The sequence below is a fragment of the Bacteroides caecigallinarum genome (assembly GCF_016901995.1).
Taxonomy (GTDB): Bacteria; Bacteroidota; Bacteroidia; order Bacteroidales; family Bacteroidaceae; genus Phocaeicola; species Phocaeicola cellulolyticus.
This window is the reverse complement of record NZ_JACJLE010000022.1, coordinates 1-57,671: the sequence shown is the minus strand read 5'-3', so window position 1 is coordinate 57,671 and position 57,671 is coordinate 1. Positions and strand designations below refer to the sequence as shown.

The 57,671-nt window shown below is 41.3% G+C and carries 34 protein-coding genes (1 of these 34 running past the window's edge); 28 read left to right on the top strand and 6 right to left on the bottom strand.

The window, feature by feature from the left end; all coding sequences use genetic code 11:
• On the bottom strand, nucleotides 1-608 hold the start of the coding sequence (locus H6A61_RS07510) for a hypothetical protein (protein WP_204392534.1). 844 nt of this gene lie to the left of the window's left edge; 608 of the gene's 1,452 nt are visible here — the first part of the coding sequence; it begins with the start codon at nucleotides 606-608; its stop codon lies off the left edge, out of view.
• 279 nt (nucleotides 609-887) lie between these two features.
• Here H6A61_RS07510 and H6A61_RS07505 point away from each other — a divergent pair, with 279 nt between their 5' ends.
• From H6A61_RS07505 to H6A61_RS07425, 17 genes are all read left to right on the top strand, one after another.
• Nucleotides 888-2,387, top strand: coding sequence for an acetyl-CoA hydrolase/transferase family protein (locus H6A61_RS07505; RefSeq protein ID WP_154044246.1), 1,500 nt, complete (start codon nucleotides 888-890; stop codon nucleotides 2,385-2,387).
• A 105-nt stretch (nucleotides 2,388-2,492) separates the two neighbouring features.
• A complete protein-coding gene (locus H6A61_RS07500) occupies nucleotides 2,493-3,311 on the top strand; it encodes an alpha/beta hydrolase (protein WP_204392532.1) in 819 nt (272 codons plus the stop codon).
• Nucleotides 3,312-3,511: 200 nt separating this feature from the next.
• Nucleotides 3,512-5,185 (top strand): DUF6377 domain-containing protein, encoded by a 1,674-nt coding sequence (locus tag H6A61_RS07495; RefSeq protein WP_204392530.1) that lies wholly within the window; start codon nucleotides 3,512-3,514, stop codon nucleotides 5,183-5,185.
• A gap of 201 nt (nucleotides 5,186-5,386) precedes the next feature.
• Nucleotides 5,387-8,473 carry a SusC/RagA family TonB-linked outer membrane protein gene (locus H6A61_RS07490; RefSeq protein ID WP_204392528.1) on the top strand — a complete coding sequence of 1,029 codons (3,087 nt, stop codon included), beginning with the start codon at nucleotides 5,387-5,389 and terminating at the stop codon, nucleotides 8,471-8,473.
• A gap of 25 nt (nucleotides 8,474-8,498) precedes the next feature.
• Nucleotides 8,499-10,364 (top strand): RagB/SusD family nutrient uptake outer membrane protein, encoded by a 1,866-nt coding sequence (locus H6A61_RS07485; protein WP_204392526.1) that lies wholly within the window; start codon nucleotides 8,499-8,501, stop codon nucleotides 10,362-10,364.
• A 72-nt stretch (nucleotides 10,365-10,436) separates the two neighbouring features.
• Complete coding sequence (locus H6A61_RS07480) at nucleotides 10,437-11,891, top strand: SusE domain-containing protein (protein ID WP_204392524.1); 1,455 nt, start codon at nucleotides 10,437-10,439, stop codon at nucleotides 11,889-11,891.
• A gap of 12 nt (nucleotides 11,892-11,903) precedes the next feature.
• Complete coding sequence (locus tag H6A61_RS07475; protein WP_204392522.1) at nucleotides 11,904-13,364, top strand: glucan 1,6-alpha-isomaltosidase; 1,461 nt, start codon at nucleotides 11,904-11,906, stop codon at nucleotides 13,362-13,364.
• 79 nt (nucleotides 13,365-13,443) lie between these two features.
• Nucleotides 13,444-14,910: an alpha-galactosidase gene (locus tag H6A61_RS07470; RefSeq protein ID WP_239469141.1), complete on the top strand. Its 1,467-nt coding sequence runs from the start codon at nucleotides 13,444-13,446 to the stop codon at nucleotides 14,908-14,910.
• Nucleotides 14,911-14,939: 29 nt separating this feature from the next.
• Complete coding sequence (locus H6A61_RS07465; RefSeq protein WP_204392520.1) at nucleotides 14,940-17,105, top strand: glycoside hydrolase family 97 protein; 2,166 nt, start codon at nucleotides 14,940-14,942, stop codon at nucleotides 17,103-17,105.
• 3 nt (nucleotides 17,106-17,108) lie between these two features.
• Nucleotides 17,109-17,984, top strand: coding sequence for a FimB/Mfa2 family fimbrial subunit (locus tag H6A61_RS07460; RefSeq protein ID WP_204392518.1), 876 nt, complete (start codon nucleotides 17,109-17,111; stop codon nucleotides 17,982-17,984).
• A gap of 24 nt (nucleotides 17,985-18,008) precedes the next feature.
• Entirely contained in the window at nucleotides 18,009-19,646 is a 1,638-nt protein-coding gene (locus H6A61_RS07455; protein ID WP_204392516.1) for a fimbrillin family protein, read from the top strand.
• 283 nt (nucleotides 19,647-19,929) lie between these two features.
• On the top strand, nucleotides 19,930-22,104 hold the full coding sequence (locus tag H6A61_RS07450) for a glycoside hydrolase family 97 protein (RefSeq protein WP_204392514.1): 2,175 nt from the start codon (nucleotides 19,930-19,932) through the stop codon (nucleotides 22,102-22,104).
• Between the two features lie 117 nt (nucleotides 22,105-22,221).
• Entirely contained in the window at nucleotides 22,222-24,528 is a 2,307-nt protein-coding gene (locus H6A61_RS07445) for a glycoside hydrolase family 31 protein (RefSeq protein ID WP_235339493.1), read from the top strand.
• A gap of 244 nt (nucleotides 24,529-24,772) precedes the next feature.
• Nucleotides 24,773-25,249, top strand: a complete 477-nt coding sequence (locus tag H6A61_RS07440; RefSeq protein ID WP_235339492.1) for a DUF3836 domain-containing protein — start codon at nucleotides 24,773-24,775, stop codon at nucleotides 25,247-25,249.
• An 11-nt stretch (nucleotides 25,250-25,260) separates the two neighbouring features.
• Complete coding sequence (gene leuS / locus H6A61_RS07435) at nucleotides 25,261-28,095, top strand: leucine--tRNA ligase (RefSeq protein ID WP_204392510.1); 2,835 nt, start codon at nucleotides 25,261-25,263, stop codon at nucleotides 28,093-28,095.
• Nucleotides 28,096-28,104: 9 nt separating this feature from the next.
• Entirely contained in the window at nucleotides 28,105-29,001 is an 897-nt protein-coding gene (locus H6A61_RS07430; RefSeq protein WP_154044248.1) for a YitT family protein, read from the top strand.
• On the top strand, nucleotides 29,002-29,580 hold the full coding sequence (locus H6A61_RS07425; protein ID WP_204392537.1) for a non-canonical purine NTP diphosphatase: 579 nt from the start codon (nucleotides 29,002-29,004) through the stop codon (nucleotides 29,578-29,580).
• Between the two features lie 50 nt (nucleotides 29,581-29,630).
• Here the strand turns inward: H6A61_RS07425 and rnr are convergent, their stop codons facing one another.
• From rnr to H6A61_RS07410, 3 genes are all read right to left on the bottom strand, one after another.
• A complete protein-coding gene (rnr, locus tag H6A61_RS07420; protein ID WP_204392508.1) occupies nucleotides 29,631-31,778 on the bottom strand; it encodes a ribonuclease R in 2,148 nt (715 codons plus the stop codon).
• Nucleotides 31,779-32,030: 252 nt separating this feature from the next.
• Nucleotides 32,031-34,262 (bottom strand): GH92 family glycosyl hydrolase, encoded by a 2,232-nt coding sequence (locus tag H6A61_RS07415; RefSeq protein ID WP_204392506.1) that lies wholly within the window; start codon nucleotides 34,260-34,262, stop codon nucleotides 32,031-32,033.
• A 120-nt stretch (nucleotides 34,263-34,382) separates the two neighbouring features.
• On the bottom strand, nucleotides 34,383-35,897 hold the full coding sequence (locus H6A61_RS07410; RefSeq protein ID WP_204392504.1) for a MutS-related protein: 1,515 nt from the start codon (nucleotides 35,895-35,897) through the stop codon (nucleotides 34,383-34,385).
• A gap of 215 nt (nucleotides 35,898-36,112) precedes the next feature.
• Between H6A61_RS07410 and H6A61_RS07405 the strand changes: the two genes are divergently transcribed.
• The 3 genes from H6A61_RS07405 to dusB are packed head-to-tail and all read left to right on the top strand — an operon-like array spanning nucleotide 36,113 to nucleotide 39,085.
• Nucleotides 36,113-37,123, top strand: coding sequence for an NAD-dependent epimerase/dehydratase family protein (locus H6A61_RS07405; RefSeq protein WP_204392502.1), 1,011 nt, complete (start codon nucleotides 36,113-36,115; stop codon nucleotides 37,121-37,123).
• The gene (locus H6A61_RS07400; protein WP_204392536.1) at nucleotides 37,120-38,085 is read left to right on the top strand and encodes a phosphatase PAP2 family protein; all 966 of its coding nucleotides are present in this window, start codon (nucleotides 37,120-37,122) and stop codon (nucleotides 38,083-38,085) included. Before H6A61_RS07405 ends, H6A61_RS07400 begins: the two co-directional genes overlap by 4 nt.
• Before the next feature lie 16 nt (nucleotides 38,086-38,101).
• Nucleotides 38,102-39,085, top strand: a complete 984-nt coding sequence (dusB, locus tag H6A61_RS07395; protein WP_204392500.1) for a tRNA dihydrouridine synthase DusB — start codon at nucleotides 38,102-38,104, stop codon at nucleotides 39,083-39,085.
• Between the two features lie 125 nt (nucleotides 39,086-39,210).
• Here dusB and H6A61_RS07390 read toward each other — a convergent pair whose 3' ends face one another.
• A complete protein-coding gene (locus H6A61_RS07390; RefSeq protein WP_204392498.1) occupies nucleotides 39,211-40,638 on the bottom strand; it encodes a DUF1593 domain-containing protein in 1,428 nt (475 codons plus the stop codon).
• Between the two features lie 146 nt (nucleotides 40,639-40,784).
• Here H6A61_RS07390 and H6A61_RS07385 point away from each other — a divergent pair, with 146 nt between their 5' ends.
• The 8 genes from H6A61_RS07385 (at nucleotide 40,785) to H6A61_RS07350 (ending at nucleotide 56,175) form a co-directional block, all read left to right on the top strand.
• On the top strand, nucleotides 40,785-42,047 hold the full coding sequence (locus tag H6A61_RS07385) for a peptidase U32 family protein (RefSeq protein WP_204392496.1): 1,263 nt from the start codon (nucleotides 40,785-40,787) through the stop codon (nucleotides 42,045-42,047).
• Nucleotides 42,048-42,390: 343 nt separating this feature from the next.
• Nucleotides 42,391-44,382: a calcineurin-like phosphoesterase C-terminal domain-containing protein gene (locus H6A61_RS07380; protein ID WP_154044257.1), complete on the top strand. Its 1,992-nt coding sequence runs from the start codon at nucleotides 42,391-42,393 to the stop codon at nucleotides 44,380-44,382.
• Between the two features lie 56 nt (nucleotides 44,383-44,438).
• Nucleotides 44,439-45,527, top strand: coding sequence for an Sb-PDE family phosphodiesterase (locus H6A61_RS07375; protein ID WP_204392494.1), 1,089 nt, complete (start codon nucleotides 44,439-44,441; stop codon nucleotides 45,525-45,527).
• 33 nt (nucleotides 45,528-45,560) lie between these two features.
• On the top strand, nucleotides 45,561-48,830 hold the full coding sequence (locus tag H6A61_RS07370; protein ID WP_204392492.1) for a SusC/RagA family TonB-linked outer membrane protein: 3,270 nt from the start codon (nucleotides 45,561-45,563) through the stop codon (nucleotides 48,828-48,830).
• Between the two features lie 30 nt (nucleotides 48,831-48,860).
• Nucleotides 48,861-50,669, top strand: a complete 1,809-nt coding sequence (locus H6A61_RS07365) for a RagB/SusD family nutrient uptake outer membrane protein (protein ID WP_204392490.1) — start codon at nucleotides 48,861-48,863, stop codon at nucleotides 50,667-50,669.
• Between the two features lie 31 nt (nucleotides 50,670-50,700).
• Entirely contained in the window at nucleotides 50,701-52,209 is a 1,509-nt protein-coding gene (locus tag H6A61_RS07360) for a BACON domain-containing protein (RefSeq protein ID WP_204392488.1), read from the top strand.
• Between the two features lie 126 nt (nucleotides 52,210-52,335).
• Complete coding sequence (locus H6A61_RS07355) at nucleotides 52,336-53,727, top strand: calcineurin-like phosphoesterase C-terminal domain-containing protein (RefSeq protein ID WP_239469142.1); 1,392 nt, start codon at nucleotides 52,336-52,338, stop codon at nucleotides 53,725-53,727.
• 387 nt (nucleotides 53,728-54,114) lie between these two features.
• A complete protein-coding gene (locus tag H6A61_RS07350; protein WP_204392484.1) occupies nucleotides 54,115-56,175 on the top strand; it encodes a TonB-dependent receptor plug domain-containing protein in 2,061 nt (686 codons plus the stop codon).
• Between the two features lie 102 nt (nucleotides 56,176-56,277).
• Here H6A61_RS07350 and H6A61_RS07345 read toward each other — a convergent pair whose 3' ends face one another.
• Complete coding sequence (locus tag H6A61_RS07345; protein ID WP_204392482.1) at nucleotides 56,278-57,555, bottom strand: DUF4995 domain-containing protein; 1,278 nt, start codon at nucleotides 57,553-57,555, stop codon at nucleotides 56,278-56,280.
• Nucleotides 57,556-57,671: the final 116 nt, after the last annotated feature.

Genomic DNA, 57,671 nt, shown 5'->3' with positions numbered 1-57,671 from the left:
GTTATTGCCAGATCGTCAAAAATCTTGGTGTCCGATTTTCGGCTGGTGTAGAACACCATCAGTTCATATAGTTCCGACTGGCGATTTATCTGATTAAGTACATTCAGATATCCTTTTAGTCTTAAATGCTCTTTTATAAGGGTATCTTCTGATATGTCAAGGAAGTTTTCCTGACGCATGGAATCCAGTTTTGTTCTCTGTGCTAAAGAGGAGACACTGTAATCTTCTGTTGACTCGGATTCTTCAATCACTTCGTCCAGCATCTGGAAATGCTCGTCCATCAGATGCTTTTCTTTGAGAATATTTGCCTGTATTATTTTATAATATAAGTTATGTTTGCGTTTTTTCATTATGGCAAGACTTGCCAGTGTGGAAAGGATGTGCTGGTATAAATAATTAGCTTCCGGAACAAATGAATTTATTGGGTAATATTTTGCATAATTCTTTTTAATATATTCTATATCAGTTATGTTTTTCTTGTCTATGATATCGAATATTTTCATATATGCTTTTTCTGTCGGATTTTCTCCTGCCTGTAGATATAAAGCTTTCTTTTCCGATTTCGACAATGCGTTTATGAGTAATATTAATGAACCGATTTTTTTCATAACTAATATATGTTTTTCAATGTAATATGCGATATTGGCATTTATTTCTGATATCTGCAAATAAATCAGTAGAAACTTGGATAGATACGTGGCTCTTAATAATTGTCAAAATATTTGAAATATTAGATTATGACGCTCATTTTGTAGAAAAAAATATGTTTTTCATCATAAATTTGAAACAAGAAGTATTGGATTTGATGTTTTTTTTCTAAATTTGGAGAGCCTCAGAAAACTTACTAAGTTTCGAATATATACAAATAACTTTAAAAACACAATATCATGAGCTATAAATTTATGACAGCGGCCGAAGCTGCAAGTTTGATTAAAGACGGAGATATTATTGGATTAAGTGGATTTACACCAGCCGGAACACCTAAGGCTGTTACTGCCGAGTTGGCTAAAATGGCTGAAGAAAAACATGCACGTGGAGAACATTTTAAAGTGAGCGTTCTTACAGGTGCTTCAACCGGTGATTCATGTGACGGCGTTCTGATACGTGCAAATGCTCTTGATTTCAGAGCACCATATACAACAAATTCTGATTTCCGCAAGGCTTGCAACAACGGACAGGTAAAATACTCTGATATACATCTGTCACAAATGGCTCAGCGAATCCGTTCCGGTTTCTTGGGTAAGGTGAATGTTGCCATAATGGAAGCTTGTGAACTGACTGCCGACGGACGTATTTATCTTACTGCCGGTGTTGGTATTTCCCCTACAGTGGCACGTCTGGCAGAAAAAGTTATAGTCGAACTTAATGCTGCTCATAACAAGACAAGTCTTATGGGTATGCATGATATTTATGAACTAGAACGTCCGCCACATCGTCGTCCTATCATGATAGAACATGCTAGTGACCGTATCGGAACACCATATATTCAGGTTGATCCGGCCAAGATTGCTGCTGTGGTGGAAGTGAATATTCCTGACGAAGCCCGTGGGTTCCACGATCCGGATCCTATAACCGACAAGATTGGTCAGAATGTGGCAGACTTCCTGGTGAACGATTTGCGTAAGGGTACAATACCTTCTACTTTCTTGCCTTTACAGTCTGGTGTAGGTAATATAGCAAATGCAGTGTTGAGTGCATTGGGTAAGAATCCTGATGTACCTGCTTTTGAAATGTACACTGAAGTTATCCAGAACTCAGTGATAGATTTGGTAAAAACCGGTAGAATAAAGTTCGGTAGTACATGTTCTTTGAGTGTGACAAACGACTGTCTGCAGGATATTTACGATAACATTGAATTCTTCCGTGACAAACTTGTGTTGCGTCCTTCTGAAATTTCAAACTGCCCTGAAGTAGTACGCCGTCTTGGAGTTATCTCAATGAATACAGCAATCGAAGCGGATATTTACGGTAACGTAAACTCTACACATATCTGCGGAACCAAGATGATGAACGGTATCGGAGGTTCTGGCGACTTTACGCGCAGTGCTTATATCTCTATTTTCTCTTGTCCTTCAACAGCTAAGGGTGGTTGTATCAGTTCTATTGTTCCTATGGTGTCACATCAGGATCATAGCGAACACTCTGTAAATGTAATCATCACAGAACAGGGTATTGCCGATTTGCGTGGTAAGAGTCCTATGGAACGTGCCAAGACTGTTATTGAGAACTGTGCTCATCCAGACTATAAGCAGTTGTTGTGGGATTATCTCAAGATAGCCAGCAAGGGACAGACCAGTCACAGCTTGTCAGCAGCATTGGGTATGCATGAAGTATTCCTCGACAAGGGAGATATGCGTCTGACTGATTGGGCTGACTTTAAAAAGTAATTTTCAAATATTTTTTCAATAATAGAGGATATATCAATTATAGTATGTTGACTGTTATGTTTTTATAGTTACCTGTATTGATATATCCTATTTGAATTTATATATATGAGGTTTAGGAAAATTTATTGTTTTGTTCTTTTTCTCCTGTTGTTCGATATAGCAGCCTGGTCACAGGATTATAAAATAATTCCCGATATATCCTATCGTTCTACAGGTGATGAATATGCATTGAGTAGATGTAAATTGGATTTATATGTACCTGCAAATATAAAAGATTACCCGACAGTCGTATGGTTCCATGGTGGAGGCCTTACCAGTGGCGAGCGTTTTATTCCTGATGAACTTAAAGATTGTGGCTTAGGTATTGTGGCAGTTAATTACAGACTATTGCCTAAAGCCGATTTAAAGGATTGTATTGATGACGCGGCCGCCTCTGTTGCATGGACATTCAGAAACATAGAGAAATATGGCGGAAATACTAAGAAAATATTCGTCGCGGGACATTCAGCCGGAGGTTATCTGACAAATATGATTGGGCTTGATAAAAAATGGCTAGCTAAATATGATATTGACGCAGATTCTATTCTGGCTTTGGCCCCTTTCAGCGGTCATGCAATTAGCCATTTTGCGTATCGTGAGTCAAAAGGCATGCGAACCAATCAGCCTAGTATAGATGAGTATGCTCCTCTATATTATGTACGTGGAGATGCACCTGCGATGATAATCATATCAGGCGACAGAGATATGGAACTACTGGGACGATATGAAGAAACTGCATATCTGTGGAGAATGATGAAGGAAAACGGTCATAAAAAGACATATCTTTATGAGCTGGATGGCTTCGACCATGGGTCAATGGTTTCTCCGGCATTTCATATCTTGAAAAACCATATACAGGATATAATCGGACATTCTTTGAAATAATGCTTGATATTGGTATTTTTTCTTACGGACTATTTCATATTTTATAATACGCCGAAATCTTATTGATATGATACCCTTAAGACAATGGAATATTGGCTTCCACAGCTTTCATTCTATTGTCTTCAAAATCAAATCCATTACCATATTCTTCCGCATTTCACTTTTTGTAGTAACTTTGTATCCATCAAAAATTTATAAAAATGAAAAGAAACATCTTCTTCGTATCGATATTGTTACATTTCTGTGCTGGACAGGCTCAAAACACCGCTTTTCCCTCTTTGGAAGATTTGGATAGAGTAGTGGCTGAACAGCAGAAATATGTTGATATTCGCGAGGGACGTATTTCTGACGTAAAATCAAAATTACGCAAAACCGCATCGGAAGAAGAACGCTATCAGTTGAAGAACTTTCTTTTCAATGAATATTCTTCTTATGTGGTTGATTCCGCACTTCATTATGCACAGGAAAAACTGGTATCTGCCTATAAGATGAATCGCCAGGATTACATTGACGATTCAAGATTGAATATGGCTTATGTGCTGATACAGGGTGGTATGTATAAAGAAGCATCGGATATTTTACAAAATATTAACCGGGCTACGCTGGCAGAATATCTGGAGAAGTATTATTTCCTCATTTACAATACACTGTATGAAGCTATGGTAAAGTATACCATTATCGAGTCTCAAAGCAAGGAATATCGGGCAAAAGCCATGCTTTATAAAGATTCGATTATGCAGAAAAATGATTCTACCGATGTTTATATACGTGCTGACAGATTGTTGGAACAGGGAGATTATAGCAAAGGGTTGCAGATATTACTCGATTTTTACCGCCAACTGGATCCTGATAACCGTGATGTAGCCTATGTGGCCTACTCCATATCCGATTTTTACAGAAGACAAGGAAACAGGGAAGAAGAAAAGAAATACTTGATTGTCTCTGCAATGGCTGATATGAAATGGGCGGTAAAAGAATATATTTCGCTGCGCCGATTGGCCACTATCCTCTATGAAGAAGGCGATATCAATCGGGCATATATTTATATGCGCCGTTCGTTGGATGATGCTACATTCTGTAATGCCCGCCTGCGTACTATTGAAGTGACACAAACATTGCCTATTATCGCTAATGCCTATCAAGTCAAAACGAAGAAAGAAAAGAAACAGATGATGATTGCATTGGCATGTATCAGCATATTGTCTGTGTTTCTTATCGGTTTGGTAATTTATGTACGGCGGCAAATAAAAAAACTATCGGCGGCAAGAAGCGAGCTGAACAAGGCCAATGAACGGTTAAGACAGTTGAATGTGGAGCTTAATTCTGTAAACGAACAACTTCAATCTGCCAATAAAGAGCTCCATGAAACCAATCACGCATTGTCGGATATGAACCAGTCGCTTTCGGAAGCTAACAATATTAAGGAGCTTTACATTACCAAGTTTATGACGGAATGTTCTTCTTACATCAACAAGATGGATAATTACCGCAGAATGCTCAATAAAAAAGCGGCGTCCGGTAAACTTGAGGATTTATTTAAAACATTGAAATCTTCCGTCATTATCGAAGAGGAAGTCGAAGCGTTTTATAATACCTTTGATGAAACTTTCCTGCACCTGTTCCCATCTTTTGTAAAAGCATTCAATTCATTGTTACCTGCAAACAACTCCATTGTGCCTAAGCAAGAGGGTCGTCTGACTACGGAACTGCGTATCTTTGCTCTGATTCGCTTGGGAATCACCGATAGTGAACGCATTGCATCTTTTTTACGCTATTCTAAAGCTACCATCTATTCTTATCGCTCGCGGTTAAGGCTGAAATCGCTGGATCCGGAGCATTTTGAAGAAAATATTATGCAGATTACATCCTTTTAAGTATTGTACGGCATTTGTATTTTTATGTCTTGATCTTACTATCAAATATTTGATTTTCAGGTATTTGATAGTAAACTATCTTTGTATTTTAATCTTATATATTTGTTTGTATTAGATTGATTTATGATTTTTGCATCAGCCTTTGAAATTATAACAAGGACTGAATAATATCATTTAATAACCGAATAAATGTAATTACTTATGAATTTAAAGAAAACACTGCTTGTAGGTTCTTTATTCTGTGGGGTATGCATATTTCCGTCATATGCAAATATTCCATATTCCGAAAGTGAGACTATCGAGCAGCAAAAAGGTATCCGTGTCAGTGGTACTGTCATCGACAAAGAAAAAAACACTTTAGTGGGTGTAAATATTATGGTAAAAGGTTCTTCAGAGGGGACTATTACCGATATTGACGGCCATTTTTATATTGAAGTACCTGATAAAAGCAGTATTCTTGTCATCACCTATGTAGGATTTAAAACTCAGGAAATTCCGGTTGGTAATAATATCAATTTTAATATTACTTTATTGGAAGATGTAGAAGCATTGGATGAAGTGGTAGTTGTGGGATACGGTAATCAGAAGAAACTCTCGGTTATCGGTTCCGTACAAACTTTAGATCCTTCGAAATTACAGGTAGGTTCATCCCGTTCCATGAGTAATAATCTGGCGGGACAACTGGCAGGTGTCATTGCCGTACAGCCTTCGGGAGAGCCCGGGTATGATAACTCAAATTTTTGGATTCGTGGTATATCTTCATTCAGCGGAAATACGTCTCCGTTGGTTTTGGTAGATGGCGTAGAGCGTAGTTTGAATGATATCGATCCGGCGGAAATAGAATCGTTCTCAGTATTGAAAGATGCATCGGCCAGTGCCATGTATGGTGTGCGAGGTGCCAACGGTGTTATTTTGATTAATACCAAACGCGGTTCGGTATCTGCTCCTTCCGTAAATTTACGTGTGGAGCAATCTATTCAGGCTCCTACAAAGCTTCCTCAGTTCATAGGAGCTGCCGAATATATGAGTTTGCTGAATACGCTTCAGTCCGACCCGAACAAAAGGCTGTTTACGAAAGACCAGATTTTGAAGACTTATTATGGATATGATAAAGATTTATATCCTGATGTAGACTGGATAGATGCGATAACCAAGGATTACGCTAATTCTACGCGTGCAAATCTGACGGTATCCGGCGGTACGGAAATACTTCGCTATTCATTGACAGCTTCTCTTTACCATGAAAACGGAATTATGGGGTCTGATAAAACACTGCCTTACGATACGCAAAGCAAACTGAACCGTTATAATATTCGTGCCAATGTGGATTTGGATTTGACGAAAACAACGCTTTTACGTTTCAATGTGGGAGGTTATTTACAGAATCTTCGTAAATCGAGAAGTAGTACGGATGAACTGTTTCAAGCTGCTTTCGAGACTCCGCCGTTTGTACATCCTGCCATTTATTCGGACGGTACCATTCCTCGTGTCAGCAATACCCGTAAAAACCCGTGGGCTATGAATACGCAGAACGGTTATTACCGCGGTGGAAAAAGTAAGCTGGAATCTCTTTTTTCTTTGGAACAGAATTTAAAGATGATTACTCCGGGGCTGAAAATGAAAGTGACGTTTGCATTCGATACATATAATGAGAATTTTGTTACTCGCGGTAAGGAACCTGATTATTACAGTGTGGCCAAGTCGCGTAATGATGAAGGAGAATTGGTGCACAGTATTTTGAGTTATGGTAGTGAGTTTTTAGACCATTCAAGTAACGCCAATTACGGAAACCAAAGTACTTATCTGGAAGCTGCCGTTACATATAACCGTACTTTTGACAAACATGCGCTTGATGCGCTTTTCTTATACAACCAGCGTAGCTATGACTGGGGTGATATACAACCTAATCGTACACAAGGTATCGCCGGTCGTCTTTCTTATACTTTCGACCGCCGTTATATCAGTGAATTTAATTTCGGTTACAACGGTTCGGAGAACTTTGCAAAAGGCAAGCGCTTCGGTTTCTTCCCTTCCGTAGCCATCGGTTGGTTGATTTCAGAAGAAAGCTTCATGAGGAATTTGCAGGAAGACATTACAAAATTGAAGTTGAGAGCTTCTGTCGGTTCGGTAGGTAATGATAATATCGGCGGTCGTCGTTTTGCATATATCACTACCATTAACAGTAATTCCAGCGGTTATCATTTCGGATATACCGATAGCAACTATTACACAGGTATTCAGGAAGGTGAAGTAGGGGTTTCCGATCTGACTTGGGAAAAAGCCTTTAAAATGAATATCGGTCTTGAATTGGGGTTGTGGAACGAGTTGGATGTACAACTGGATTTCTTTAAAGAAAAACGTACCAGTATTTTTATGCAACGTTCTACCATCCCTACCCAAGCAGGTTTCGTGTCTAATCCGTATGCCAACTATGGTAAAGTGAATAATCAGGGATATGATCTTTCGGTAATTTACAACAAACGGTTCAATGATGATTGGGCAATGAGCCTGAGAGGTACTGTCACTTATGCTAAAAATGAGATATTGGAGAAAGACGAGCCGGAATCGGTCAAAGGAACTTACCGTTCCATTACGGGACGCTCCATTAATACCCTATGGGGATTGCAGGCAGAACGCCTTTTTACGGAAGATGATTTTATAAACGGGGAACTGAAACCCGGTATACCGAAACCTGAATTAGGAACGGAGGTACGTCCGGGAGATATCAAATATGTCGATATGAATGATGATGGGGTCATTACGGAAGCGGATGAAGGATATATAGGCGGAACAAAAGATCCGCGTATGGTATACGGTTTCGGTGGTAACCTGAATTACAAGCAATGGGATTTCAGCTTCTTCTTCCAGGGCTCTGCAGATGCGTATCGCGTTATCGGTGGTTCCAATTATTTTATTCCGGGGAGCGGACAAGGCGTATTGGGTAATGTATACGATAATTATACCGATTGCTGGACAGAAAAGAATCCTTCGCAGGATGTGTTCTGGCCTCGTCTATCAGAGAGTACGAATACCAATAATAGCCGTGCTTCTACCTGGTGGAAGAAAGATATGAGTTTCTTGCGACTGAAATCAATAGAATTGGGTTACAGTATTCCTCAGGCTGTTACGCGTAAAATTCATGCCAAGAGCATCCGCTTCTTTGTGAGCGGTAACAATCTGTTCTATCTTTCCAAATTCAAACTTTGGGATCCTGAACTGGATACCGTCGACGGTTTGAAATATCCGTCCATGCGCTCTTTGATGGTGGGATTTGACTTGAATTTTTAATGATAACCAACTATACAATCATATTATGAAACTATTTAAATATATTATAACCGGAGTTTTGGGTATGCAGCTCTTGACTTCATGCGTCGATTATCTGGATAAAGAATCAGATACGGAACTGACACTCCCTATGGTATTCGAAGATAAAACCCGTATAGAGGGTTGGCTTGCCAATGTATATTCTCATGTTCCTGATCCTTATTGGGGATACGCGCGGAAATTAGGATGGGATATTCTCAGTGATGATATGACGGCCTCTGAACGGTGGCGGCAATGGGATTGGAAAGTAATTCCGATGCTATTGGGCGAATGGACACCTTCTACGGATTGGGACGGTAACTATTGGGCACGGTTGCCCCAGCTGATACGCGAGGCTAATATTTTTATAGAAAACGTACATCCGCTGCCCGATCAGGGAATCAGTGCTACTGAAGTGACGTATATGAAAGCGGAGATGCGGTTTATGATCGCTTATTATTATTATCTGCTGTCAAATACGTATGGTCCGATTCCTTTCAAACCGAACTATATAGCGCCGACAGACTTTAATTTGGCGGATTTAATGGAAGGACAACGCCCCTATTATGAAGTGGTGGATTGGGTGGATAAAGAGTTGCAGGAAGTAGCCAAAATTCTTCCCCCCAAATATACCGAAGCACGTAAATACGGTCGTGCTACTTCTATCATGTGTCTTGCAGTACGTGCCCGTATGTTACTTTTTGCCGCCAGTCCGTTGGTAAATGGAAATCCTGATTATGCAAATCATAAGAATAAGGACGGCGAGAATCTTTTCAGTACTACTGCCGACAAGACTAAATGGGCGTATGCAGCGCAGGCTTGCAAAGAACTGATTGATGCCGCTGAAGCTGCCGGACATAAATTGTATACGGTGGAGAATAAAGATGGTACAATAGACCCGTTTATGTCTTATCAAAATCTTTTCCTGACAAGATATGACGAAGGAAATACTGAAATTCTGTTTGCACGTCCCGGTGGTTCGGAATATGGGGAATACGAAAAACATGCTACTCCGGCTGCCAGTGGCGGTAGCGGCGGCTTGGGCGTTACGCAGTCGTTGGTGGATGCATTCTTTATGGAAAACGGTCTGCCTATCAATGATGATGATTCCGAATATGTGGAAACAGGTTTTTCTGTTTCTGATGAAACGCGTGATAATACAGTGTGGGATACGGAAGTGAACGGAGGAGCGATAACCAAAAGCGGCACTTATAATATGTATTGTCATCGTGAGCCTCGTTTCTATATTACGGTGAGCTATAATAACTCTTATTTCACACAGGAGAAGCGTCTATTTGATTTTTTCAATGGAAGTAAAGACAATCCGCATACCCATGATGCTCCGCAAAACGGTTATTTGATACGTAAAAAAATCTCTCCGGACTTGAATGTAAAGCAGGGTACTTATAAGTATCGTCCGGGTATTGTCTATCGCTTGGGCGAAGCTTATCTGAATTATGCGGAAGCATTGAACGAATCCGATCCGGGTAATGGAGACATTTTGGTCTATCTGAATAAAATCCGTGAACGTGCGGGCATTCGTCAGTATACCACGGGTGCTACGGATGAAAATTATATTCATGTTGATTTGAACGACCAGGCGGAAATGCGCAAGTTGATTCGTGCCGAACGTCGTGTGGAATTGAGCTGTGAAGGAATCCGTTATGATGATCTTCGCCGTTGGAAAGAAGCGGAAAATGTATTGAACGGTGATTTCTACGGAATGAATTTCAGCGGAAGAGATAATTCTTCTTTCTATGTACGTACGCCTTATCTGAAACGGGTATACAAGAAAGCCTATTATTGGTTCCCTATCCATCAGTCGGAAATAGATAAGAATGATAAACTTGTTCAAAGCCCTTATTGGAATTAACAGTTAAAAATGCAATTGATTATTATGAAGAATGCGATAAAAAATATTCTAATGACATTACCCTTTGTAATTATGGGCTGTCAAGATGAAACGGAACGGATAACTTTGGATTCCCCACAAGACACGATGGGACTGAAAGTTTCTTCGAGTGATGTGGTATTGAATCAGGATTTGGGTAATGAAGAAGCAATATCCTTTACATGGGGAAGTGCTGCCAATCGAGGAGAAGGAACGAAACTCACATATTATTTTAAAATGGATATGGCCGATAATAATTTTGAGACTTCCATCGCAAAAGTAGAAATTCCGGAAGGTGTACAAAGTATCAGTTATACGCACAAGGAAATGAACGATTTATTGAGCGGGTGGAAGGTAACAGCGGGAGAAACCGCCATGTTAGAGGCAGAAATCATAGCTGAAGTTTCAGGAGGCAGTGTATATATGAAACCGGAAATATCCAAGGTGCAGTTTTCGGTGACAGGTTATTATATTGCGGCGAGAGATCTTTTCATTGTAGGTACCGCCGTTGAAGGGATGGATGCAACTAAAGCGCTTAAAATGAATGAGGTGCTTTCCGAACAAAAATATGAATGGGGCGGACATTTGAAGCAAGGTGACTTTAAGTTCATAAAGAGCCGGACAAGTCTGACACCTTCTTATACAAGAGGCGCCGATAACAATACATTGGTTTATAATGAAACGGATGATGGTACGGAAACGCTGTTCCACATAGATAAGGATGGGTATTATTTCATTACTGTCGATGTGGAGGAATTAACTATTGCAAGTGAATATCCGGAAAATAAATATGAAAAAGTTTGGGCGGTAGGTAATGCTACTCCGGCAGGTTGGAATATTATGAGTGCGGTTGAATTGAAGAGAATTAATAATATACAGTTTGTTTATGAAGGGGATTTATATGAAGGAGAATTAAAGTTTCCGTTGGAATTACGTGAGGATTGGAATATACCTTATCTGATGCCGAAGACGCATGGTACAGAGCCTGGCGGTGATAATACTATGGAGTATGTAGAGAAAGAAAAAGTAGGAACTCATGATTATAAATGGAAAATTACAGAATCTCAGGCAGGCAGTTATAAAATAATTTTGGATACTTATCTGATGGAAATAACATTCGAAAAGAAACCGAAAATAGAAATACCTGATGATCTCTCTATTAAAGCTGTTTGGATGACAGGTAGCGCTACTGCAACCCAATGGGATACACCATTTAAAATAGCTTTCCAGTATAATCCGGATGAAAAGAAAGGTACGTTTGTATGGGAAGGACATCTCGACCCAGGAGAAATAAAATTTCCCCTGAGTAATACTGAAGGTTTTGAGTGTGATTATTTGATGCCTGAGGTAAATGGTACTTCAGTTACCAATGCCCTGAAAATGGTACGTAAAAATTATCCTGATAATACAGATGAGAACGACTATAAGTGGAGAGTGGATGAAGCCGGGAAATATAAGATATCTCTGAATGTGATAGATATGACAGTTAAATTTGAAAAACTACCGTAATACCAGATAATTATGATAAAAATATTTATTATACAATTTTTATTGATTGTGGCATCCCTTTTTGGGGGATGCCAAGATGAAGGAACCGGATGGACGCCTGATATGATTCCTGACGAGAATTTGCCGTCTGATGATGATGATGATGACGATGAACAGGTGTATGCACCTATCAGTTTGAACGCTCCTTTATATTGGAGTGTATATGAGTATGCCTGGGTAGCCGAACAGGCCGGTAGTAATACGAATATGCCTGAAGTGACTTGGGATGCGAATATTGATTGGGTATCGGAGAATCTTCTGCCTTATGGTTACGATATGATTTGTACGGACGGATTTATGTCAATGACAAACGATCCCAGTATTGAACCGGGTGGGTATATGACCCATTATGCCGGTATAAAACTGACGGATTTAGTAGCTAAATGTAAGGCTAAAGGTTTGAAACTGGGTGTTTATGATAATCCGTTATGGGTACACTGCCCGTATGAAACGGTAGTAAAAGGCACGGAAGGTATTACAGTTGGTAGTTTAGTGTACAATCCCGCCAAAGATGATGTTCTTTATCCGGATAAAGGGGATATCTTCACTTGGGTAGTTCCCAGTCATGAAGGTGCTAAGGAGTTTATTGATGGCTTCTTTAAATATTATAAGAAAATAGGAGTAGAGTTTATCCGTATGGACTTCCTCTGTCTGTTTGAAACGGGAGATGGTGCCGGCGGAATGCCCGGTAGAGGATATGGACGTGAAGAATACGAACTCGCGCTGAAGTATATTTCCGAGGCCGCCACAAAGTATCAGGTATTCACTTCGCTTGTGATGCCCAATCTGAAAAATGATGCGGAGTTGGAGAAGAAATATGGTAATATGATTCGGGTAGATGCCGATACAATGAAAGGCGGGTGGGAACACTTTGCAAGCAATGGCTCTACATGGTTCAATCCCAATGGATGGCCGTCTACCTCTAATATGTTTACCGGCCTTATCAGTTGGTCGCACATTGCGGGAAGGGGAAAGGTAGTGCTGGATGCTGATTTTACCCGTTTGAATACATTTAAGACGGAAGGTGAAAAACAGAGCGTGATTTCTTTGCAACTGATGGCGGGTGGTCCGATTGCCGTAGCCGATCAGTATAATACGATTGTCAGCGGTGATTTAAAGTTTTATCAGAATGAAGAATTGCTGGCTTTAAACAAAGACGGATTTGTAGGAAAACCTTTGTCGGATGATTTGTGGAATGCAGACAATCAAATATGGTACGGACAGATGTCCGACGGAGACTATATCATAGGTTTTTTCAATAAAGAAGATAATGAATATGACCGTACACTCGATTTTTCTGAAATAGGCATTGAGGGCAAGGTAAAAGTGCGTGATTTGTGGAAACATCAGGATGAGGGGGAAGCTGAAACTTCTTTGAGTTATAAGATTCCCGGGCATTCTTGCAAGATTGTACGTCTGACAAAATCTGAGTGATAATTAAAGTATAATAAAACAAGTATTGTCTTGTTTGAGAAATTCAGGTGAAAATAATGATATGATAAAGAATTTGAATATGAAACTGTTTTTGATGGCATTGACATTCTTTTTCGGAGGATGCGAGGATAAGGGTACAGGCTGGACACCGGATATGATTCCCGATGATCCCGTGATAACTCCCGGTGATGACGCTGATACGGAAGGAATACATACTTATAACGCCCCTCTCTATTGGAGTGTCTATGAATACTGTTGGAGATTGGAGCGCAGAAATGAAGAATTGGTCAATGCCGGTGGGCAAGGACAGGCTATTGATATGTCTGAAGGTTCCTGGCAGGATATAATCGACTATGTGGCGGAAAATCTGCTTCCTTATGGTTACAATATGATTTGTACGGATGGTTTTATGGCGATGGATGGTACTTCCGAGCCCGATCATACGGGATATATGACGAAATACGGATCGGTAAAACTGAAGAAACTTTCGGAAATGTGCAAGGCTAAGGGACTGAAATTGGGTGTCTATGACAATCCTTTGTGGATACATGGTCCGGAAGAAACCATTATAGAGGGTACTGATAATATTACCTTCAAGGATTTGCGTTATAAGCAAGGTGAAGATAATGTACTTTATCCTGACGCCGACGATGGCTTCTCGTGGGTAGTAGCAAGTCATAAAGGTGCTGAGGAGTACATCGACGGCTTCTTTAAATATTATAAGAATCTTGGTGTGGACTTTATCCGTATGGACTTTCTTTGTTATTATGAAAACGGGTACGACCGCGGTATGAATGCCATAAAAGGTAAAGGGTACGGACGAGAGAATTATAAACTTGCTCTGCAATATATCTGTAAGGCTGCAAAGAAATACGGTGTATTTACTTCGTTGGTAATGCCCAATATGCATGAGGATGCGGCTCTGGAGCGTGAGTATGGTAATATGGCGCGTATCGTTGGTGATACGTGGAGCGGTGGCTGGCATCATGTGTCTAATTCCGATCGCGGCAAAGTATTTGAAGATTGGCCCAGTTGTGGCAATATGTTCGATGGCTTTACGCACTGGTCTAAATACTCCGGACGTGGTAAAATGATTATGGACGGTGACTTTATCCGCTTGAATACATTCGTTTCCGATGCGGAAAAGGAAAGTGTCATTTCTCTGCAACTCATGGCGGGCGGTCCGGTAGCGATTGCCGATGTGCCGGGAGATAGTTTTGCCAATTCAGATTTGAAGTTTTGCCAGAACGAAGAAATGCTGGCTTTGAATAAGGATGGTTTTGTCGGTAAACCTTTATCCGATGTTTTAAATAGTACGGACAGTCAGATATGGTATGGACAGATGACAAACGGTGACTGGGTGATAGGCCTGTTCAATCGCGAAGATTCCAAGCAGTTTCGTTCGGTGAAATTCTCCGATTTAGGTATTGAGGGTAAGATGAAAGTGCGTGACTTGTGGAAACATGCAGATGAAGGAGAAGCTGATAACTTGAATGTGGAACTTGAGGCGCATGCCTGCAAGATTGTGAGGTTGACAAAACTCTGATTGTCTCACTTATGAATAGATAGAGAAATATGAAAAATACAATTAATATAGTGTTATTTCTACTTCTGGCAGCAGTGGGGAAAGCGCAGAATCTTTCCTCACCTGACGGTAATTTATTACTGAAGACAGTAGTAGAAAAGGGAATTCCCTATTACGAACTTTCTTATAAAGGTAAAACTGTGCTTGCACCGAGTCGTCTCGGATTGGATATTAAATATGAACGCGGATTAATGAACGATTTCAGTGTGAAATCGGTACAGACGGATTCATTGGACGAATCGTGGAAACCGGTATGGGGTGAGCAATCGCTTATCCGTAACCATTATAACGAAATGCTGCTTACATTGGAACAAGGTTTCAGCGGGCGCACGTTGAATATACGTTTTCGTCTCTTTAATGATGGTTTGGGATTTCGTTATGAGTTTCCCGAACAACCTACTTTGAATAAGTTCGTTATCAATGAGGAACTGACTCAGTTCAATTTGGCGCATGATTATACGGCTTTTTGCATGCCGGGTGATTATGACACTAATGAGTTTACCTACACCACAGCTCCTCTTTCTCAGATACGTGAAGAGATGCCTAAACAATCCGTGGCCATGAAGTCGTATGAAGCGAAATCGGCGGGTGATTTGATAGTACAGACGCCTCTGATGCTGAAAGGGAGTAACGGATTGTACATTAATATCCATGAAGCTGCTTTGGTGGATTACGCAGCTATGGAATTGAATGTAAATGATAAGTCTTTTTGTTTGACTGCCTGCTTAGTACCGGATAAAAACGGTGATAAAGGTTTCTTGCAAACCCCTTGCTTCTCACCTTGGCGCACAGTGGTAGTAAGTGATGACGCAAGGAATATCCTTGCCAGTAAGCTGATTCTGAATCTGAATGAGCCTTGCAGATATGCAGATACATCTTGGATTAAGCCGATGAAATATATCGGTGTATGGTGGGAGATGTTTATCGGGACAGGGAAAGATTGGGCATACAGCAGTTATAATCGTGCAAAACCGGGAGTGACCGATTATAGCAAACTGACTCCTAATGGGCGTCATGCGGCCAATACCGATAATGTAAAAAGATATATTGACTTTGCTGCCAAACATGGTTTTGACGCCGTATTGGTGGAGGGATGGAACGAAGGTTGGGAAGACTGGACGGCTTATACTAAAAATCGCCAGTTTAGTTTTACTTCTCCCTATCCGGATTTCGATGTAGATGAATTGCAGCGGTATGCCCATGAAAAGGGGGTGCGTGTAATGATGCATCATGAAACGTCTGCCAATGCCGCTGATTATGAACGACAATTGGATGATGCTTTCAAATTTATGGTGAATCATGGTTATAATGCAGTAAAAACGGGTTATGTAGGCCCTATAATTCCGCGTTGCGAATATCATGCTTCGCAATGGATGAATAATCATTATATACATGTGGCAAAGCGCGCAGCGGATTTTAATATTATGGTAAACAGTCACGAAGCTGTACGTCCTACGGGGTTGTGCCGTACTTATCCAAACTGGTTGGCGCAGGAATCTGCCCGTGGAACCGAATTTGAATCAATGGGCGGTAATCCGGTGGATCACACTACTATTTTACCTTTTACCCGTTTAATGGGCGGACCGATGGATTATACTCCGGGTATCTTTCAGGGAGATTTGAGTTATTACGAGAACGGTTATAAAAAGGATCAGCAGGCACGTACTACATTGGCCCGTCAATTGGCTTTGTATTGTACTATGTATAGTCCGCTTCAAATGGCTGCGGATTTGCCTGAGAATTACGAACGTTTTATAGATGCATTCCAGTTTATCAAGGATGTGGCGGTAGATTGGGATGAAAGCAGGTATTTGGAAGCCGAACCGGGTGATTATATCACTGTAGCACGACGTGCCAAAGGTACAAATAATTGGTTTGTAGGCTGTACGGCCGATGAGAATGGGCATGTATCCAATCTTAAACTTGATTTTTTGATTCCCGGTAAGAAGTATATCGCTACTGTTTATGCCGATGCAAAAGATGCCGATTGGAAGAAAAATCCGCAGGCTTATGTTATTCGCAAAGGGATTGCTACTTCCAAAACCAAACTGAAACTTAGGGCGGCTTCGGGTGGAGGCTATGCCATCAGTTTGATAGAAGTGCAAGATAAAGCAGAGTTAAGGAAAATGAAAAGTTTACCAACTAATATTTATTGAAAAATGAGACGAATAAGATTATGTAAATTCAATGCTTTACTTCTCTTGGCAGGACTATGCGTGATGGGCAGTTGTGCCAAAGACGAATTACCGGCACCGATGAAGAAAGCGCGGACTGTGGTAAAACTTACGGCAGATTGGTCGGAATGTTCTTCGGCAGCACCGGCGAAATATATGGTGCGTATAGGCAATGAGACACAGGAAGTAACCGGTAATGTAAATAGTTTTTTATTGCTCTCCACAAGTGATTATGACATGGTGGCGTATAATGAACCGCAAGGAGTTACTGTTAACGGTAATATAGCTACCCTGAATACGGTAGCTACAAGGAGTGAGGGAAGTTCTGTCGTTACAGGTAATCCCGATGATTTGTTTTCTGTTTCGGAGGATTTAGTACAGGATGAACTACTTGCTTTGACAGGAGATACATTGCGGCTGACTGTAAAGATGCAACAGCGTACACGTCAAGTTAATATAACAATGGATACCGATGTGGAGAGTATTAAATCGGTGACAGGTATGCTGGATAATGTAGTATCGAGTATAGACCTAACTACCGGTGAACTGCTGAGTGTGGCTAAAGCTTCTGTCAATTTTACTGCGTCACCGGTAGCAGAAGGTGAGGCAAGTATGCGGCTCAAAGGCACTGTGCGTCTATTAGGGGTATCTCAAGAAAAAGCACAGCGGCAGATAATGACGGTGAAGATAACTAAAGAAGATGGAGAAACTGAGACAATAACTACCGACCTTACTGAAGTATTGTCTAAACTTGACGAAGGCGGTAATACGCCGTTGGATATAGAAGGAAGAGGCGGGTTCAACGGTAAGGTCATGACTTGGGTTGTGGAAGAAAAAGGAGATTTAGATTGGTTAAAATAATTAAGAACTTTAAAGATTTAAGCAATGAAAAAGAAAACATGTTTTGTTATGCTGGCTGCTTTGATGATGGCAGGTTGCAGCAATGAAGTAGAAGAACAGGTAATGGATAGCAGACGGGTACCACTGCAAATAAATGGTGATATCAATATGCTTATGACACGTGCGGCAGATGACCATTGGGATGCGAATGACGCTATCGGTGTGTATATGGTAAGTGCAGATAATAGCATAGTAGGTGGTGTAAGTAATTATCGTTATGTAGTAATTGATAAGGACAATGGTAATTTTTCTCCTGACGGGGAAGCTAATACGGCTTATTTTCCCGAAAGTGATGATGTTGTGAATGTAGTGGCTTATTATCCGCAAGGAAATGTAGTTGAAAATAAATTATCGTTGAATTTAGCTAATCAGGATGAGCAGCCACGTATAGATTTAATGTCAGCAAAAGCAGAAGGTGCAAGTAAAAGTAATCCTACTATTAATCTTGGATTTAAACATCGTTTGACTAAACTTTTTTTTGAAATAGAAGGTGATGTCAATACCGATGGTATATATGCTGCAATAGGCAATCAATATACTGATATTCAGTATGATATTTTGAATGATGAGTTGTTGATTGCTGAAGGGAGTGAAAAAAAAGAGATAGTTATGAAATATTGGAATTTGGATAATTATCGTTTTACAGAAGCTATTGTGTTACCCAATGAAGGAAACAATAGTGCAGAAGATCGTAAATTGACATTTCAATTGAATGAAAAAATATTTGATGCGACGATTAGTAACAGTACTAAATTTGAAGCTGGTAAGAAGTATACTTATAAAGTTAAATTTGAAACAACTCCTTCAGGAAATATAAATGTAAGTATTACAGGAGTAAGCATTAAGAATTGGGACGATGGTGATATAAGTGATGGTAATATAATAGTTCCTGGAACATTGAAATTTGATAAATTATACTTGGCAAGTGGTTTCACGGATTGGCAACTGCCGTATGAAATGACGAAAAGCGAAGATGGGAAAACCTTTACTTGGACAGGAAATGTAACCGGTGATAACCAAGAAATGAAATTTGCTCTCCTTCAACAAAGTCTTATTGGAGATGTACAATTAATGCCTAATATGAATGGAGCAACTAATAAAAATGTAGATTTAGGTGAGGAAATGAATGCATATCCTGTGATATATTATGATAATGGAACCATTAAACGTGATAATAAGTGGGTGATAACAGAAAAAGGTACATATACTGTCACTGTTAATGTGGAAACTATGAAAGTAAAAGTGGAAAAGTTAGATGTTGTTTATTTGGTTGGAAGTGTTTTATCAGTGGCAGAGGGTGAAAATCAAACCAATGGTTATGATTTGAAAAGAGCTCCCTATTTTACAAAGGCAGGTGACAATAAATATGAATTGATAATCAACTTGCATGAGGGTGACTTTAAAATACTCTCCAGAATAGAATATAATAATACTAATTATGATTATTATGCTCCTGGGGAAAATACTCTATTTGAAATAGGAAATAGCATGAATGTAGCTTATCGTCAGGCGAATGATCAAGATTACAAATGGCAAGTAACTGAAGACCAAACCGGTACTTATAAACTTACTCTGGATGTTTCCAATTCGAGTAATGTGACATTAACCGCAGAGAAATTATAATCAGCAATAACTGAATTGGTTAGGGTGAAATAACAGTTTTCAGGATTTTATAAAAAGTTTATATCCTCATTCATAAATACATGTCTATATTAACGGAATAATCTATGAATGAGGATATTTTTTTGTACTATTAAAAGCCTTTTAATAAAGGCTCATATAGTAAAGGGGCGGGGAGGTATAATCAAGGAATAGACATAGGTTATACAAACTGTCAGTTAGTGATATGAATTCAGATAAATCATACAGATTTATTTATTATTTACTTAAACAGGTACTTTTGAATATGAAACAAACTTTTCAAATGATAGTATTGGTAACTTGTGCGTTGTTTATGGCACTGACGGTGCAAGCGCAGAATGCTACCAAGGTTTACCAACAGGTTTCTCCGGACAATAATGTCCATCTTTCTTTTGAACTGCAAGAAAAAGGCAAACCCTCTTATTCTTTACAATACAAGAAATCTCAGGTTATCAATCCCAGTACCTTGGGTCTTGAACTGAACGGGCAGGAAAGCTTGCAGGAGGGGTTTGAAGTAGTAAATACCTCTACATCTTCGTTCGATGAAACTTGGCAACCGGTGTGGGGAGAGAATAAGGATATACGTAATCATTATAACGAACTGCTGGTGGAACTGAAGCAAACATCGACCGGCCGTTTTATGAATCTTCGTTTCCGCGTGTACGACGATGGGATAGGCTTTCGTTACGAATTCCCTCAGCAGAGGAATTTGGTCTATTTCGTTGTCAAGGAGGAACATTCGCAGTTTGCCATGAGCGGTGACCATACTGCATGGTGGATTCCGGGAGATTATGATACACAAGAATATGATTATACGGAGTCTAAACTTTCCGAAATCCGCGGGTTGCTGCAAGGCGCTGTCAGCGGTAATGCTTCGCAGACTGTTTTCTCGCCTACCGGTGTGCAGACTTCCCTTCAGATGAAAACGGCCGAAGGACTTTATATCAATTTGCACGAGGCTGCGTTGGTTGATTATTCATGTATGCATCTTAATCTGGATGATAAGAATTTAATATTCGAATCATGGCTGACTCCGGATGCGGTAGGAAACAAAGCATATATGCAGAGTCCTTGCCATACTCCTTGGCGTACGGTGATGGTGAGTGACGACGCACGGAAGATATTGGCATCGAATCTTATTCTTAACCTGAATGAGCCTTGTAAATATGAAGATACTTCTTGGATTAAGCCGATGAAGTACATCGGTGTGTGGTGGGAAATGATTGCCGGTGGAAAGCCATGGGCGTATACTTGGGATATTCCTTCGGTGAAACTCGGTGAAACGGATTATACCGGGGTGAAACCCAACGGGGTCCATCCGGCTAACAATGCTAATGTAAAGAAGTATATTGATTTTGCCGCCGAACATGGCTTCGACCAAGTATTGGTGGAAGGCTGGAATATTGGTTGGGAAGATTGGTTTGGCAATTCTAAAGATTATGTTTTCGACTTCCAAACTCCTTATCCCGATTTTGATATTAAAATGCTGAATGAATATGCTCATTCAAAAGGGGTGAAACTGATGATGCACCACGAAACATCATCCTCTGTACGTAACTACGAACGGCATATGGAAGCGGCTTATCAGCTGATGAATAAATATGGATATAACTCGGTCAAGAGTGGTTATGTGGGGAATATAATTCCCCGTGGAGAACATCATTACGGACAGTGGCTTAATAATCATTATCTGTATGCTGTGACTGAAGCTGCGAAGCATCGTATCATGGTTAATGCCCATGAGGCAGTACGTCCTACGGGACTTTGCCGCACGTATCCAAACCTGATTGGTAATGAGTCTGCCAGAGGTACGGAATACGAGGCTTTTGCCGGTAACAAACCTTTTCATACCACTGTGCTTCCGTTTACTCGTCTGCAAGGCGGCCCGATGGATTATACCCCTGGTATTTTCGAAATGGATATGAATAAATTGAATCCCAACAGTCATTCTCATGTAAACTCCACCCTTGCGCGTCAACTGGCATTGTATGTCACTATGTATAGCCCTTTGCAAATGGCTGCCGACCTTCCGGAGAATTACGAACGTTTTATGGATGCTTTTCAGTTCATCAAGGATGTAGCGGTAGATTGGGATGAAAGCCGTTATCTTGAAGCCGAACCGGGACGTTATATTGTGGTTGCCCGTAAGGCTAAGGGAACGGATAATTGGTTTGTAGGCTGCACCAGTAACGAGGACGGTCATATTTCAGCATTGAAGTTGGACTTCCTTGATAAGGATAAGAAGTATATTGCCACTGTCTATGAAGACAGTAAGGATGCCCATTATCGAACTAATCCTCAAGCTTATACCATTCGGAAAGGAATTGTGTCGGCCAAATCTGTATTGAAAATGAAAGCAGCGCCGGGTGGCGGTTATGCTATCAGTATCATGGAAGTTACGGATAAGGCTGCAATGAAAGGAGTGAAGAACCTGAAATAATATTTTAATTGAAACATTGAATGCCCAATGAATGGATTTAAGAAATCTTCTTCTCAAAAGAAACCCTTGTTGCAAGGGTTTCTTTTGGATTTTAAAAAGGGGAAAACAATTATTTGTTTGGTTGCCCTACTAATGCTGACAACCGCAAAGACTTCAGCGTCCGATAATAATCCGGTTGCCAACCCTGAAGCTGTGGTGATTTGCGGAAAAGCGCGCTTCACTGTTCTTACACCGGAAATGATTCGCATTGAATACAGTGCTAAAGGTATATTTGAGGACCAAGCTACGTTTACCGTAACCAATCGTAGGCTGAAGGTGCCACGTTTCAGGAAGAGGGAAGACAATACGTATTTGTATATAGTTACCGATAAGGTAAGGTTGAAATATCGCAAAAGTACAAATCCGGTGACAACTCCTGCCTCTCCTGAAAATCTGACCATAACTATCGATAACAATGGATGTGAGTCTGTGTGGTATCCCGGTAAATCAGATTCGTTGAATCTTAAAGGTACCTGCCGCACTCTTGACGGAAGTAATGGAGATAATAAGCGTGCCGAAATGGAGAACGGATTGATATCACGTTCCGGATGGGCTGTCATAGACGATTCATGGGCTGCCATACGCTCTGACGGTGGGCGTTCTTATGCTCTCCGGCCCAATGCGGATATGGGGTTTGACTGGTGGGCGGAACGCTCCGATACGGATGCTCTTGACATCTATTATCTGGGTTATGGTAATGATTATAAGAAAGCTATTTCCGACTACACTAAAATTGCGGGTAAGATACCATTGCCGCCCGATTATGTATTCGGATATTGGTATAGCAAATACTCTGCTTATTCGGCAGATGACTACCGCCGGATTATGTCTGAAATCAAGGATAATAAGATTCCTGCCGATGTAATGATTCTGGATATGGATTGGCACTGGAACGTAGGAAATGGACAATCCGGAGATAAAGGTGGTTGGACAGGATGGTCGTGGAATACCAATCTGATACCGAATCCTAAGGGCTTGCTCCGGGATATCCATGATAATAATTTTAAGATTGCCCTTAATCTTCATCCTGCCGACGGTATAAACAAGAATGAATCGCCTGTCTATTTCGCGGCAATGAACTCGGAACTTAATGGTAAGTATCTTAACGACAAAAAAGATAATATCTCTTGGAGCATTGACTATACGGACTTTACAAAATCATTCTTTAAAAATATCATCCGTAATCACGAAAGTGAGGGAGTTGACTTCTGGTGGATTGACTGGCAGCAACATCTTACAAGCAATAATACTTACGGATTGAGTGAAACATTCTGGTGCAATCATGTATTCTTTAACGATATGGCGAGAAAACGTACAGACCGCAGACCTGTAATTTTCCACCGTTGGGGAGGCTTGGGCAGCCATCGTTATCAGATTGGTTTTTCGGGCGATGCTCTTATAAACTTTCAGACTCTTGGCTTCCAACCTTATTTTACGGCTACAGCTTCGAATGTAGGGTATGGTTATTGGGGGCACGATCTTGGCGGACATGCATTCACAGATGAGAGTATTGTAAATGATCCGGAACTTGTACTTCGTTGGATACAATTCGGAGTGTTTACACCGATTTTCCGTACACATGCGACAAACGATGCACGCATAGAACGTCGAATTTGGAAGTTTGATAATTTTCCGACGATGCTTGAGGCGGTACGGCTTCGCTACTCGCTTTTTCCCTATCTCTACACTATGGCCCGTAAAGCTTATGATACCGGTATATCTGTTTGCCGTCCTCTGTATTATGAATATCCGGATAGTGAGGAAGCTTATGTCTATGAGAACGAGTATTTTTTCGGTGATGATATCCTTGTAGCTCCTATCACTGAAGCTGCTGTTGATGGTATCAGTGCCAAGGAAATCTGGTTTCCTGAAGGAAAATGGTGGAGCGTATCTACCAATGAACTTATTGAGGGACCGTGTAAAAAGGTTATGAATTTCACACACGAGCAAATACCCTATTTTTTCAGACAAGGGGCTATCATACCCTACAACCCTCCTACTGTAATGAATGTTACCGAACGTCCGGATAATCTAATCCTGAATATTGTAGCCGGTTCTGATGGTGAAAGTTCTTTATATGAAGACAGTGGAGATAATAGTGATTATGCCACTATGTACTCTACAACAGCTCTGAAACAAATAGCTGATGGAAATAGAGGTAAGTATATTATTTCTGCACGTCGGGGTAATTATAAGGGTGGCGTGTCTGTACGTTCATATACGTTGCGGATATTTGATACTGCCGCACCCGTATCCGTAAAGGTGAACGGTAATACTGCTGTATCGTATGTTTATGACAAAGATAAAAGATGTACTACGGTCGAGGTTCCTGCCATAAAATGCTCCACAGGAGTTAAAGTTGAAGTTATCTATTCGAAAGAATAGATAACTTCAAATCTGTTTTTGAATACGCTATTGTCGAAAGATATTTTTCGGCAGTTGCATTTTTTATAATGTTCGCTTTTGCGCGGACAGTTGTTCGGAAATGAACACAGCTTTGTTTTAAATAATCGTTGATTTTCAGTTGTTTATAAGTTTGGCACAGCAATTGACTATATATAGCCGAAGGCGCTCGGCAAAGAAAGCCTGAATAACTCAAACTAATAATAACAATAAAAACATAACGATTATGAAGACAAATGTAATTCTTAAGGCAGTGGTAATGGTAGCGGTAGTAATGGCAAGCGTATTAAACTTCTCTGCGAATGCAATGAATCCTACGGATTACGTAAAGAACGAGGAAATGAGCGGCGAACTGGTAACAGCCCGGACAATCTTCCGTAATGAGGATGGTTATTTATTCCGTCACCTGCGTTATACTTATGGCTATGACAATGAGAATCGTGTAATCAGCAAAGAAGCTTCCAAATGGGACAGTGTAAAAGAAGCATGGGTTCCTTACTTCAAGCTGGATATCGAATATACGGGTGATGAGGTTTCTTTGAGCTATGCCCGTTGGAACTCCAAGGACAATGCTTACAATGATAATATTGAAACCAGCCTTGGCTTCCACAGCTTTCATTCTATTGTCTTTTGGGGTATCTTTATATTTTTTATTGTATCTTTGCAAACAAATTGGATAAATAACGTAAAATCAAATATATAAAGTACATCGCTATGGAATATAATTTCAGGGAGATAGAAAAAAAATGGCAACAGAAGTGGGTGGAAAACAAGACCTACAAAGTTTCGGAAGATGAATCAAAAAAGAAGTTTTATGTGTTGAACATGTTCCCTTATCCATCGGGAGCAGGACTTCACGTAGGTCACCCGCTGGGATATATCGCCAGCGATATATATGCCCGCTACAAGCGACTTCAGGGTTTCAACGTTCTTAACCCGATGGGTTACGATGCTTACGGATTGCCTGCAGAACAGTATGCAATTCAGACAGGACAGCATCCGGCTGTAACTACAGCTGCCAATATCGCACGCTATCGTGAACAGCTTGACAAAATCGGTTTCTGCTTTGACTGGGATCGCGAAGTCCGTACTTGCGAACCTGATTATTATCACTGGACACAGTGGGCTTTCCAGAAGATGTTCAACAGCTATTATTGCAATTCATGTGGTAAGGCTCAGCCTATTGAAAATCTGGTTAAGGCTTTCGAAACAAAAGGTACTGAAGGACTTGATGCCGCATGCAGCGAAGAATTGAGTTTCACTGCCGAAGAATGGAACGCAAAATCAGAAAAGGAACAGCAGGAAATTCTGATGAACTACCGTATAGCATATCTTGGCGAGACTATGGTGAACTGGTGTCCTGCATTGGGTACTGTATTGGCCAACGATGAAGTTGTAGATGGCGTTTCTGAACGTGGAGGACATCCGGTAGTGCAGAAGAAGATGCGCCAGTGGTGCTTGAGAGTTTCTGCTTATGCCCAGAGATTGCTCGATGGACTTGAAACTGTTGACTGGACAGACTCTTTGAAAGAAACACAGCGTAACTGGATAGGCCGTTCTGAAGGTGCTGAAGTTCGTTTCAAAGTTAAAGACAGTGACATGGAATTCACAATCTTTACAACACGTGCGGATACAATGTTCGGTGTTACTTTCATGGTTCTTGCTCCTGAAAGCGAATTGGTGGCACAACTTACTACTGAGGCTCAGAAAGCAGAAGTTGAGGCTTACCTTGACCGTACAAAGAAACGTACTGAACGCGAACGTATATCAGACCGCCGCGTGACAGGTGTGTTTAGTGGTTCGTATGCTGTAAATCCGTTCACAGGCGAGGCCGTACCTATCTGGATCAGCGATTACGTACTTGCAGGTTATGGTACAGGTGCTATTATGGCAGTTCCGGCTCACGACAGTCGTGACTATGCTTTTGCAAAACATTTCAACTTGCCTATCGTTCCGCTGGTTGAAGGATGTGATGTCAGTGAAGAAAGCTTTGATGCCAAGGAAGGTATTGTCTGCAACTCTCCAAAGGCAGGCGTAACTCCTTATTGCGATTTGATCCTAAACGGTCTTACTATCAAGGAAGCTATAGCTACTACAAAGAAATATGTAAAGGAACATAACCTTGGACGTGTAAAAGTTAACTTCCGTCTGCGTGACGCAATCTTCTCACGTCAGCGTTATTGGGGTGAGCCATTCCCTGTTTACTACAAGGACGGTATGCCATATATGATAGACGAAAGCAAATTGCCTTTGCAGTTGCCTGAAGTAGCCAAGTTCCTTCCTACTGAGTCTGGCGAACCTCCATTGGGACATGCCACAAAATGGGCTTGGGATGTAAATGCCGGCGAGGTAGTTGAAAACTCTAAGATAGATAATGTAAACGTATTCCCTCTTGAACTTAATACAATGCCTGGTTTTGCCGGTTCAAGCGCATATTATCTGCGTTATATGGACCCACACAATGACAAGGCACTCGTATCTGAAAAGGCAGACAGATATTGGCAGAATGTTGATCTCTATGTAGGTGGTACTGAACATGCTACAGGTCACTTGATATATTCACGTTTCTGGAACAAGTTCCTGTTCGATCTCGGTGTAAGCGTTAAGGAAGAACCATTCCAGAAGCTTGTAAACCAGGGTATGATTCAGGGACGAAGCAACTTTGTATATCGTATCAAGGATACAAACACATTCGTTTCTCTCGGACTGAAAGACCAGTATGACGTTACTCCTCTTCATGTTGACGTAAATATCGTATCAAACGATATCCTCGATGTTGAGGCATTCAAGAACTGGCGTCCGGAATACAATAATGCTGAATTCATCCTTGAAGACGGCAAGTATGTGTGCGGATGGGCAGTTGAGAAGATGAGTAAGTCTATGTACAACGTAGTAAACCCTGATATGATTGTTGAACGTTACGGAGCAGATACATTGCGTATGTATGAAATGTTCCTTGGCCCTATCGAACAGTCTAAGCCATGGGATACTAACGGTATTGATGGTGTTCATCGTTTCTTGAAGAAATTGTGGAGCCTGTTCTACAGCCGTAATGACGAATTCCTTCCTCAGGACGGTGAAGCTACAAAAGAAGAACTAAAGGCAGTACACAAACTGATAAAGAAAGTGACTGGAGACATTGAGACATTCTCTTACAACACTTCAATCAGTGCATTCATGATTTGTGTAAACGAACTCACTTCATTGAAATGTCGCAACAAAGCTGTATTAAGCAATCTGGTTGTTATTATAGCTCCGTTTGCTCCTCACTTGGCGGAAGAACTTTGGGCTGCTTTAGGAAATACGACATCTGTTTGTGATGCTCAGTGGCCTGCATTCAACGAAGACTATCTGAAAGAAGATACAGTGAAATATACAATTTCTTTCAACGGTAAGGCGCGTTTCACTATGGAATTTGCTGCAGATGCAGACAATGAAACAATCCAGTCTGCAGTTCTAGCTGACGAACAGGCACAGAAATGGATTGATGGCAAGACTCCTAAGAAGGTGATTATCGTACCTAAGAAGATTGTAAATATTGTTCTGTAAACCATATTTATGGAAGCATTGTTAAAAAGAAAATTTGGCCGGGAGACGAAAGACTACCTGGCCATAACTTTAGGTTTGATATGTTACTCTATTGGTTGGGCAGCGTTTCTTTTGCCTTATCAGATTACTACAGGTGGAGTGACAGGTATAGCAGCTATAATCTATTATGCGACAGGTGTTGAAATTCAGGTTTCATATTTCATAATTAATGCCGTATTTTTAGGTTTTGCATTGAAAATACTCGGACCTAAGTTCAGTATCAAGACCATATATGCCATAATCATGCTGACGTTCCTGCTATGGTTCTTCCAAATGTTATTTAAGGACGATAGTGGAAAATTACCAATGTTGCTTGGACCAGGACAGGATTTCATGGCATGCGTTATAGGAGCCGGACTTTTAGGCTTTGGTATTGGTCTTGTGTTCTGTCATAATGGTAGTACCGGTGGGACTGATATCATTGCATGGATTATCAACAAGTATAAGGATGTTACTCTTGGACGTATGATGATGTATTGTGATATAATCATTATATCCTCCTGTTATTTTATTTTCCATGATTGGCGACGTGTATTGTTTGGCTTTTGCGTGTTGTTTGTCATGAGTATAGTGATAGATTATGTAATTAATAGTACTCGTCAATCTGTACAGTTCCTTATATTCTCGCGCAAGCATGATGAGATAGCTCAGGGTATTTCCACTCAGATTAATCGTGGAGTAACTCTCCTTGACGGAAAAGGATGGTATAGCAAGCAGGACATAAAGGTGGTTGTGGTTCTTGCAAAGAAAAGTCAGTCACTTGACATTTTCCGTCTGGTGAAGGATATTGATCCTAATGCATTTATTTCCCAAAGTAATGTAGTGGGAGTTTACGGCGAAGGTTTTGACCCATTGAAAGTTAAGTAAATTATGAAGAAACTTGTTTTTGCAACAAATAACGCACATAAGCTGGAGGAAATCCGTGCTATATTAGGCGATAAGGTAGAGATCTTGAGTCTTAATGATATAGACTGTCATGCCGACATTCCTGAAACGGCTGATACTTTGCAGGGTAATGCTGCATTGAAGGCACAGTATATATATGATAATTATGGTTTAGACTGTTTTGCCGATGATACAGGTCTTGAAGTCGAGGCTTTGAATGGTGCGCCCGGAATTTATTCTGCCAGATATGCCGGTGGAGAAGGGCATGACTCTGAAGCCAACATGAAGAAACTACTTTCTGAAATGCAGGATAAAGATAACCGCAAGGCACGTTTCCGTACTGTTATTTGCCTGATAGAAGGTGGTAAGGAACACTTCTTCGAAGGAATAGTAAACGGCAGCATAATACGTGAAAGAAAAGGTGGAGCGGGTTTCGGTTATGATCCTGTATTTATGCCGGACGGATATTCAGAAACCTTTGCCGAGATGGGTAATGATGAAAAGAATAAGATAAGCCATCGCGCAAGAGCTGTACAGAAACTTTGCGAGTATTTACTATAAAACAAGAAAGTCAGAGAAATTCTCTGACTTTCTTGTTTTATATAATAATCTTATTCCGCCAGTACGAAATCAAGCTGTTTCTTTTCCAGGTTGGCGCGTGCCACTTTTATCTTTATTGCATCACCAAGGCTGAATTTCTGATGATAACGTCTGCCGATAAGGCAATAGTTCTTTTCGTCGAACTCGTAATAGTCATTGCCCAGGTCACGCATTGCTACCATACCTTCACATTTGTTCTCGTTAATTTCTACATATATTCCCCATTCGGTCACTCCGGAGATTACTCCTTCATAAACAGTTCCTATATGATCGCTCATGAATTCTACCTGCTTGTATTTGATTGATGCGCGTTCAGCACTTGCAGCGGTCTGTTCCATTGCAGAGCTGTGTTCGCACATGCTTTCATACTTGTCGGCCTGTGCACTTCGTCCTCCGTCCAGATAGCGTGTCAGCAGACGGTGAACCATAAGGTCAGGGTAACGGCGTATAGGCGAAGTGAAATGAGTGTAGTAATCGAATGCAAGACCATAGTGACCGATGTTGTGGATTGAATATCTTGCCTTCTGCATAGAACGCAATGACACTGTTTCCACTAAGTTCTGTTCTCCCTTTCCGTTTACATCTTTCAACAAGCGGTTGATAGACTTTGATACTTCTGTTTTTGTTCCGCTGGTACGGATTTTATAACCGAAGCGTGCGATAAACTGGTTAAGGTTATCCAACTTGTCTGGGTCCGGCAGGTCGTGGATACGATATGGGAATACCTTTGCCTTTTTGTTCTTTGGCACTTTTCCTATATGTTCCGCTACGGTACGGTTTGCCAGAAGCATGAATTCCTCTATCAGTTTGTTTGCTTCCTTAGACTGCTTGAAATAAACGCTCAGAGGTTTTCCTTTCTCGTCAATTTCGAATCTCACCTCGCAACGGTCGAAGTCGATAGCTCCTGCGGCAAGACGTTTTTCACGAAGAATCTGAGCCAGTTTGTTCAGTTCAAGAACTTCTTCCTTGAAATCTCCTTGACCGGTTTCTATTATATTCTGAGCCTCTTCGTATGTGAAACGTCTGTCGGACTTTATTACTGTATGTCTGATACGATAGTCCTTGACCTCTGCTTTTTCGTTCATATCAAATATTACAGAATAAGCCAGTTTCTCTTCGTTAGGACGCAGTGAGCAGATGAAGTTGCAAAGGCGTTCTGGCAACATAGGTATCGTACGGTCCACAAGATATACGGATGTGGCACGTTTCAATGCTTCCTTGTCTATGATACCGCCCTCTTTGACATAATGTGAAACGTCGGCGATATGTACACCAACCTCCCAAAGTCCAGGTTTCAGTTGTCTGATTGAGAGTGCGTCGTCAAAGTCTTTCGCATCCTTAGGGTCGATGGTGAATGTGGTTATATTGCGGAAATCCTCACGTTCTGCATAATCCTCTTTTGTAATTTCTGCAGATAATTTTTCTGCTGCGGCCTCTACTGATTGTGGATAAGTATATGGCAATCCGTATTCAGCCAGTATGGCGTGCATTTCAGTGTTGTTTTCGCCGGCCTGTCCAAGCACGTCTATAACCTCACCGAAAGGATTTTTTGCTTCGTCCGGCCATTCTGTAATTTTCACTACAGCCTTATCGCCATTCTTTGCTCCTTTAAGCTTTTCTTTAGGTATAAAGATATCGTTGGCAAGTGTGCTTGTTTCTGTAATGAGGAAAGCATAGTTTTTCGATACTTTCAGTGTACCTACGAAAGTCGCTTTTGCTCTGTCAAGTATTTCTATCACTTGTCCTTCTATCTTCTGTTTTTTGCATTTTGCACAGAGAGAAATCTTCACCTTGTCATTGTTCATGGCATGAGCTGAGTTCCTTTCTGCAATAAAGATCGGTTCTCCTCCATCGTCAGGTATAAACGAGTTTTTGCCGTTGCTCTTTCTGATGAAGGTTCCTGTCATTATCTGACCTCTGTCATTAAGTTTCCATCTTCCCTTTTCGGCTTCAATCAGGAAATTGTCTTCTGCCATATCCTTTACTATGTCGGTACATAGCATTTTGGTAGGATGTGTTGTTAGTTTCAGTCCCAGGAATAATTGCTTAAGACTTATAGCCTCAGTCGGTTTGTTGCGGAAATAGTTTATGATGAGTTCCGACATCTCTTTTTTCTTCATTCTTTTTCCGCCTTTTTTTTCTTTTTTATTTTTAGCCATAGCTATTCCTTTCTTTGTTAGTTTCTACAAAGTAAGCAAAATAAATGGAATAAAGATATAATAGTCTTATTTATTTTCCTGCAAACAAGTAAAAGTGCCACATTTTCCAGCATTTTCATCCTGAAAGAAATCTGCCTGTAATAATTCTGTTTCTACATATTCATACAATTATATGTAAAAGTCAGAATTAATACAGGCAGACCATTATTTATTACAGACTGTTGTGTTACTGCTTAAAACAACAGATGATTTTTAGTACCAAGCCTTTTGATTGTCACCCATTATGAATTTAAGGCTTCCACCTTTTATGATGTCGTTATATTCTATCCATGGCTTGTTATATTCTTTACCATTCAGAATTATACTCTGGATGTAGTTGTTGTCTTTACCTGAGTTCTCTTTTTCGATAGTGAATGTTCCATTTTTTACTTTCAGTTCAACATTCTCGAAAAGAGGGTAGCCAAATACAAATTTACCACCTGCAGGTTCTACCTGATAAAAACCAAGTGATGAAAGTATATACCATGCAGACATTTGTCCCACATCTTCATTTCCTGAAAGTCCGTCAGGATTTGTGCTGTACATTGTGTTTAGAACCTCTTTGATACGGTCTGCAGTCTTCCATGGTTGTCCTAAGAGTGTGTATAAGTATGTTATATGATGACTTGGCTCGTTTCCGTGGGCATACTGACCTATAAGGCCACTTATATCTGGTGAAGAAGCATCTCCCATATCACCGTTTGCTATAAACAAGGAATCAAGCTTTCCTATGAGTTTATCTTTGCCACCGAAACATTCTGTAAGTCCTTCTATATCGTGTGGTACCAGCCATGTATATTGCCATGCATTGCCTTCACAGTAATCATCATCTCTATGTGATGAACTATATGGGCTGAACGGAGTACGCCATGTACCATCCAGCATTTTACCTCTCATAAAACCTGTTGAAGGGTCGAAATAGTTCTTGTATGATTTACTCCTTTTCAGGAAATACTCATAATCTTCCTGTTTACCTAGTTTAAGAGCCGCTTGTGCTACAGCCCAGTCGGCTAATGCGTATTCCATATCGTATGCGATAGACTCCAACATTTTGTCTGACGGGATAAAGCCATATTCAATTCTGTGTTGCATTCCTCTTTCTCCTAGCATGGATGATTCTTTTAGAGCTTCGTAAGCTAATTCATAGTCAAATCCTTCTATGCCTTTAAGAATGGCATCTGCAACTACAGGAACACCAGAGTTACCTACCATACAGTCTGTTTCACAACCCATGAGATGCCATACCGGAAGCTTTCCTTGTTGCTTATAAATGGTAATCATTGTGTTTATAATATCACTCATCTTTTCAGGATGAAGAATGGTCATAAGTGGCTGTGCAGCTCTGTATGTGTCCCAAAGTGAGAATGTTGTATAGTTCTTAAATCCTTCTCCCTTGTGCATTTTATTGTCGGCTCCGTAATAGTCACCGTTTACATCACAGAATTCGGATGGAGCAAACATAGAGTGATACAATGCGGTATAGAAAATCTTTTTGGCATTATCATCAGAACATTTGTTGATTTTTACTTTACCAAGTTCCTCGTTCCATGCGTCTTTTGCGTCGGCTATGACTTTATTGAAATCCCAACCGCTTAACTCTGTCTGCATATTCAGTTTGGCACCGTCTTCTGATACAGGAGATAGGGCAACTTTCATATATATAGGCTTCGAATCATTTTGGGCAAAATTTACTCTCGCAAACATTTTTTCTCCCTTACCTTCTTTGGCATCATTTAAGGTTTTACCATCTACAATGAATTCTACACCGTCAAATTTTCTTGAGAACTCTGCATGGAAGAATACTTTCTGGTTGTTAGCCCATCCTTTTGAATATCTGTATCCGTTGATAGTACTGTCGTTTACTATTCTTACAAGTGCTTCGGTTGGTTTATCCCAACATCCGCCATTTACCATATCGAATACAATTGAAGGCTTTTCGTCTGAAAGATATGTATATTTGTGAAAACCTACTCGTTTGGTTGCTGTAAGTTCTACATCTACATTGTATCTTGACAAATGAGTCCTGTAATATCCCGGCACTACTGTTTCTTTTGATCTGTCAGAGTATGACCATAGACCGGTTTCGTATGAAGAGTTGTCTCCACGTGCATAAGTGACTTCACCTGTGACAGGCATTACATTGATGTCGTGCAAGTCGCCTATACCTGTACCGCTAAGGTGTGTATGAGGAAACCCTATGACTGTAGAGTCTGATACATGATATCCCGAAACCCAATCCCAACTTTGAGGAATACTGGTGGGGCCCAATTGTACAAAACCATATGGAACGTTAGCACCATAGAACACATGTCCATGACCTCCTGTTCCTATTTTAGGATCTACATAGGCTGTATAGTCCTGTTCCAATACGGTAGTGGTTTCGTTACTGCACGATGCCAGAAAACAAGCCAGCACTGATGCAAAGGCAATAGATAACTTCTTCATAACAAGGTAGTATTAAATGTTTTTTTGACAGGTAATTATATCGCAAAAATATAAATTTATTTTAAAGTATTGCTTATTATTCTTAGTATTAACCTTTAAGGGAAATCGAGTGATGTATTTTTATCTGTTTTTTCTTATTCTTTCTGCCTCTTCTGTTATATAATCAGGATAGCCGTATAGCTTTAATATTTTTATGGCATTACCCTCATTGGCTGTGCCTTTCTTGATTTTGTAATCGAAAGCCAGTGTTTCATTCTTAATGTCCTCGCAGAAATGATAAAGCTCGTACTCATTTTCAAGGAGTGATGTAAGTTCGTTGTCGTGTGTCGATGCCAGTATTATGTTGTTATGTCCAGCCAGTTCCTTCAGTACAGCTGCATTGATGGAAATTCGTTCTGCAGTATTTGTTCCTTTAAACAGTTCGTCGAACACCAGAAGATGATTGCCCGATATAGCACTGTCGAATACCTTTTTCACATTCTCAGTTTCCGTGAGGAAATAACTTTTCCCTTTCTCTAAGTCATCTTCTGTATCTATTACTGAGAGGACATGCCTGCCGGTATCAATTCTGAATTCATTCGCAAAGCAGGTGTTAAGTGCTTTGCCGGTTATTGTATTTATTGCAATGGTACGTATGAAACTGGTCTTTCCCGACATATTGGAGCCTGTAATGAGTACTGATTTCGTGGATATTGATATGTCGTTTGGAATACAGTTGTCTATCAGCGGATGATAAACTGATTTAGCCGACAGCTTTTCATCATTTACAGGTTTTGTGGGATAGCAATAATATGGAAGCTCTTCGCGAAGGAAAGACAATGAACAAATTACATCCAGAAATCCGATGAAACGGAAAACGCTGTCGATATCTTTACGTTTGCTATCAATAAGACGGAATGAGTTTATAACATTTATTGTGGTATGAAGAAAGAATATATCCAGCAATTCTGTAAACATAAATAAAGGCATTGCTGCGTTACTGTCCAGATTAATACTTATACGGAATAAGCGCAGTTTCTTGACCAGCTCTTTTAGATTGTTGATATACTGGTGGATATTTCTGTCCGTATCGGCGAATATGCTGATTTCTGCAACCTCTTTTGCTGTTTGTAAAAGTCTGTACAGCTGTGGTATGGAGAAATAGTATAATGAAAGCTGACTTTTTTGTTTCAGATGCAGATAGCAGTTTGCGATATATGATGCGAGAAACAGTATAAGAAACTGTCCCGGAATGTTGCTTATAAAGGTGCATAGCAGGAAAACCGACGGCAGCCACCGGCAGATGTTGATTGCGTGGATGTAGCTTTGTGAGTATTCTGTATGCTCTCCGTGTAGTAACTCTGTTATTGTGTAAGCATCAGGTTTATTCAGTTTCCCTAGTACTCCTACAAGCCGCTTCCTTAATGAAATGTTATCATGTAGTTCCTTTATCAGATATTCGTTGTCCCTGACTTGAGAAACTTCATCTTTGCATACTATGTGATATAAATATTGTCTGCCTATACATGAAGATGTAAAGTCTATCTTTTCGCACAGACTGTCGATGTTCAGTTCGTGACGTACATTTTCGGGCAGTCCTTTTTCTCCGAAAGTCATGCTGCGGTATGTATCGTATGCTTTGATGTCGTTATCCATAGTCGGCAGAATATTATATACGCAAATATACTTACAAAAACTAAAAGATGCAATTTATTACTTTTGATGTAAACAATAGTAAAGTTCGATTGTTTTGTTATAGATAGGAAACATTATCTTTAGATGAGATAGCCTGCACCTCGGAAACAAAAGCCTGAAAACTTTGTGCTTCACTCGGTTTGCACTATCTTTGTGCCTTTATAATACGGAAAGTTATGAATAACAAAATATTAGTAACAGGAGCCAGCGGATTTATTGGCAGTTTTCTGGTTGAGGGTGGCCTTGCCGAAGGAATGCAGGTTTGGGCCGGAGTGCGCAAAAGCAGTAGCAGAAAGTATTTACAGGATGAACGGATCCGTTTTGCTGAACTGGATTTTACAGATTCTGACAAACTGGCGTCGCAGTTGCTCAAGCATAAAGAGGAACACGGTGGATGGGACTATATCATTCATTGTGCCGGCGTTACCAAATGTTTGGACAAGGCAGATTTTGAGATAGGTAACTATTGGGCTACACGTCATTTCATCGAGACACTTGTTAAGCTTGACATGACTCCTAAGAATTTTATTTTTATAAGTTCACTCAGTATTTTCGGACCTATACGCGAGAAAGACTATTCGTCTATATGCGAGACGGATAAGCCTGTTCCGAACACTGCCTACGGTGTTAGTAAGCTCAAGACAGAGGAGTATCTTCATGGCCTGAAGGATTTTCCATACGTAATATTCCGTCCTACGGGAGTATATGGCCCGCGCGAGAGGGATTACTTCCTGATGATAAAGTCGATATGCAATCATGTTGATTTCGTTGCAGGATATAAGAGACAGGATATTACTTTCATATATGTAAAGGATTTGGTTCAGGCCGTTTATCTGGCAATAAAGAAGGACGTAAAATACCGCTCGTATTTTGTAAGCGACGGCGAGGTGTATAACAGCCGTACATTTTCCGACCTTATACGTAAGGAACTGGGAAATCCGTGGATGATAAGATTTGTATGTCCGTTATTCCTGCTCAAAGCTATTTCGTATGTGGCTGAGTTCTTTTCACATTTCACTCACAAGCCGAGTACTCTGAATAGAGACAAATATAATATAATGAAGCAGCGCAACTGGAGGTGTGATATTAGCCCGCTCATAAAAGAATTGGGATATAAACCCGAATATAAACTGGAGCGTGGTGTAAAGGAAATAATTAGCTGGTATAAAAAAGAAGGATGGATATAAACTTAAAATTGTTGGAGAGGGTGGAGAGTGGTAAGGGACTTTTTGCCGTAGAGAGTATAAGCCTTATTTACAATGCCCTGACCTCAATCCTCATATTGATTTTGTATTCTCGCATGGACCATCCCGGCATTATGCTTCTGGAACGTCTGGGGATAGTGGCTCTCACGTTTGCCCTGATGTATCTTTATAGAGCATACCCGTGCAGGCTTACGGCTTTTGTACGTATGGTGGTACAGATGTCGCTGTTGGCATACTGGTATCCTGACACGTACGAATTCAACCGTGTGTTCGACAATCTGGACCATATATTCGCAGCTATGGAGCAGTCATTGTTCGAGTGTCAGCCGTCAGTTGAGTTCAGTAAACATTTCCCTTCGATATGGTTCAGCGAACCGCTTAATATGGGATATTTTTTCTATTATCCAATGATGCTGATATTGGTGGTATATTATTTTATAAATCACTATATGAAGTTCGAGAAAGTATGTTTCGTGCTAGTAACTTCGTTTTTCATATATTATCTGTTCTATCTGCTTGTACCTGTGGCAGGTCCACAGTTCTATTTCCCGGCAATAGGAATGGACAGAGTGAATGCCTGTGAGTTTCTGCCGCTTGGCGACTATTTTAATTATAATGTCCTGCTGTTTCCGGCTCCCGGTTATGAGCACGGTTTTTTCTATAATCTGGTAGAGGCATCACAGGAGGTAGGCGAGAGACCTACGGCGGCATTCCCGAGCTCGCATGTTGCCATATCCACTATAGTAATGATAATGTCGTCCAAGGTAAGCAGGAAGCTGACATATTTTCTGTTGCCGTTTTATATACTGTTATGTTTGGCAACCGTATATATTCAGGCTCATTATCTGATAGACTCTATTGTAGGATTCATATCTGCGTTTTTCGTTTATCGCATTGCTGTAACGATGTACGACAGATGGTTTATTACACCCACTTTCAAATGATTAATAAAACTTTTTTATGAAGATTAGAAATATAGATTTAGGAGAACAGCCCGTACTTCTTGCCCCGATGGAAGATGTTACCGACCCGGCATTCCGACTTCTCTGTAAGGAGTTTGGGGCCGATATGGTATATACCGAGTTTGTGTCGAGCGATGCCCTGATACGTTCGGTGGGCAAAACCATGCTGAAACTTAACATTAGCGAAAAGGAACGTCCAGTAGCCATTCAGATTTATGGTAAGGACACTGAAACCATGGTTGAGGCTGCAAAAATAGTGGAGCAGGCCAATCCTGATATCCTGGATTTGAACTTCGGATGCCCCGTCAAGCGTGTAGCCGGAAAGGGGGCAGGTTCGGGTATGCTGCAGAATGTTCCTAAGATGCTTGAGATAACTAAGGCTGTGGTAGATGCTGTTAAGATACCTGTTACGGTGAAAACCCGTTTGGGATGGGACTCAGAGCATAAGATAATAGTGGAGCTTGCAGAGCAATTGCAGGACTGCGGTATAGAAGCCTTGACAATACACGGACGTACACGCGCCCAGATGTACACCGGCGAGGCCGACTGGACTCTGATAGGCGAGGTGAAGAACAATCCGCGCATGCATATTCCGATAATAGGTAATGGTGATGTCACAACTCCGCAGCGCGCAAAGGAATGTTTCGACAAATATGGTGTGGATGCCATTATGATAGGTCGTGCCAGCTTCGGTCGTCCATGGGTGTTCAAGGAAGTGAAACACTATCTGCAGACAGGTGAGGAGCTGACCGGGCTTGATTTCGGATGGAAGATGAATGTTCTCCGTCGTGAGGTGCAGGACAGTGTAAACCTGCTTGACGAGCGTCGCGGTATTCTGCATGTACGTCGTCATCTTGCCGCGTCACCTTTGTTCAAGGGAATTCCTAATTTCAAGGAAACGCGTATTGCTATGCTCAGGGCAGAGACATTAGATGAGTTGAACTCTATTCTTGATCATATAGAAGAGACTTTTGCCTATTGATTGATTTTATAGATTTTTCATTGCCGACTGTAGTCAGCAGAGCTGCCGACTACAGTCGGCAATGCTGCTGACAACTGTCGGTAGCACTGCTGACAATAGTCGGCATCAGGAAAAATTGCAATTCCTTATTTCACGTTTATTATTATTCGTCTGTAACCCTTTAGGTTATGTTCGCCATTGTCGGTCACCTCGCAGATGATATGTATTGTTTTACTTTTTGCATCAGTAGGTACGCTGACTTCTGAAATCGATTTATCGGCATTTCTTATTTCAATCTTTCCATTGTAGTTGCCTGCTTCAGGCATATACCACCATTTGTATGTCAACTGGTCGCCGTCAGGATCATATGTTTTCGATGCATTTAGTTTTATCGTACTTCCGGCTTTTGTATTTACCGGTATAGCTTCAAGACCTTTCTTCCCGTTTACGATAACTATCGGATTTCTGTTGCCTTTTCCGTATTTTGCCCAGTCCATCCTGGCTGCAAAGTTTGCAAAAGATGCATTGTAGAAATATTTTTCATATTTCTGTGAGATGGCTTTAGCCTCTTTCGAAGTGTTGGTGTAGCAATAAGTCTCGTTGTCCAGGGTTTTGTCCCATACGAAATATCCTCCCCATCCTGTCTGATTAGGAACTGTAGGATTGTTCAATCCATTGGGTAGGACATGCAGGAAAGATGGTGTATCACCTTCCACTCCATATTTGTTCTTCGGGTATATCTTGCCCAGATTTCCATGTCCCTGAATGTGCTTTGCGTATTCATTCCAATTACTTGATCCCAGACCACATTGCGACAGCCATGCGCTTTCATCCCATATGAAATTGATTTTGTCGCCGAATTCTTTTCTAAGCCAGTAGTGCGAACTCAGTGTATATTTCCCTCTGTCGCCCCATGCTACATCCTGGTCTGTTATGGCATATATATAGATTTTCTTCAGGAATTTTTCCAGTTCAGCCTCGCTTCTTTCCTGTTTTATTCTCCATATGGCCTGTGCTATTGTGTTTCCGCCACCCCATAGTCCTATAAACAGCGGACGGTCGTCTTTCTCGTCTGCCAGTTTGATTATGAAATCACTTCCTGCCGAATTATTATCTTTACCCAATGATTTGTATCCGAAATCCAGACTTCCCATCATAATGCGGCTTCTCAGATATTCCGGACTAGGCCAGTAGCCTATTGATTGTTTTTTCGATTCTTCTTCGATGCTGATAAATTCCTTTTGCTGAGAGCGTTTCATCAGGTTTGGAACATCCTTTTCGTATGCGTTTATTACTGTTTTTAGGCTGTCCATCCATCCTTGTGGGTACTTTTTACCACTGCTGTTCCATCCGCTTGTGGTTATTATTGCTTCAATCTCGAAAAGATCGGCATGTGAAAGGAGTCTTATGGCAGATTCCATATCATCCGGTTCTATATTTACCGGAGCAATGTCGGTCAGTACCACAATTCGTGGTTTCAGACATTTGGAGTCTTTCCTGGCCATTACAGAAGAAGGCAGGCAAATTAATGCTATTACCATCAGAAATGATAAAAGAAGTTTCGGTTTTCTCATAATATTTGTGCTTTTCAAATTCTTTTTGCAAATATAATATTAAAATACAAGTAGATGAAAGAATATAGAGTTACGCAGTGTGCGGCATTAAAGTAATGGAATATTTTTCGTACCTTTGTAGCCGTAACTCAATGAAGTATAAATAAATGAATTATTCAATTAAAGATTTCGAGATAATGGCGCCTGTAGGCTCGCGCGAGTCATTGGCGGCAGCCATTAATGCCGGAGCGGATTCCATCTATTTCGGTATTGAAAGCCTTAACATGCGTGCCCGTTCGGCAAGCACGTTCACTATTGACGATTTGCGTGAGATTGCAGCCCTCTGCGACGAGCATGGAGTAAAAAGCTACCTCACCATAAACACTATAATTTATGACGAGGACATAGAACTGATGCGCAAGATTGTGGATGCAGCAAAGGAAGCCGGTATCAGCGCAGTGATTGCTGCCGATGTATCTGTTATGGCATACTGTAATCAGGTAGGTCAGGAAGTTCATCTCTCTACTCAGCTCAATATCAGTAATGCCGAGGCACTGAAGTTCTATTCACGCTTTGCCGATGTAGTAGTTCTGGCACGCGAGCTTAACCTGAAGCAGGTACGTAAGATATACGATGCTATTCAGGAAGAGAACATAACAGGTCCGATGGGTGAGAAAGTGAGAATAGAAATGTTCTGCCACGGAGCCTTGTGTATGGCCGTATCCGGCAAATGCTATCTTAGCCTTAACGAACTGAATGCTTCTGCCAATCGTGGTGCATGCATGCAGGTGTGCCGCCGTTCATACATAGTAAAGGATAAGGAAAGTGATATAGAACTGGAAGTTGACAATCAGTATATCATGTCGCCTAAAGACCTGAAGACCATACATTTCATGGACGAGATGATAGAGGCCGGAGTACGCGTGTTCAAGATAGAAGGACGCGCACGCGGACCGGAGTATGTTCGTACAGTAGTGGAATGTTATAAGGAAGCTATCCGCTCGTATCTGGACGGCACGTTTACAGAAGAGAAGAAGGCAGACTGGGACACGCGCCTTAAGACAGTGTTCAACCGCGGTTTCTGGAACGGCTACTATCTCGGACAGCGTCTTGGCGAGTGGAGCAAGAACTACGGTTCCGAGGCCACGGAAAGGAAGGTATATGCTGGACGCGGCATAAAATATTTCTCAAATATCGGTGTTGCCGAATTCCTCATCGAGGCTACAGAAATCAAGGTCGGCGACAAGCTGCTCATCACCGGTCCTACTACCGGGGCAATGTATGTAAACCTGGAAGAGGCACGTGTAAACCTCAAACCGGTGGATGTGGTGAAGAAAGGTGTCCATGTATCGTTCAAGGTACCCGACAGAATCCGTCCCAGCGACAAACTCTATCGTGTGGTTCCTGCCGAGGAACTGAAAAAGAAATAATCAAATCAGAAGTTATTGCTTCATTTGGAGTTAAAGGGGGTAAAGTAAATGTTCACCGGAACAGGTACTTTATCTCCTTTAATTTTACCATACTTCCTTTACAGTTATACCTTCTTTACTCCTATATCTGCTTCCCCGTCATTCTGCACGTGTGAAATGATGCAAATGAAAACATTTTTCCTCTTCTGATTGTTCTCCCGGATTTTAGTATTTGTAATGCAACTGATGTTGCAGAATTGTTTCATAGCAGTTAATATTGTAATACCATTTGCTGTCGTTGTACGTATTCATATCTCTGTTTTTAACCTATATCTATCTTTGTGCTGGATTTTAATTAATAGGTATGGGTAAATATTATTTTTGCTTAAAAACAGTTTCGTTGCGCAGTGTGCTGTCGCTTTTGGTCTTGATTTTATTGACTTCAGGATGTGGCGAACCTTTGAATGAAATCAAAGATAGTTTTGATATTGACTTTGATGCCCCCTCTCTTATAGAGGTAAGTGTAGGAGGGGAATATACGTTTGCGGGTGCCAATACAAGTTCGTTGATTGATACAGATGATATTATATTGGAGTCCGAAAACGGTATCTCTTATATTTGTCCTATACTGTCTATAGCGGCAGATAGTTTTACCATAAGTTTAAGTAATGAGATAAAGACCGGCTATTACGTCTTATATATCAAGCGTGATAACAGGAAGAAGTTGATAAGCAAGACATATATTAATATAGTAGAGGACTTGGATTTCACACCTGATGCCGGAACTACGGTTTATGGTGTGGTGTCGGCAGACGGTAGTCCGGTGCAGGGTGTTGTCGTTTCGGATGGGATAGAGGTAAGCGTGACTGATGAGCGCGGTATCTATCAGTTGGAATCGGAAAAGAAATGGGGATATGTGTTTATTTCCATACCTTCAGGATATGAGGTTCCTGCCAATGGAGTTTTGCCTCAGTTCTATAAAATAATGAGAGGGGATGCCACCACTTTGGAACGTGTGGATTTCTCGCTTACAGCTGTAGAAGGACAGGATGACTACAAGGTGCTCATGCTGGGGGATATGCACCTTGCCAACCGTACGGGGGACTTAGGACAGTTCATGAACTTTACTGAGGATTTGAACAGTTACCGCACCTTGCATCAGCATGAAAAGATGTATGCCATCACGTTGGGCGACATGACTTGGGATTTGTACTGGTATTCGAATAGTTATGCCCTTCCTGAGTATCTTAATACAATAAACAGTCAGGTAAAGGGGCTTCAGATTTTCCATACCATAGGTAACCATGACTATGACTATAAATCTACTGACGATCAGGATGCAGGAAGTCGTTTCACTGATTACATTGCTCCTATGTACTATTCATTCAATATCGGGAAAGTTCACTATGTAGTGTTGGACGACATTGACTGTAGCAACTACGATGGGACAACCTCTCGCGACTACGAGAAGCGTGTGTCTTTAGAGCAGTTGAACTGGCTTGCCAAGGATTTGGCCTATGTGGACAAATCGACTCCGTTGGTGGTGGTAATGCATGCACAGGTTTTCTATCCGTCGGAGACGGAAGGGTTCAAGATGGACCACGATGTTTTGAACACTACACAATTGCTGAATACACTGAAAGGATATAAGGTGCATTTTGTTACCGGACATACTCACCTGAGCTTTAACGTGACTCCGGAAGCAGCCGTGACAGGCAGACAGGAGGTTTACGAACATAATGCAGGTGCGATATGTGCTTCATGGTGGTGGTCAGGACATTTAACTCCCGGGGTACATATAAGTCCTGACGGAACACCGGGGGGATACTCTATATGGGATGTAAACGGAACAGACATAGAATGGATATATAAATCAACCGGATGGACTGAGGATTATCAGTTCCGTAGTTATGACCTGAACAATGTGAGTTTCTCTTTGGCCGATGTTCCACAGATGCCGGCAAGTGTGCCGGCTTCGGTAAAGGCTAAGTTTCAACGTTATGTTGACGCCTACCCTGTTAACACGAATAATGAGGTACTGATAAATATCTGGAACTGGAATTCAAACTGGACATTGGACGTGACTGATGAGAATGGCAACAAGCTTGAGGCGAAAGAGGTGTGGGCGTATGACCCGCTGCATGTGGCAGCTCTAAGTGTGAAACGTTTCAACTCATCTACACTGACATCTACCCCTAGCTTCATTACTGAAAAGTTCACACATTTCTTCAAAGTGAAAGCTGTTGATGCCGATACGGATCTCGTCATTACTGTGCGTGATGAGTTCGAACATGAATGGACGGAGTTGATGGAACGTCCCAAAGAGTTCTCTACCGAAGCGTACAGGCTCCGCTAAAACGGTTATCGTTTTTAAAAACAACTATAAACTATAAAAACTAAAAGACTCAGATTATGAAAAAACTTTTTCTGTCTCTCGCCTTATGCGGGATTGTACAAATGGGATTCGGACAAGCTGTTGATAAAAGCATTGATATACCGGACCTTGACAAGTATCAAACATTGAAATGTGATTTTCACATGCACACTGTGTTCTCAGATGGTCTGGTTTGGCCTACTGTGAGAGTTGACGAGGCATATTCCGAAGGGTTGGATGCCATTGCCATCACGGAGCATATCGAATACAGGCCGCATAAGAAAGACATACAGGCCGACCATAACCGCTCGTACGAGATTATGAAGGATTATGCCAAGAATAAGGATGTGATTGTTATCAAAGGAAGCGAGATTACCCGTCCTATGGCTCCGGGACATCACAATGCCATATTCCTGACAGACAGTAATCCGTTGGACACCAAAGACTATAAGGATGCTTTCCAGGCTGCCAAATCGCAGGAAGCCTTTATCTTCTGGAATCATCCGGGATGGGACTCACAGCAGCCGGAAGAAACAAAATGGTGGAAGGAACATACCGAGTTGTACAATAACGGATGTATGCAGGGCATAGAGGTGGCAAACGGTGAGCATTATTATCCGGAAGCGTTGCAGTGGTGTCTTGACAAGAAACTTACTATGATAGGAACATCCGACATTCATCAACCGATACAGACTAATATTGACTTCAATAAGGGTGAACACCGTACAATGACATTGGTTTTTGCCAAGGAACGTACTCCGGAAGGCATCAGGGAGGCGTTGGATAACCGCAGGACAGCAGTATTCTTTAAGGATATGATTATCGGTGAAGAACAGTGGCTGAGAGAATTGTTCGGAAAGTCGGTAACCATCGAAAAGATAAACAAGAATGAAAAACGTGTACAGTTTGTTGTCCGTAACAATTCAGACCTGCCTTTCTATCTTAAGAAGGGAGAGCACGACGCCAATCTGATATATTTCAGGACATATACCATTGAGCCGAAATCAAAACATACCATCACGGTAAAGCTGGGCGATGCCGGCATTACATCAGGTAAAGTGAACTTTGATGTTACCAATATGGTGGTAAAACCCGGAAAAGGGCTTGACTGTCAATTCAGTTTTTAATACTCAATTACTATTTAAACAAAATATCTATTTATGAAAGTTTTCAATTCGTATGTTTTTTTGCTGTTGTTGTTGCTGACAGGCAGTGCTTCCGCTTTGTCGGCACAGAACAGAGCTATTTCAGGTAGGGTACTGGATGCTTTGCAGGAACCGCTTATCGGGGTAACAGTCGGCATTGAAGGCAGTTCCAGGGGAAGTGTGACTGATATAAACGGAGTTTTCGAACTTCAGATACCCATCTCCGGAGCGACTCTGAATTTCTCTTATGTGGGCTATATCACCGAGAAGGTTAAGGTGAAGCCCGGACAAAATGATATAGTGGTATATATGCAGGAAGATGCCATCATGTTGGACGAGGCAGTAGTAATCGGTTATGGTACTCAGAAAAAGGTAAACCTTACGGGAGCCGTGACAATGGTGGATAACAAATCCTTGGAGAACAGAGTCTCTCACTCTCTTACCAATATGCTTCAAGGTTCTGTCCCTGGTTTGAACATTACGACTTCATCCGGAGTACCGGGAAGCTCTCCTTCAATTAATGTGCGCGGTACCACATCTATCAATAGTGCGGAGCCATTGGTGCTGATTGATGGTGCGGTGGGCGAACTGGAACGTATTAACCCCAATGACGTAGAGTCTATTTCTGTTATCAAGGATGCTTCGGCGGCAGCTGTGTATGGCGCGCGTGCGGCATTTGGTGTGATTTTGGTCACGACCAAATCTGGTGCAGCAAATGAAGGAAAAGCTACAGTGCGTTACAGCGGCCGTTTGGGTTGGGAATCGCCTACTACATCGACTGACTACGAAGACACAGGTTACTGGTCTGTTTATACTGTAAACCTTTTCCGTAAAGCGGAGAACGGTAAGAACTATATTAATTATACTGACGAGGATATGCGTCAGTTGCTGGCACGCGTTAACGACAAAACAGAGAATCCTGACCGTCCGTGGGTGGTGGAAGAAATGAGAAACGGACGCCGCCAGTGGGTGTATTATGGAAACTACGACTGGTGGGAAATGATGTTCGATGACACACATCCCACACAGCAGCACAATATTTCTATCAGTGGAGGGAATAAGGACGTGAAGTATATGGTGAGCGGAGCGTATGACTATCAGAAAGGTATTCTGAGAATGAATCCCGATATTTACCGCAAGTATAACCTGCGTTCTAAACTTGATTTCCGTATCAACAAGTGGGCAACAATGACCAACAACACTTCTTTTTACGGCTCCCAATATACTTCGCAGGGAGACGGAAGTGTGGAGAACACTCTGGCTTACAGCTCAAATCATGCTCTTGCCTGCTTCCCTATGAAGAATCCTGATGGTTCATGGCTTTACGGCACTCCTTATATAGACTATAAGGTGGGTAACGGACGACATATCATCGTTGGCGAAGGGTCGCACCGTAATGTGAACCGTACGAATGATTTCTCGAATACAACCCGTCTGGTCATTACGCCGATAAAACCGTTGAGCCTTACTGCCGACTTTACTTACCGCCTGTATCAGACACGCAATACCAGCCGCTCAAACAATATCCCTTACAGGGAATATCCTGATGCTGAAATGGAGTATTATACTACGGGTGCCGGAGCCAATCGCCTGGATGAGTCGGTGAATACACGCAACTACTATTCGGCAAATGTCTTTGCCAACTTTGACTATACTTTCAACGACAAGCATCATCTTACAGCAGTGGCCGGATTCAACTACGAGACCATGCGACTGAAAAACATTTCGGCTTTCGGTGAAAATCTGACTTCCACTTCGCTTGACGATTTTAACCTTGTTGGAGTTAATGAAGAAGGCGAGGTGGTGACAGGAGTAGATGGAGCTCAGAATGAATATGCGCTGGCCGGTTTCTTCGGACGACTGAATTATGATTATAAGGGCCGTTACCTGTTTGAAGTGAGTGGACGCTATGACGGTACTTCGCGCTTTGCTTCCGGAAGCCGTTGGGGATTTTTCCCATCAGGTTCATTGGGCTGGCGTATCTCGGAGGAACCATTCTTCAAACCGCTGACTCCTTATATTGACAATATGAAGATGAGAGCCTCATTTGGTAGTCTGGGTAACCAGAATGTATCGTCGTATTACACTTACATGCGATTGGTAACAGTAAGTAGTTTTGCCGGATATTCGTTTGGCGAAGGCAGCTCGATGGCGAAGTACTCTACATTGGGAGCGCCGGTATCGTTTGACCTTACTTGGGAAACAAGCCAGCAGTGGGACTTGGGTTTCGACTTTACAATGTTGAAAAACAGACTGAACATAACTGTGGACGGATATGTGCGTAACACATTGAACATGCTGACCGATGGTATCGAGCTGCCGGCTGTATATGGAGCGAGTGTGCCGGACATGAACACAGCCAACCTGCAGACACGAGGATATGAAATAGCAGTAAGCTGGAGAGACCAGTTCGAACTTGCTGGACGTCCGGTGGAATATACCCTTGGGGCTAACATGAGCGACTATAAGAGTTACATCACCAAATACGACAACAAGGACAAGACTTTTGCCAAAGATTATTACGAAGGCATGCGTTTGGGTGAAATTTGGGGATTCGTGACAGACGGACTGTTCGAGACTACCGAAGAGGCGCAGGCATACGCCAAGGAAGTTGACCTTAGCTATATCAACAACCGCATAACCGGCGGATGGCAGGGAGGTGACCTTAAGTTTGTCGATTTGAACGATAACAAGAAATTGGACATCGGCAGCAATTCTGTGGATGATCCGGGAGACCGCAAGATATTGGGCAACTCTCTTCCAAGTCTTTCGTACGGTTTCAACGCAAGCCTACGCTGGTATGGATTTGACGTATCTGTATTCTTCCAAGGAACTGGAAATCACTATTGGTATCCTGATTCACATGCCGCACAGTTCTGGGGAGCTTATACTTATCCGTATCTGACTTATCTTCAGAAGAACTTCATGGATGAGGTATGGACAGAAGACAATAAGGATGCATATTTTACACGCCCGATGGCATATTCAGCCACTTCCGGTCCTCTAAGTAAGGTTAATGACCGTTACTTGCAGAATATTCGCTACCTGCGCTTCAAGAATCTTACTGTAGGTTATACCATTCCGGTGAACCTTACAAAGAAAATAGGTGTTGAGCAGGCACGTATCTACTTCTCAGGTGAGAACCTATGCTACTGGTCGCCGCTGAAGAAGCATACTAAATACATTGATCCGGAATCAGCTTTCGACCGCAGCAATGACACTTACAACCGTATGTACTATCCTTGGCAGAAAACATTCATGTTCGGGGTTGACATCACATTCTAATCATTATTCAACTAACAGACAAACATATATATGAAACGATTTATTATAGCGGCTTTGAGCCTTTCGGTGGGATTATCCTCATGTGACAGTATGCTTGACCTAAGCCCGAAAAGTGAAATCTCTCAGGATGATTATTTCAAGACAGAGAGCGATTTACAGCTTTTCAGCAACACTTTCTACAATAATCTGTTGGACAAGTCGCCTTACGATGACCAGAGTGACATTTATGTGCAGCAGAAATTGTCGGACGAAATTATCGGAGGAAACAAACGTACTGTTCCCGCCTCCGGTGGAGGATGGAGCTGGACGGACTTGCGCAAGATGAATACCCTCCTGGCTAATATAGACAAATGTGAGGACAAGGCAGCCGTAACCAAATATACAGCACTTACCAAATTCTTCAGGGCATACTTCTATTTTGAAAAAGTAAAACGTTTCGGCGATGTGCCTTGGTATGATGTTGAGTTGGGTTCTTCTGACGATGCCCTCTACAAACCGCGTGACTCGCGCGAATTGGTCATGACCAAGATGTTAGAAGACATTGAATTTGCCATTAATAACCTTCCCACCAGAGAAGAAGAGCCGAGCAGCCCTTACCGTGTGAACCGCTGGGCAGCGTTGGCGCTGAAAGCTCAGTTCTGCCTTTACGAGGGAACTTACCGCAAGTATCACAACTTGACTTTGGAAGGTAACGATTATACTTATTATCTTGACCAGGCAGCTAAGGCGGCTTATGAGATTATGCATGATGGTCCTTATAAGTTGTATTCCACCGGACATCCGGAAAGTGACTACATGATGCTCTTTGCCGAGGAAAATGCCAATCCGGACGAATATATCCTTGCCATTAACTTCGACTTCGGTTTGCATATATACCACAATGCAACCGGACATGCGTTGGTTGCCACTCAGGGACAGCCGGGGTTGACACGCAAGATGGTGAATACGTATCTGATGAAAGATGGAACCAGATTTACCGACAAACAGGGTTGGCAGGAAATGAAGTTTGCTGAAGAGGTCAAGGACAGAGACCCTCGTCTGGCACAGAGCATCCGTACTCCCGGATATACTCGTATCGGTACTAATACAGTACTTCCACCGGACTTATCGACCAGCATTACCGGCTATCAGCCTATTAAATTCGTACAAGATCCGACAGCATGTGGCGGAAATGTGGACCGTCCGAGCTATTCTACCTGCGACCTTCCGGTATATCGTTATGCTGAAGTCTTGTTGAACTATGCCGAGGCTAAGGCTGAATTGGGAACATTGAATCAGGAAGACCTGAATATATCCATTAATCTGCTGCGCGACCGTGTAGGCATGAACGATGCCCACTTGGATATGGATGCGGCGAATGCCAATCCTGACCGTTATCTCTCGTCTGAGGAACATGGATATCCTAATGTGACAGGCAGCAACAAAGGCGTGATATTGGAAATACGCCGCGAACGTACCATCGAACTTATGCAGGAAGGTTTCCGTTTCGACGATTTGGTACGCTGGAAAGCCGGAGCGTGCGTTGACCAGGACATCTATGGTATGTATTTCCCAGGCCCCGGAGAATATGATTTGAGCGGTGATGGAAAAGCGGACGTAATACTTTATGCGAATGGTGGCGTCAAACCTGAAGCCGGAGAAGGGGTGTTGGTTTATGAAATAGGTAAGGACATTACGCTTACTGGCGATAACAGCGGATATGTGTATCGCCATAAGGACATAGTACGCAACGGTTTCAACGAGGAGCGTGATTATCTGTATCCGATTCCTATCAACGAGCGTTCTTTAAACAAGAACCTGACACAGAATCCGGGATGGGATGATGGTCTTGATTTCTAAATAATATGTGTAAAATATAATATAGGCTATTATGAAATTTACAAATAAAATATTTATGCCGGCGTTGTGCCTCATGGTTGCTTTACTTTGCGGTTGTAGTAAGGAAGAAGATAATGTGGCGCGTGCGGTTCTCGCAAGTACGAGCTCCTTGACTTTTTCTGCTCAGAATCCGACTGAGAAAATAATAACAGTTTACTCTGATGCGGAATGGTACATGGAGGAAATTCCAGAGTGGGTCACAGTTACACCGGCTACAGGTTCAGGAACCACGGAAGTTACGATATCCGTGTCTGAGAATATGAGAGATGGTTCGATAGACAATCCGAGAGAGGCTACAGTGGTGTTTAGAGGAAGTACTCTGTCCAGCAGGGCAGAAGTGAAGGTCTCACAGGATGGAGACAAATACCGCGACTGTAAGGAATATTCAGTATCTGATGTAGTGTCATTGGAAGATGGAACAGTAGTTATAGTCCCGGGCGCGTATGTCTCTGCGGTGACAACCGGCGGATGTATTGTCACAAGCGCCTCTTTCGACAGTAACATTTATATTGAGACATCCGAGAATGTTGAGGTTGGCGATGAAGTATATATAATGGGAACGAAAGAGTCCGATACATATAAGCTGTCCAATATCATTTGCGATAAAGTTACTGTGTTGTCCAAAGGCCATGAAATAAATCATCCGCAACCTGTTGAAATTACAGACAAGATTGATTCCTACACTTCCGACAAAAGGGAATATGTTACTTTAAGAGGAGTGTTCCTGAATAATGTCATAACAATAGAAGGTGCTGCAAACTCAGTTTCTTTGGTTGATGTTTCTGGGGATTATAGCAATTTGAATGGTCATTATGTGATATTGAAAGGCTATTATTCCGGAACGGCGGCTCCTGTTGTAAGAATTGTCCTTGAGTCAATACAGGATGACGGAGTATATGAGGTTATATACTTCTCTGAAAATTTTGAGTGGTTGAAACCATGGGCAGAGAATAGTGGTGCAGGACAGACGGTAGAGAATGATGGTTCTGGTAGTGCACCGCAGATATATTCGGCAAAGAATCCTGAAGGACAATTGGCGTCTGAAGCTTTGTTGGCTCGTGGATATGGTCTGGAACAGATTCCGGGAAATGCAATTTATTTACAGGATTGTTATCTTAAATTCGGTAAGACAGATTATCAAGCTGGTTTAACTTTGCCTTCAATAGATAATATTCCGGAAAACTCAAAACTGAAATTATCTTTCGATTGGGCTCCTATGGTTGGAGGAACAAGAAAATTCGACCCTGTTAAGATTATTGTTTCCATTGTAAATGGAGACAAAGTGACGGAATTGGAGCCGATAGGACATTCGTTTGTTGACACAGTTGATAAGCTCGAATGGCTTCATGCCGACATTGTTCTTGAAGGAGTTGAAATAACAAAGGACACCCGTATAAGCATAAAGTCTGACGGCTGGGGTGACAACAAAGAAACGACCGGAAGTTCTGTTTACAAACGCTGGTTTATTGATAATATCAAACTTTTTCAGTTGAATAAGTAAGTTTATGGTTTTTTGAGTTTATTCCTGTTTGGCTATCAAATCAATAACAAACTTATAAACTCAAAAACTAAAGAACTAAATAATATAATAGTATAGTTTATGAAATGTAATATTTATTTTTTAAGTATGTTTCTTTTGGCAAACAGTATAAATGTTTGTTCAAAAGAAATAACAGGCAAGGTGTTTTGCGGTAAAAAAGGATTAAGTGATGTAGTTGTTACGGATGGAGTGAACTTCACTACAACAGATTCTCTTGGTAACTATAGAATTGACACAGACACTTCTTTATCTGATTTTGTATATGTTGTGACACCTTCGGGCTATGTGGCTTCTTATTCTACAGGAACACCATGTTTTTACAAATCTGTTTCGGCAAAGAAACATGATTTTGAACTTTTCGAGTACAGTGTTCCACAAGGCAGATATACAATGTTTGCCGTAGGCGATACACAGCCGGGTAATGATACCGCATATCTCAGGATGGAAAATGAGGCTTTACCTGACCTGAGAAACTATGGAAAGGAATACATGGACAGAAGCATTCCGGTAGCGGCTATTCTGCTTGGCGATTTGGTTTGGGATAATCAGGAAACTTATGGCAGATTCAAAGATGATTTGAAGACTTTAGGCTATCCTGTATATCCTGTCATAGGTAATCATGACCATGAAGAGTATTTCAGTGACAACAAGAAGAGCGAGCTTGTATATAAAGAATCATTCGGTCCCAACTACTATGCTTTCAATATGGGACGTGATTATTATATAGTTCTTGATAATATTGATTACAGAGGAAACCGTAAATATGATGAAAGGATTACGTCCGAACAGCTCCAATGGGTGAGAAAGTATATTGAATACATACCAAAGGGTTCTCATGTGTTTGTGGCAATGCATGCTCCGGCTTATATCTATTATATTGACAAAAAACTGGAAGGTGCGGAAGAACTGATGGATATTCTTAAGGATTACAATGTGTCAATTCTTACAGGTCATACACATATTCATTCAAACATATTGTTGCGTCCTAATGTAAGGGAACACATGGTTGCATCTATAGGTGGCGCGTGGTGGCTTGGCAATTGTAAATATGCTTATGATGGAACTCCTATGGGCTATCAGGTGTTTGAGTCTTCTCCTCTTGGATTGCAGTGGCATTACAAGACATTGGCTATGCCGAGAAACTATCAGATTAAGGTTTATCCGATAGGTACTTTCCCTAACCACGTAGATGAATTATGCGTTAAGGTATGGAATTGGGATGAAGGTTGGAAAGTGGAATGGAAAGAAGACGGAAAGAATAAAGGAGAAATGAAGTCGTTTTCTTCAGTTGACCCTGATTACACAATGTACTTGAGCAGGAGCCATGCTGACGGTACTTTGAAGTCCAAAGGGACAACTCCGCAGGCAAATGATTATTGTTTCTTCTCCGTAAAACCATCGAAAGGAGCGAAAAACATTGAAGTGACAGTGACAGACAGATTTGGAAATAAATATGTTGAATCTGTTGAAGTGAAATAATTATTGATTAAAGGAGTCAGGAAGCTATTGCTTATCTGAAAATTAAAGGAGGTAAAGTAATGTTCATTGAAACATACTTTATCTCCTTTAATATTGCCTATACCTACTCTATTATTTATTCAGATGTTATTGCTTCTATTGATATTAACATATATGTTGATATCTATTTATGGGCTGTTGATATACAGGTGTATATAGGTTGTAATATTATTTGATATACAGCTTATTAACATATTGTTGATAAATGTTGATAAAGTATTTTCATGCTGTTGAAAACCGTTGTTGGTCATATTATCGTATCGACTGTGTGAATTTAGCCATCTATTGTTTTCTATCTAAACTTTTGTACCTTTGCCCCGCATTTTTAATCAATTTAATTATTAACCAATGAAAGAAAACATTCAGAAAAGCAGCCGGACTATGCGTTTCAGACGCTATTCCAACCGCTCGTATGCAGTGTTCTCCACATTGAAATCTCCGGTTAGTATCGGGGTGATGACAGTAGCCATGCTGGCATCAGCACCTGTTACGGGTATATCAGCCCAGACAGCCGAGAAAAACAATGCAGGCGAGAAACTGTATGAACTGGAGGAAGTGGAGGTAACCGGTAGCCGTGTGCCGCTCACAGTGAGCCAGGCAGCACGAATCGTGACTGTACTCGACCGCGAGGCTATTGCCGCCGCCCCTGTACAGAGTATTAACGACCTGTTAAAGTATGCCGCCGGCGTTGATGTCCGACAGCGCGGTGACATGGGAGTACAAACGGACATAAGTATTCGTGGGGGAACGTTCGACCAAATTACTATCCTTCTGAACGGAATAAACATCTGCGACCCACAAACTGGCCATAACGCGGCCGATTTTCCTATTGAATTAAGTGAAATAGAACGTATCGAGGTCTTGGAAGGACCTGCAGGACGTGTGTATGGCACATCATCGCTGGTGGGAGCCATCAATATCGTTACGCGAACTGCAAAGGACAGCGGGGCAGAGGTGTTTGCCGACGGCGGTTCTTATGGCTATTTCAAAGGTGGAGCTATGGTAAGCCATGTGAAGAATGGTTTGAGTAACCAGGTCTCTGGCAGTTACAGCCGTAGTGACGGTTTTAGTCGTAGCAAGGCAGGAAATCTTAATGCCGATTTCAAGTATGCAAGGCTCTTCTATCAGGGACGATATGAGAACGACCAGGTGGATGTACGTTGGCATGCAGGTTTCACAAACAAGGATTATGGCGCGAACACTTTCTACAGCACTCTTTCCGACGAGCAGTTTGAACACGTAAGAAAGTATTACACTGCTGTTCAGGCAGAAACCAAGGGCGATGTCTATCATTTCAAGCCGTCTGTCTATTGGAACCGTTCGGACGACAGATTTGAATTTTATCGTGGAATGCCGGAAAAATCTCCTTTCAATTATCATCAGACCGATGTCTATGGTGTAAATCTAAACAACTACATCCAGACATTCCTCGGAAAAACGGCATTCGGAGCGGAGTTCAGGAATGAAGGTGTAAGGAGTACATCGCTTGGAGAACCGCTTAATTCTCCGATAAAAGTTCCCGGTGCTGATGCCGATTTTACTCTCGGACTTAACAGGACCAATCTGAGTTTTCATTTGGAACATAATATCGTGTTGAGGCGTTTCACTCTTTCAGCGGGAGTGATAGCCGTAAAGAACACCGGAAATGAAATGAAGTTCCGTTTCTATCCGGGTGTTGATGCCAGCTATCAGTTCGCGCGCGACTGGAAGGTTTATGCCTCTTACAATACCTCATTGCGTATGCCTACTTTTACAGAGCTGTATTATTCCGTTGGAGGTCATAAAGCCGACAAGTATCTGAAACCTGAGGAAATGCAGGCAGTGGAAGTGGGAGTGAAGTATCTTCGTCCGGGAATACGTGGTACTCTGAGTCTGTACCGCTATCACGGAACGGACATGATAGACTGGATAAAGGATATATCGCAGGGCGATGACGCTCCATGGCAGTCGGTTAATCATGCCGTAATCAATACAATGGGTGCTGAGGCCTCTGTTCTTGTTGATATACGCGAACTGATGCAGCGCGATGCTTTTGTGCGTTCGGTCAATGTGTCGTACAGTTATATTGACCAGGATAAGGAAACTACGCCAAATCTACAGTCGAAATATGCATTGGAGTATCTCAGACATAAGTTCGTGGCACAGGCGAACTTCAGAATATGGAAACTGCTTGAGATGAACGTGTCATACCGCTGGCAGGACCGTATGGGTAATTACCAGAAAGGTAATTCAATGGTGTCATACGAACCTTATTCACTTGTTGACGCACGGTTTACATGGAATGCGTCGCAGTATAAGATATATGTAGAAGGAAATAACCTTCTGAACAAGACATACTATGACCATGGCAATATCCCGCAGCCCGGGATATGGATAAGGGCAGGGGCAAGTTATAGGTTTAAGTTATAAATAATAAGCAGTCCGAGTTTATTCGGACTGCATTTATATTACCTATTGATTTTTAATTGTACCTCAATAATTAGGTTTTAATGTCTTCCTATATTTTTTTATTTATAAATCTGAATATTGTATATTCTTTACTTTCATATATTTTTGTAGCCCTTCCAAAAAATAATAGTCTGCATAATTTAGTGGAGCATCAATTTCAAAACCATTAGGTATAGAACCGGTAGAATGCATTAAAATGAAGTTTTGATTTTCTCCAACTTTTGCCAGATATTTATCACTGGATAGTGATTTTAGTATTTTCTCTGCATATTCGAAATATTTGTTATTGTTGCTTAATATACTTAGGTCTATAAATGCAGAAGCTGTTACAGCAGCAGCTGATGCATCACGTGGTGTGTCTTTGTCGTTTATTGCATCGTAATCCCATAAAGGAATAATATCATTTGTTTTAACTCTTTTCATTATCATATCTGCTACGTTTACGGCTTGATTCAGGAACGTAGAATCTTTTGTCTCTCTATAACATACAGTATAACCATAAACAGCCCATGCTTGTCCTCTTGCCCATGCTGATTCGTCATGTTTCCCCTGATGGGTTCTTTTATATTCAATGCTGCCATCGTTATTATAGCTTACAATGTGATAACATGTATAGTCATTTCTGAAGTGGTTTTTTAGAGTTGTCATGGCATGTTTGTATGCTACATTTTTATAATTTACATTAGATGTAATATTATAGGCATTGAACAACAATTCCAGATTCATCATGTTATCTATGATTACAGGGTAGTTCCATTCTCCGAAATCCCATGAGCGGATACATCCTATAGTATCGTTAAAACGAGTGCATAAATTATTCGCTGATTCTATTATTATATTTTTTATTGTATCCTCATGTGTAATTCTATATCCATTACCATAGCTGCAATTTATAATAAAACCTATATCATGTGTATTTTTTATATAACGTACTGTATCAAGACCATTCGTGTAGTGTATTGCAAGATCTTTTAAACTTTTTTTGTCTGTTAGTTCATAGGCATACCATAATGAGCCTGGGAAAAAACCGCTGGTCCAATCCGTTGGGGGGCATAACAGTATCTTTCCGTACTGTTCAGGGGTGGAAGTAGATTCCAAAGAATCTATAAACACGGAGACATCACGTTCCAACTGTTTACTTATAAACATGGTATCGCAATGTTGATGGATACTACGAGGATACATTCCACAGTCTTTTAGTCTGTTTCCCATTATCTGTAGTTGGGTTGATGAAACATCAAGTGCATTTTTTATCCATGCGTACTCATTTGGTTTGTTTGTCTGACAAGCTAAAATACTCGTTAAACAAATTGTTGAAAAAAATAATTTGTATTTATTCATATTTATTTGTGTTATTGTTACAATACAAAATTACACTTTTGATATTAGTATGTATATATGATATTCTTTTTAAAAATATTGATTATTTCTTTTGTATGTATCTTTTGTCCTTTATT

Bases quoted from the DNA above. Each gene is read 5' to 3' on its own strand.
- H6A61_RS07505 (WP_154044246.1), top strand. From the start codon at position 888: ATGAGCTATAAATTTATGACAGCGGCCGAAGCTGCAAGTTTGATTAAA.
- H6A61_RS07500 (WP_204392532.1), top strand. From the start codon at position 2,493: ATGAGGTTTAGGAAAATTTATTGTTTTGTTCTTTTTCTCCTGTTGTTC.
- H6A61_RS07495 (WP_204392530.1), top strand. From the start codon at position 3,512: ATGAAAAGAAACATCTTCTTCGTATCGATATTGTTACATTTCTGTGCT.
- H6A61_RS07490 (WP_204392528.1), top strand. From the start codon at position 5,387: ATGAATTTAAAGAAAACACTGCTTGTAGGTTCTTTATTCTGTGGGGTA.
- H6A61_RS07485 (WP_204392526.1), top strand. From the start codon at position 8,499: ATGAAACTATTTAAATATATTATAACCGGAGTTTTGGGTATGCAGCTC.
- H6A61_RS07480 (WP_204392524.1), top strand. From the start codon at position 10,437: ATGGGCTGTCAAGATGAAACGGAACGGATAACTTTGGATTCCCCACAA.
- H6A61_RS07475 (WP_204392522.1), top strand. From the start codon at position 11,904: ATGATAAAAATATTTATTATACAATTTTTATTGATTGTGGCATCCCTT.
- H6A61_RS07470 (WP_239469141.1), top strand. From the start codon at position 13,444: ATGAAACTGTTTTTGATGGCATTGACATTCTTTTTCGGAGGATGCGAG.
- H6A61_RS07465 (WP_204392520.1), top strand. From the start codon at position 14,940: ATGAAAAATACAATTAATATAGTGTTATTTCTACTTCTGGCAGCAGTG.
- H6A61_RS07460 (WP_204392518.1), top strand. From the start codon at position 17,109: ATGAGACGAATAAGATTATGTAAATTCAATGCTTTACTTCTCTTGGCA.
- H6A61_RS07455 (WP_204392516.1), top strand. From the start codon at position 18,009: ATGAAAAAGAAAACATGTTTTGTTATGCTGGCTGCTTTGATGATGGCA.
- H6A61_RS07450 (WP_204392514.1), top strand. From the start codon at position 19,930: ATGAAACAAACTTTTCAAATGATAGTATTGGTAACTTGTGCGTTGTTT.
- H6A61_RS07440 (WP_235339492.1), top strand. From the start codon at position 24,773: ATGAAGACAAATGTAATTCTTAAGGCAGTGGTAATGGTAGCGGTAGTA.
- leuS (WP_204392510.1), top strand. From the start codon at position 25,261: ATGGAATATAATTTCAGGGAGATAGAAAAAAAATGGCAACAGAAGTGG.
- H6A61_RS07430 (WP_154044248.1), top strand. From the start codon at position 28,105: ATGGAAGCATTGTTAAAAAGAAAATTTGGCCGGGAGACGAAAGACTAC.
- rnr (WP_204392508.1), bottom strand. From the start codon at position 31,778: ATGGCTAAAAATAAAAAAGAAAAAAAAGGCGGAAAAAGAATGAAGAAA.
- H6A61_RS07415 (WP_204392506.1), bottom strand. From the start codon at position 34,262: ATGAAGAAGTTATCTATTGCCTTTGCATCAGTGCTGGCTTGTTTTCTG.
- H6A61_RS07410 (WP_204392504.1), bottom strand. From the start codon at position 35,897: ATGGATAACGACATCAAAGCATACGATACATACCGCAGCATGACTTTC.
- H6A61_RS07405 (WP_204392502.1), top strand. From the start codon at position 36,113: ATGAATAACAAAATATTAGTAACAGGAGCCAGCGGATTTATTGGCAGT.
- dusB (WP_204392500.1), top strand. From the start codon at position 38,102: ATGAAGATTAGAAATATAGATTTAGGAGAACAGCCCGTACTTCTTGCC.
- H6A61_RS07390 (WP_204392498.1), bottom strand. From the start codon at position 40,638: ATGAGAAAACCGAAACTTCTTTTATCATTTCTGATGGTAATAGCATTA.
- H6A61_RS07385 (WP_204392496.1), top strand. From the start codon at position 40,785: ATGAATTATTCAATTAAAGATTTCGAGATAATGGCGCCTGTAGGCTCG.
- H6A61_RS07380 (WP_154044257.1), top strand. From the start codon at position 42,391: ATGGGTAAATATTATTTTTGCTTAAAAACAGTTTCGTTGCGCAGTGTG.
- H6A61_RS07375 (WP_204392494.1), top strand. From the start codon at position 44,439: ATGAAAAAACTTTTTCTGTCTCTCGCCTTATGCGGGATTGTACAAATG.
- H6A61_RS07370 (WP_204392492.1), top strand. From the start codon at position 45,561: ATGAAAGTTTTCAATTCGTATGTTTTTTTGCTGTTGTTGTTGCTGACA.
- H6A61_RS07365 (WP_204392490.1), top strand. From the start codon at position 48,861: ATGAAACGATTTATTATAGCGGCTTTGAGCCTTTCGGTGGGATTATCC.
- H6A61_RS07360 (WP_204392488.1), top strand. From the start codon at position 50,701: ATGAAATTTACAAATAAAATATTTATGCCGGCGTTGTGCCTCATGGTT.
- H6A61_RS07355 (WP_239469142.1), top strand. From the start codon at position 52,336: ATGTTTCTTTTGGCAAACAGTATAAATGTTTGTTCAAAAGAAATAACA.
- H6A61_RS07350 (WP_204392484.1), top strand. From the start codon at position 54,115: ATGAAAGAAAACATTCAGAAAAGCAGCCGGACTATGCGTTTCAGACGC.
- H6A61_RS07345 (WP_204392482.1), bottom strand. From the start codon at position 57,555: ATGAATAAATACAAATTATTTTTTTCAACAATTTGTTTAACGAGTATT.